Here is a 57671-nt window from a genome sequence, read left to right as displayed (position 1 = left end):
GCCCCTCGAAGCCCTGCCGGTCCCCGGCTATCCGCCGGCGCTCGCCAGTCACCACGTCAGCCACGGGCTGCTGGCGCTCTTCGAACAGGACGACGCGGCCCTGGACCGCCACGCGGCCGCCGCCATGGAGCACTGCGAGGCGATCCGCGGCTTCTACTCGTCCGCCCTGGCCCGGGTGCTGCGCTGCCTGAGCCTCGCCACACGGCTGCGCAACGGCGACACCGGGGCCGCCGCGGAGCTGACCCTCGTCCGGGACTGGCTGGCCCGCCGCGCCGCCGACTCGCCCCGCAACTTCCGGCCGCTGCTGCACCTGGCCGACGCCGAACGGGCCTGGGCCCGGGACGACCCGGACACCGCGGCCCGGCACTTCGACGCCGGCCTGCACGAGGTCGCCGGGCGGCCGTGGCACCGGGCCGTGCTCGCCGAACGGGCCGCCCGCTTCCACCTGGAACGCGGGCTCACCCACACCGCGCACCGGCTGCTGGCCGAGGCCCGGGACACCTACCGCGACTGGGGCGCGACCGCCGCGGTGGGCCGGCTGGAGTCCCGCCACCCGTTCCTGCGGGCCACCGAGCCCGGCGGGCCCGGCAGCGGGGGCGCCGGCGCCGACCGGATCGACCTGACAGCCATCCTGCGGGCCGCGCGGGCGCTCAACTCGGCGACCTCGCTGGCCGGGCTGGAGGAGCAGGTCGGCGACGTGCTCAGCGCGATGACCGGGGCCACCCACGTGCGGCTGGCCGGGGCGGCCGGCGACCCGTTCGGGTCGGCGCTGCGCTACGTGCGGCGGACCCACCGGCCCCTGCTCGTGGCCGACGCCTGCGCGGACGACCGGTTCGCGCGGGACCCGTACCTCGCCCGGCGGGAGGTCTGCGCGCTGCTCGCCGTACCGGTCCCCAGCCGTGACAGCGACGGCGCCGTGCTGATCCTGGAGAACCACCGGCAGGCCGGCGTCTTCTCCACCGGCCGTCTGGAAGCGGTCCGCCTGATCGCCGGCCAGCTCGCCGTGGCTCTGGACAACGCGCTGCTCTACGACTCGCTGGAGGACACCGTCCGGGCTCGCACCGCCGACCTGGAGGCGGCCAACCGGCTCAAGGCCGACCTGATCGGCATGCTCGGCCACGAGATCAACAACCCGCTCGCGACGATCCTCGGCCACCTCGACCTGGCCCTCGACGAGGACGACCTGCCCGGACCGGCCCGCGACACCCTCAGCCGCGTCCACCGCACCACCCAGCGGCTCGCGAGCATCGTCCAGGAGGTCCTCGACCTGGTCAGCCTCGACGCCGGGCGGCTCACCGCCACGCCCGCGCCGGTCCCGCTCGCCGACCACATCGAGGCCGCGCTGACCGCGACCGCCACCGAACGGGTGCCGGTGTCCTGCCCGCGGGACCTGGTCGCGATGGTGCAGCCGAGCCACCTCGACCAGATCCTCACCAACCTGATCAGCAACGCCGCGAAGTACGGCGGCGGCGCCACCGAGGTCGTCGCCCGGCCCGGCGAGCCGGCCGTCACCATCGAGGTCCGCGACCGTGGGCCGGGCGTCCCGCCGGAGTTCCGGGGACGGCTCTTCGACCGGTTCGCCCGGGCCTCGTCGACCGCGGGCAAGGTCAGCGGCACCGGGCTGGGCCTCTACATCGTCCGGGAGCTGGCCCGCGCCAACCACGGCGACGTCGACTACCGCCCGGGCGAGCACGGCGGCTCGACCTTCATCGTCCGGCTGCCACCGCGCAAGATATACAGTTCCGCACATCCGGGGGAAACAGCGGGTTCCTAGCGTGACGGGCATGGCCGACACCATCCCCAGCAAACACCACGAGGACCTGGTCGAAGCCGCCGGCATGCCGGTCGGCAGCGGCGTCGTCAAATCGGATTACGACCCCCGGCTCACCAACAAGGATCTGGCGCCCCTACGGGAACAGCGGTGGGGCGCCTACAACATCTTCGCGTTCTGGATGTCCGACGTGCACAGCGTCGGCGGGTACGTCACGGCGGGCAGCCTGTTCGCGCTGGGGCTGTCCAGCTGGCAGGTGCTGATCTCGCTGGTCGTGGGCATCACGATCGTCTACTTCTTCTGCAATCTGGTGGCCAAGCCGTCGCAGGTGACGGGCGTGCCCTACCCGGTGATCAACCGGGTGGCGTTCGGGGTGCTCGGGGCGAACGTGCCGGCGATCATCCGCGGCTCGATCGCTGTCGCGTGGTACGGCATCCAGACGTACCTGGCCTCGGCCGCCCTGGACGTCGTGCTGCTGAAACTGTGGCCGGCACTGATGCCGTACGCCGATGTGGACCAGTACGGGTTCCTCGGCCTGCCACTGCTCGGCTGGTGCACGTACGCGCTGCTCTGGGTCCTGCAGGCGGCCGTCTTCTGGACCGGCATGGAGACCATCCGGAAGTTCATCGACTTCTGCGGCCCGGCCGTCTACGTGGTCATGTTCGTGCTCGCCGGCTACCTGATCGCCGACGCCGGCTGGGGCGCCATCGACCTCAACCTCGGCGAGGTCACGGTCACCGGCGTCGACGCGATCCCGGTGATGCTCGGCGCGATCGCCCTGGTCGTGTCGTACTTCTCCGGCCCGATGCTCAACTTCGGCGACTTCTCCCGCTACGGGAGATCCTTCACCGCGGTCAAGACCGGCAACTTCCTCGGCCTGCCGGTGAACTTCCTGATGTTCAGCATCCTGACCGTCGTCACCGCGAGCCTTACCGTGCCGGTGTTCGGAGAGCTGATCACCGATCCGGTGGCCACCGTGGCGCGGATCGACAGCACGTTCGCGATCGTGCTGGGCGCGCTCACCTTCACCATCGCCACGATCGGCATCAACATCGTCGCCAACTTCATCTCGCCGGCGTTCGACTTCTCCAACGTCAGCCCGCAGCGGATCTCCTGGCGCGCCGGCGGGATGATCGCCGCGGTCGGGTCGGTGCTGCTCACCCCGTGGAATCTCTACAACAACCCGGAGGTCATCCACTACACGCTGGAGACGCTGGGCGCCTTCATCGGCCCGCTCTTCGGGGTGCTGATCGCCGACTACTACCTGGTGCGCCGGCAGCGGGTGGACGTGGACGCGATGTTCACCATGTCGCCGAACGGCCGCTACTACTACAAACGCGGTTACCACCCGCCGGCGATCATCGCCACCGCGGTCGGCGCGGTCATCGCGGTGATCCCGGTGCTCGGCCAGATGACCGATGTCGCTCAGTACAGCTGGTTCATCGGCTGCGGCCTCGGCTTCCTGGTCTACCTCGGGCTCGTGCGCCGCTCCCCGGTGACGTCGCCGGCCACCCCGGTCAAGATCAGTTCCTGATGCGCATCCGGGTCATCAATCCCAACACCACGGCGTCGATGACCACGCTGATCGAGGCGAGCGCCCGGGCCGTCGCCGGCCCGGGCACCGTCGTCGAGGCGGTCACCCCGGCGATGGGCCCGGTCTCCATCGAGAGCCACTACGACGAGGCCCTTGCCGTGCCCGGCCTGCTCGCCGAGGTCATCGCGGGCGAGCGGGACGGCGTCGACGGGTACGTCATCGCCTGCTTCGGCGACCCCGGCCTCGACGCGGCGCGGGAGGTCGCAGCCGGTCCGGTGGTCGGCATAGCGGAGGCGGCGATGCATGCGGCGATGCTGGCCGGTCGCGGTTTCAGCGTCGTGACAACCCTCGGGCGTACGGCCGGACGCGCACACGATCTGGCGCAGCGCTACGTCGCGGCCGGAGGCTGCCGGGGTGTGCACGCCTGCGAGATCCCGGTGCTGGAGCTGGAGTCGGACCCGACGGTCCTGCCCCGGGTGGTCGATCTGGCCCGCGCCGCCCTGGAGTCGGACGGCTCGGACGTGATCGTGCTCGGCTGCGCCGGCATGGCAGCCCTCTGCGCCGACGTGTCGAAGCAGGTCGGCGTACCGGTCATCGACGGTGTGACCGCCGCGACGCTGCTGGTCCAGTCCCTGGTCACGCTGGGCGTGCACACCTCGAAGCGGGACGAGTACGCGCGTCCGGAGCCGAAGCGGTACACCGGCACGCTGGCGGCTTTCGGCACAACGTGAAACGGCGCCGCCACCGGCCCGGGGGCGTGGTGGCGGCGCCGGTCGTCACCTCAGGAGGCGAGCCACTTCCAGCCGGCCCAGGACCCGGACGCGCCGGACATGGTCGGCTTCTGGACGAGCTTGCCGGCGCCGTCACCCGCGTACAGCCGCAGGTTGTTCTGGCTGTCGATGACGGCGATGTCGGCCTTGCCGTCGCTGTCGAAGTCGCCACCGGTGAAGGACTGGTGGTTGACCCACGCGCCGGTGGCGCCGAACATGACCGGCTTCTGGACGAGCTTGCCGGTCCCGTCGCCCGCGTACAGCCGCATGCTGTTCTGGCTGTCGATGACGGCGATGTCGGCCTTGCCGTCGCTGTCGAAGTCGCCACCCGCGAGCGCCTTGTGGTTGACCCACGCCCCGGCAGCGCCGAACATGACCGGCTTCTGGACGAGCTTGCCGGCGCCGTCGCCCGCGTACAGCCGCATGCTGTTCTGGCTGTCGATGATCGCGATGTCGAGGAAGCTGTCGCCGTTGAAGTCGCCGGCGGTGAACGCGTGGTGGTTGGCCCACAGGCCGCCGGCCGGCCACATCAGGCCGGCGTTGGTGAGCTGACCGGTGCCGTCGCCGGTGTAGAGGCGCATGTTGTTCTGGCTGTCGATGATCGCGATGTCGTTGAAGCCGTCGCTGGTGAAGTCACCGGCGGTGAACGCGTGGCTGCCGGCCCATCGCCCGGTGCCGGGCCACATCAGGCCCTGCAGCGTGACCTTGCCGGCCCCGTCGCCGGTGTGGAGCACCATGTCGTCGGACGGGTTGATGCCCGCGATGTCGGCCTTGCCGTCGTCGTTGAAGTCCGTCCGCGGCCGCACCGCCACGGTCGCGGCGATCCAGCCGGCCGCGACGTCCAGCCGGGTCTCCACCGCGTCCCGCCGGGTGGCCGTCTCGCCGAGGCATCCGCCCTGGTACGACGCGGAGTGCACGGCGACCACCTCGACGCCGGTGGCGGTCTGCCGGATGGCCGGCCCGCCCGCGTCGCCCTTGCAGGTGGTGGGCGCGTCCGGTGTGGTGTTGGCGATCGCCAGGGTGCCCGCCTCCACGCCGGTGACCGCGACGGTGGCCTGGTGCAGCAGCCCCACCCAGGTGGAGTTGGTGCGGCCGTACCCGAGGATGGTCAGCGACTCGCCCGCGGCGACCGCGGTGGCGCCGATCCGCGGGACGGCGACGTCGGTCACCGGCACCGCGACGCGCGACAGCGCGAGGTTGAGCGTGGGGTGTGTCACCGAGCGGACGATCGTCCGGTCGTGGCCCGTCGACGTCGTCAGGTTCGCCTTGCCGATCTGGGCCTTGATCGGCCCCTCGGCGTTCGTGACGCAGTCCTTGGCCGTCAGGATCCAGTACGGCGAGACGAGCGTCCCGGTGCATCCGTGCGAGACGCCGTCGGTGAGATGCACCGCGAACCGGTGCTCGCCGTCGGCCACCGCGGAGCCGCCGGTGACGGCCGCGGACGGTGAGCCCGGAACCGTGGTGGCCGCGATCACCGCGACCAGAGCGACCGCTATCTGTGCGGACCTGCGCCTATTCAATGTCATCCCCGTTCAGTGATCGACACATTTGCTTATATGAGATCACTGCGTCGATGCGGGGCCGCGAGCGGTAGGCGGCCGGCTCCGCGGCGGGTAATCTGCCGCACCTTGGTCCGAGCCTCATGCAACCTCCGTGCGACGCCAGTCGTCAGGGAGGCGTGAGAGTGAAGGAGGGGCTCGTGTGAAGACCGAGCGTGATGAGCAATTCCATCAGTTCGTGGTCAGCCGGAGGGCCGCGCTGGTGCGTACCGCGACTCTGCTCACGGCGGGCGACGCCCATCTGGCCGAGGACCTCGTCCAGTCCACGCTGACGAAACTGTACGTCGCCTGGCCGGCGTTCCAGCGAGCCGACAACCCGGACGGGTACGTCCGGCGGACGCTGGTGAACGCGCTGACCGACGAACGGCGGCGGTGGTGGCGGCGGAGTGAACGATCGGTGGCCGAGGTTCCCGACCGGGTGGCGGCCGAACACATCACCGGTGACGTCTCGGACGGCCTGCGCGCGGCCCTCCGGGAGCTGCCACCGAAGATGCGGGCCGCTCTGGTGTTCCGCTACTTCTACGACCTCGACGTCGCCGACACCGCCGACGCCCTCGGGTGCTCCGAGGGAACGGTGAAGAGCCAGACCGCCCGGGCGCTCGACCGGCTCCGTACGGTTCTCGGCCCGAATCCCTCCCTAGCACTGCTGTGACCAGGAGAAACTGACATGACTAACCTTCAGGACGGGCTGGCGCGGATCGCCGGCCCGGCTGCTGAACCCACTCGGGAGCAGGTCGCCGCCGACCTGGCCCGCGGACAGAAGGCGCTGCGCCGGCGCCGTACCACGCAGGTTGTCGGAAGTTGTGCCTTCGCCGTGGCCGCGCTGGCCGCGGTGATCATCGCGACCACCGGGACCGGCGCGGCCCCGAAGACGCCGGAGGCACTCGACGACCGTCCGGCGACCGTCGCCCCGCAGTTCGCCGGCACCAAGCTCGTCGCCTACCAGGGCGCGCAGCCCAAGGGCTTCACCCTCGACAAGGTCCCGGACGGCTGGGAGCTGCAGGGCGCCGACGACTACGGCATCGTCATCGCCCCGAAGGGCTTCCAGGACAAGAACCCGAACAGCTTCGTCGGCAAGATCGTCGCCCAGCTCCAGGAGTTCGCGCCGAACGAGGAACTGGGGGGCAAGGAGGTGACGGTCGGCGGGAAGCCCGGCCTGCTCACCAAGATGATCGGCCAGACCGACGGCGGCGCCCTCTTCGTCAAGCTCGGCGAGGGCCGCTGGATGGTCATCCAGGTCTGGGACGGCCTGGGCTGGGGTGAGAAGGAGGTGCTGGAGTTCGCCTCCGGCATCCACGTCGACGAGAACGCCAAGATCACCCACGGCTGACCCCCGCCGTGGCGCGAAGGGGAGACCGGGACGAGGAAAGCGTCCCGGTCTCCCCGGTGAGAAAAGTACGTGCCACGCCCCGATGTGGGTAGGTGAACCCCCGCGTGACGATGGTCCCCGAGCCCAGCCAGGGCGGGAACGGGGGGAGCGCGATGACCGTCCAGCGTGTGGAAGGGCCGGCGACGGCGCAGCAGGAGTTCACCATCGAGGAGCTGAGCCGCCAGGTCGGCATGTCGCCGCGGAACATCCGGGCGCACCAGGCCCGCCGCATCCTCGCCCCACCGGTCCGGCGCGGCCGCACCGTCGTCTACCAGGAACACCACCTGCGCCGGCTGGAGACCATCCTGTCGCTGCAACGGCAGGGCTTCAACCTCACCGCGATCGAGGCGATGTTCGGGGTACGCCCCGGCCAGCCCCGCAGCGACACCCTCGGCCCGCTGATGCAGCGGCTCGCCGCGGAGTCCCCGGCCCTCGTCGACGCGCTCACCCGGCACGGCGTGGTCGCGTGGCGGGAGAACGGCGCCGTTCAGCTGGTCCGCCCACGGGCGCTGCGCGCGGCCCTGGAGCTGCACCGTTCCGGGCTCCCGGCCCGGCAGACCGTGCAGGTTCTGGTCGAGGTGCTGGACCGGATCGGCCGCCCGGTCGACGAGCTGCTGCGCGCGACCGGCGACCGGATCCTGTCGCTGCCCGGCGACCCGGCCCGGCCGCGTGCCGCCACCTGGGACGAGTGGAGCGACGCGGCCGAGCTGCTCGCGCAGGGCCTGATCGACCTGCTCACCGAGGCGTTCCGGGTGGTGGCCGAGAACCGCGGGCCGACGTCGGTGGTGGACATCGTGGGCCGCCGCTCGGGCCAGGGCACGGTGATGCTGGTGGAGACCGCCGCCGTGCTGGACCTGGGCTGATCACTCGTCCCCGGTCACCAGCTGCCGGCGGGCCAGCTGGAAGAACAGCCCGTCCTTCTGCGCCATCAGGGCTGTGAAGGTGCCCTGCTGCACGATCCGGCCCTTGTCCATCACGACGATCAGGTCGGCGTGCCGCACCGTGGACAGCCGGTGCGCGATCACCAGACGGGTGGCGCTGAGCTGCCGGGTGCTCTCGGTGACCCGCTCCTGGGTGCGGTTGTCGAGCGCGCTGGTCGCCTCGTCGAAGAAGATCATCCGCGGCCGGTGGATCAGCGCCCGGGCGATCAGGACGCGCTGCCGCTGGCCCACCGACAGGGTGCCGCCACCGTGCGGGACCATCGTCGCCACCCCCATCGGCAGGTGCGCGATGTCGTCGTCCAGGCCGGCCAGCCGGGCCGCCTCCAGGACCCGTTCCAGGCTGTACGAGGCCGCGCCGCACACGTTGTCGCGCAGCGTCCCGGCGAACAGCTGCCCGTCCTGCAGCACCACCCCGCACTGCCGGCGCACCGCCTGCAGATCCAGCTCGGCGAGATCCTGGTTGTCGTAGTAGACCGAGCCCTGTGCCGGCGACTCGAACCCGAGCAGCAGGCGCAGCAGCGTGGACTTGCCGCAGCCGCTCGGGCCGACGATCGCGACGAACGCGCCGGCCGGCACCCGCAGGGTCACGTCGTCGATCACCGCGGGCGCGTCCGGGCCGTACCCGAAGGTGACCTCCTGGAGGGTGATCTCGCCGCGCAGGTCGCCGGGGTCGGCCCGGTCCGGGGTCCGCTCCGGCACACCGGCCGTCACCACCCGCAGCTCGGCCAGGCGGGGCAGCGCGGCCAGCAGCTCGACACTGCCGGACACGATCACCAGCAGCGCGCCGACCAGCATGAGGAACGCGACGTCGAGGGCGAAGAAGTCGTCCGGGGCCAGGGTGCCGGCGAGCGGGCCGGCGAGGATCGTGAACAGCAGCAGCTGACCGGCGATCGGCAGCACCGTGGCGACCGCCCGCAACACGGCCTGCACACCGCGGACCCGGTTGAGGGTGCTCCGGGCGTACGCCGTCTGCTCGAACCACCGGGCGAACGCCCGCTGCTCGGCCCCCGCGAGTTTGATCTTCGAGATTCCGCTGATCAGCTGGTGCGCGCTCGACACCGCCCGGTGCTCGGCCGGCAACGCCCGCCGCTGCCGCACGATCACCACCCGGCCCAGCACGCCGACCAGCAGCAGCGCGGCCAGCGCCAGACCGGTCGAGGCCAGTCCGAGGGGCGGGCTCAGCACCCAGACGAGCGCCAGCATGGCGAGCGCGGTCAGCGACGAGGTGAGCAGCAGCAGGATCACCCCGGACAGCGCCTCCCGGGCGAACGTGACCCCGAGCAGCGTGTTGGCGAGCTCGCCGCTGCCGGTGTCCCGGAAGAACCGGACCGGCAGGCGCATCAGGCGATCCCAGAGGACCAGCTGCACCCCGTGCTCCACGCGGCCCTCGACCCGCAGCATCCGCAGATTCGTGGCCACGCCGACCAGCGCGGCCACCCCGCCACAGGCCACCAGCAGCAGCGCCGACCAGGTCAGGCCGGACATCGACACCCGCTCGGCGAGCGCGCCCAGCACCCGGCCGGTGACGATCGGGGCGGCCAGCGCCAGCGCCGCGACGACCACCCCGCAGCCGGCCAGCGCGGCCAGATCGGCGCCGCCGCCCGCGCCGCCCAGCCGGAACACCCCCGGAACCGACGCCTCGACCGGCAGCGGGCGCTGCACCTGCGTGGCGGTCCGGGACACCCCCGCGGCGGCGGCCCGGCCGGAGGCGAGCACCGCACCGGTCTCCGGATCGACCTCCCGGTACCGCCCGCGCCGGTGGACCAGGCACACCACCGTCGTCCCGCCGCCCTCGGCACGCCGGCCCAGCAGCGGGCCGAGATCCTGCTTCCACCAGCTCTCCGGCAGCTGCACGTCCCGCAGGTGCAGGGAGGAGCTGCGGGCCACCGCCCGGACCGCCTCGTCCAGGTCGGCCGGCTCGGCCCGGCGGCCGGCCGGCTCCACGATCGGCGGGCCGCCCGCTCCGGTGATCAGGCGCAACGCGGCCACCGCCCGCCCGAGACGCTCGCCGTCGACCGCCCGATCGGCGGTGACACGGGCGCCGACCAGACCGGACGCGATCCGGGTCGCGCGCGACACGGCCGCCCGGTTCGCCCTCTCCCGGGCGGTGAGCGACGTCAGCAGCGCCGCGTCGGCCGCCTCGCCCTGCCGTTCGACCAGGCGCAACAGGCGTACGGTCTGGTCGCGCACCGCCGTCCACAGCTCCCCGGACCGCAGCAGGTCGTCGCTGGAGCACGCCTCGACCGCGCCGCCGCGCTCCGGCCGTACCCAGTCGCGCCCGGCCAGCAGCACCGGCACGCCCTCCTCGAACGTCTCGTCCGGACCGCCGTCGTTGCGGACCAGCCGGCCGCCGGCGCCGCGGGCCCAGCACACCGCCGGAGTGCCGGTGAACACCGAGCCCGGGCCGGCCGCCTCCACCTGCCCGGCGTAGAGGGCACGCGCGTCGCGGGGCGGCTCCCGGTCGCCGCGCACCGCCCCGGCCAGCGCGGACAACGCCAGATCGACCGCCTCGGCGCCGTCCGCCGGTGCGGGCAGCCGGTCGAGACGCCCACCCGGCAGGGGTACGGCCAGCAGCCGCCACACCCCGGCCCCGGCCACGTCGGGAACCAGCCCGCCGACCGGGATCCGGGCCACGAAGTGCCGCCGCGACCGCGCGCCGCCGGCTCGCGTGCGGACCAGGAACAGGTCGCTCGGCGCGTCCACGACCAGCAGCGCGCCGTCCCCGGTGACCGTCTCGACCGTCATGCCACCCGCCCTCTCACTCGTCCCGGACCGGTCGCTTCTCCGGCGGCCCGCCCTCTCACTCGTCCCGGACCGGTCGCTTCTCCGGCGGCCCGCCCTCTCACTCGTCCCGGACCAGTCGCGCGTAGTGGCCGTCCCGCGCCACCAGCTCGTCGTGGGTGCCGCGCTCCACCTCCCGGCCGCCGTCCAGCACGACGATCAGGTCGCAGTCGCGGATCGTGGACAGCCGGTGCGCCACGATCAGGCAGGTGGCCCCGCGACGGCGCAGGTGATGGTCGATGGCCTGCTCGGTCTGCGCGTCCAGGGCGCTGGTCGCCTCGTCGAGGACCAGCAGGCGCGGGCGGCGGACCAGCGCCCGGGCGATCTCCAGGCGCTGCCGCTGCCCGCCGGAGAAGTTCCGGCCGCCCTCGTCGACCCGGGCGCCCAGACCACCCGGACGCGACAGCACGACGTCCAGCACAGCGGCGTCGGTGAGCGCGTCGACCACGTCGTCGTCCGGGATCGACGAGTCCCAGAGCGTCACGTTCTCCCGTACGGTGCCCTCGAAGAGAATCTGCTCCTGATCGACCATCGCCACGGTCGCCGCCCACAGGCCCGGGTCGATGACGTCGCGTTCCCGGCCGTCGACGGTGATCCGCCCCGACCACGGCCGGTAGAGGCCGGACACCAGCCGCCCGACCGTCGACTTGCCGCTGCCCGAGCGGCCCACCAGCGCCACCCGCGCGCCGGGCGGCAGGTCCAGGTCGAAGTCGCTGATCAGCGGCGCGGCGAGCGGGTTGTAGCCGAAGGTGAGCCCCTCGATGCGCAGGTGCCCGTCCAGCGGCTCCGGCGGATCCGTCGCGGCCGGATCGGGCGCCGGATAACGTTCCACGTCGCGCAGCCGGCTCAGGTCGGCGGACATCTCCTGCACCTGGGCGCCGACCGCGGTGAGCGCGGCGACCGGCCGGTTCATCGCCACCACCAGCGTCTGCATGCCGAGCACCACACCGATGCTGAGACTGCCGGCCAGGATCCGCGGGCCGCCCAGCCCGAGCAGGACCGCCGTGTTCAGGGTGGCCAGCAGCGCCGGCACCACCGACAGGATCGCGGTGGGCCGCCCGAGCCGCTGCTGATCGTTGGTGACCGCCGCGGCCCGCGAGCTGAACTGCTGGAAACTGTGCTGCTCGGCGCCGCCGGCCTTGACCGTCTCGATCATCTGGATGGTGGTGTGGACGGCGCTGAACAGTCTGCTGCGCTCGGCCTGCAGGCTCGCCACCGCGGTCGTGCGCAGCGCCGACACCCACCGCAGGGCCAGCACGTTCAGGCCGCACAGCAGCACCGAGACGGCGCCCAGCAGCGGGTCGTAGAGGCAGAGCAGGCCGCCGTACGCCACGACGAGCGCCACATCCACCAGGGTCAGCGTCAGCCGCCGGGTGACCACGTCGGCCACCACGTCGGTGCTGCGGAGCCGGCGGGTCAGGTCGGCGGCCTGCCGCTGGTCGAAGAACGCGGCGGGCAGGCGCATCAGCCGCCGGAACAACCGGGCCGCGGTGCTCAGCGCCATGGCGGTCTCGGCCCGTACCATCAGGCGCTCCTGCGCCAGCGCCGCGAGCAACGTCACCGCCGCCGCGCCGGTCATCGCGGCGAGCAGCCCGCCCAGCGCCCCGCTCCCGCCGAGCAGCACCTGGTCGACGAAGATCCGGACCACCGCCGGCATGGTCAGGCCGACCACCGCCATCACCAGGCCGAGCAGGATCGCCTGGACGGCCACCGCGCGCAGCCCCCGCCAGCGGGCGGCCAGCGCGGCCCAGGGCCGGAAGCGGGTCCCGCCGCGCCGGAACCGCTCCGGGTCCGGGCTCAGCGTCAGCACGATGCCGGTGTAGCCCTCGTCGAACTCCGCCCAGCTGATCGGGCGCGGGCCGGTCGCCGGGTCGTTCACCCGGACCGTGCGGCCCATCCCCTCCAGCACCAGGAAATGCTGGAACTTCCAGTAGACGATGGCCGGCAGCGGCACCGACGCGAGCTTGTCGATCTCCATCTGGAAGCCCTTGGCGGTCATCCCGTAGTGCCGGGCGCCCTTGAGCACCGTGGACGCGTTCGAGCCGTCCCGGCTCACGCCGCACCGCTCCCGCAGCTCCTCCAGCGGCACGTGCAGGCCGTGGTGGGCCAGGACGATGCCGAGCGACGCGGCCCCGCACTCGACCGCCTCCATCTGGATCAGCGTCGGCGTACGCACCCGCTTGCGGCGCGGCCGTTCCGGGGCCGCCCGGTCCAGGTCGATCACGGGCGCGCTCACCGGCCCAGCACCCAGTCGAGCGGCCGGTCCCGGCCCACCACGATCCGGCCGCCGACCTCGCTGATCGAGGTGAGCCGGAACGGCGGCGACGCCTTCGACCAGAGCAGGCCGGTCGGCGAGCGCGGGTCGGTGTGCAGCAGCACCACCACCCGGACCACGCTGCCGCCGGCCAGGAACGGCCGCACGTCCCGGCCCGAGCCGAGGAACGCCCGCAGCGAGTCCTCGGTCTCCGGGAACGCGCCGACCGTGCCGACCTCGCCCTGCAGGGTGCCGAAGACGGTGGTGGAGACAGCGGCCACGTCGACGTGCGCCGGCTGCCCCGCGGAGAGCGCCGGCGCGCTGGCGGCCGGCACGAACAGCACCGCCTGCAGCGCGTCGCCCGGGGCGTCCAGGCGCTCCAGCTCGGCGACCCGGGCCCCGCGCTCGACCACCTGGCCCTCGGCGATCAGCAGGCTCACCACGTACGCGTCCCACGGCGCCGGCACCGTGACGATCGGGCCCGAGTCGCCCTGGACGCTGTAGATCGGGGTGCCCTTGGCGACCGGCTCGTTGCGGTCCACCCACACCTTGACGACCCGGCCGGTCTCCGCGGCGTCGAAGTCCGACACCCCGTGCGGGTGGATCAGCACACCACCCGCGGTGACCTCCCGGTCCAGCGTCGCCGTCGTGGTCCACGCGCCGGTGGCCAGCACCGTCACCACCAGCGCGACGGTGAGCAGCCAGCTCGGCACGGTGGTCAGCCGGGCCACCTGGTCCAGGCTCTCCGGCTGCTCCAGGTGACGTAGCGCCTGCTTGCGGAACCTCATCGTGGCTCCCGGGGCGGCGCCGAGCCCAGCGCGAAGTCGGCGACCGCCGGCTCGGCGAGCGGGTCGACACCGGACAGCTCGGCGAACGCGGCCGAGTCGCCGGAGCCCAGCGCGCACGGCGCCAGCCCCATCGCGGTCGCCACCAGGTACATCAGCTCGGTCAGCACGCCGGAGTGCTTCAGGATCATCGGGTAGCCGATCCCCTCGTACTTCCACATCAGCCGGCCGACCCGGGCGGTGATCACCAGCAGCACCTGGGGCGGGCCGGCCATCGCGGCGGCGGCGCGGGCGTATCCGGCCATCCGTTCGGTGAGCGGCCCGGCCGGGGCCAGCAGGCGCAGCTGATGCGCGGTCCCGTCGTAGTGGTACAGCCCGGCCGGCAGCCCCGCACAGCTCAGCACCAGTGGATAGATCTCCAGCTCGTACAGCCCGCCGCCACCCGGGTACGGCCGGTGCCCCACCTCGATCCCGTCGTGCTGCCCGGCCGGACGGGTGGCCTGCACCCGGTACAGGAACTCGGCGAGCCGGTCCAGGGTGATCGGGCAGGCGTCGTCGTGGGCGCGGATCGACCGGCGGGCCCGGATCACGTCGGTCAGCGCCGGCTCGGCCGCGGCGACCGCGTCCAGATCGGGCTCCGGCAGGTCGATGGCCGGGGCGTCCGGGAAGGCGCGCCGCAGCGGCTCGGCGGGCAGCCGGTCCCGGAACCGGTAGGTCCCGCCGACCGGCAGCGCGTGCCGCCCGACCCGGGACCGGTGATGGACCTCCAGCTCGGCCGGCGACCAGAAGACGCCGGGCGCGGCCGGGGCGCCCGGCTCCTCCAGGATCCCGGCGCCGAGCAGCTCGTCGAGGACCCGGCCGGCCACCGGGGCGGACACCCCGAGCACCGCGGCCGCCCGGTCCACGTCACAGCCCTGGGCGGCGGCGGTCGCCAGCAGCCCGGCCACCCGCGGGTCGGGACAGCCGACGACGACGGCGTGTGCGGGGTTCAGCGCGGCGAGCACGTCACCGTCGGCGTCGATCCGGGCCAGGCGGGACATCCGATACCGTACGCCCGGCCGGTGCCGTGCCGGTGGCGGCAGCACCGACGCGCCCAGCCCCTGCGGGTCGATCTCCAGCAGCGGCCGGTTGCCGGCGGACAGGCGGCGGCGCAGCCAGGCGTGCGTGACCAGGCGGCGCAGCAGCACCTGGGCCCGCAGGATCCGGTTCTCGCCCTCGACCGTGGCGACCAGGTGCTGCACGGCGTCGTCGTCGAGCCATTCGTCGGCGAGCCGCAGCAGCATCGCCCGGCGGCCGAGCCCGAGCCGTTCCAGATGCAGCTGGAACCGCCCGTACCGGACGGTGATCGCGTCGCCGGCGCCGTTGCTCAGCGTGGTCCGCTCGCGGAAGCGGTACTCCTCCCGGACCGGCAGCCGGCGGATCGCGCCGGTCTCCGGTTCCGTCGGCACTGCGGTGGTCGATGGCACGGGCCCCTCCGGAACGATCAGAAGAAGACACTCAACGGGTTGATCGAGTCCTCGCCGGCGGCCAGGGGCGCCCGTCCGAGGGTGGCCGGCGTCGCCCAGAGCCGTCCCGGGCCGAGCCGCCGCCAGAAGTGCCGCAGCCCCGGCACGACCACCCGGGCCACCGCCAGCTCCAGCTCCGGGCGGGACTGGTCGGCCACGATCAGCTCCAGGCCGGCGGCCCGGCAGATGCCGACGGCGTCGGCCACCGCGTCCGCGGTGTCCGTCGCGGCGGGGACCGGGTGGCGTTCCGGCGTGACCGGCGCCTGATCCGGATCGGGCCGCAGCCACGGCTCGCCCGCGGTGGTGACGGTGGTCAGCCAGCGGGCGGTCTCCGGCTCGGCGCCGTGGTATCCGCCGTTCGCGCCGGCCACCGCGGCGGCCAGCGGAAGGAACTGGTTGAGCTCGCTCACCGCCCGGGTCAGCGCGACCGCGGCGCTCGGGTGCGCCCCGAAGCCGACCAGCACCTGACCGCCGTCGTCCCGGTCGCTGACCGCGGCGTACACCGGGATCGGCAGGTCCGCCGTGAGGTCCAGCGCCCACAGCCGCCGGCCGAGGACGGTGCGGTAGTGCCGCCGCACGGCGTCGATCCACGGGTCGCCGGCCGCGTCCAGGTCGACGCCGGGCAGGCGCGACCGGTGGTACCACCAGAGCGCCACGGCATCACGTTCGACGAGCTCGTAGAAGCCCTGCAGGATCGCCTCGCCGAGGGTGGCGCCGGCGGCACAGCCGTTGGAGTCGGCCGGGCCGAGCCGGTGCGCGTCCGGGTGGCCGTACCAGACGTAGGCGGCCGGCAGGTCGCACGGCCGGTCGTGGGTCAGCGACCAGCCGGTGGTCCAGTCCAGCTCGACGTCGTCGCCGATCGGCGCCGGGACATGGTGGAACAGCCCGGCCCGCGGATTGGTCAGGTCCCGTTCGGCGTGCTGACGGGCCGAGAAGTGCCGCAGCTCGGACAGCGGCACGGCCCGCTCCCGCCCCAGGTCCCGGTAGGCGGCCCGCCGGGTGGGCCGATCGCCCCGCCACACCCCGCAGTACCGCTCGATCGCCTCGCCGATCGCGCTGACCTTCGCCTGCGTCTCGGTGCGCCCCTTGCCGCCGCTGAGCCCGCGCAGATTGCCCCGCAGCCGCTCCGGCCCGCGGGCCTGGGCGAAGTTGTGCCCCGCGGTGTAGCCGAACATCACCCCGCCGCCGCTGTCGCCGCCGGTGGGCAGCAGCCGGGTCACCACCCCGAGGTACGGGCTGACCTGGCGCTCCAGCAGCCGGAGGGTCTCGGTGGGCGGCCGGGTACGGCTGCCGGTCCCGTCGTCGGCGGTGAGCGCCCCGGCCGCCACCGTCACCCGCGGCCCGTCCTCGCCGAGCCGGGCCGGGTCGCCGCACGCCGGGCACTGCGGCAGCCGGACCAGCGTGTGCCCGCCGGTGCTCAGGTCACGGGTGTCGAGCGAGACCATCCGCCCGGTCACCCGCGGCGAGCGCCCGGCGACGGCCAGCACCGGCAGCTCCGCGGCGAGCAGGCCGGCCAGGGCCGCGGTGGTCGCGTCCAGCGCCGCCCACGCCGGGCTCGGCCGATCGCGGTCGCCGCACTGCCCGACGACGAAGTTGATCACCTCTTCGTTGTCCGTCCAGCGCTGCCGCAGGCACTCCCAGCAGCCGGTCTCGCCGGGCCGGAAGTGCGGGCCGAGCAGCAGCACGTGCCCGTGCGGCCGGACCGTCAGCCAGGGCCGGCCGGCCGCCAGCAGGTCCTTGTTGAGCGCGGCCAGCCGGGGGTCGATCATCGAGCCGGGCGCGACCACGACGAGCGCGTCCGCGTCCCCGGACAGGCCCGGGGAGCCGACGGGACGGACGGTCACCGGCGGCCCCAGCTCGCCGAGGCGGGCGGCGAGCCCGTCGGCGGCGGGGGATCCGGCGTCGATCAGCAGCACCCGCCCGTCGCGCCGCCACCGCTCGGCCGGGTCCGGCGCCACCTCGCGGGCGTCCCACGCCGCGGCGGCGGCCCGCGGGGTGGCGCAGGGCCCGGCGGTCAGCAGGCCCAGCCCGTCCAGCCGGCGCAGAGCCCGGGCCAGGGCGCCGGCCGAGTGTCGTCCGACCAGCTCACCGACCACCTGGCCGAGCGCCCGGGTGCCGTCGAGCAGCGTCGCCAGCTCGGCCGCCACCGGGTCGTCGATCATCACGTTGCGGGTCTCGCCGACCACCACGAGATGGTCCCGGTAGGGCTCGGCGAGGCGGATCGGCAGGTAGTCGTGGCGGAAACGGGGACGGTACATCGATCTCACCTCGCAGCCGGGTAACGGCGATTCTCGGCCGGACGTCCCCGCCGTCTCCAGCGATGGCACCGATCCCGGCCGTGGTGGTCAGCCGGTGGCGCTGATCTCGGTGGCCGCGTCGGTGAGGCCCAGCACCGCGGCCGGCCCCGACTCCGGGACCCGGACCAGGAACGTCTCGACCCGGGAGACGGCGATGGTGTGGGCCTTCACGGCGGTGGTGCGGCCGGTGGCCAGCAGGTCGGGAGCCGGTGGCGCGAGGACCGCGTCGGCGCCGTCCCGGGTGGAGACGATGGTGTCGACCACGTTCAGGGTCAGGAAGCCGACCACCCCGTCGCCGGTCCTCGCCGCGCACGGCGCCCACTCCGACGCGGTCAGCCGCCGGTCGACGGTCATGGCGGCGGCCGTCATCTGCTGGGTGTAGATGGACCACCCGGCGGCCAGCTGGTCGTCGAGGACGGCGCTGCGGGCCAGGACCGTGGTGTCGGCCGCGCCGGCGATGCTGCGGCTGAAGACCTCCCCGGTCAGGGCGGTACGCCGCCCCGCGTCCAGCAGCTCGTCGGTCGGGTGCGCGGTCGCCTGCCGGAACGCCCCGGTCGCCGCCACCAGCTCGTCGGAGATCATCACGTGGTGGCTCAGCTGCCACCGCCCGTCGCCGGCGCGGGTGAAGTGGCCGACGTCGGCGCGCGGCCGGTCCTCTCCGTCGACGGCCATCTTCGCCGAGGCCACGAAACACGACCCGGACACCGCGAACACCGGCTCCTGATGCTTGAACCCGGGCAGCACCCGCTTGCTGAGGCGGGCCCGTTTCACCCCGGCCAGACTGTTCTGCAGGGCCGGCCCGGTCTCCCAGACGGCCAGCTTCTCGCCGTCGCCCGCCTGGGAGGCCGCCGAGTCGGCCGCGTCGAACTCGGCCAGCACCGCTGCCGGGTCGAACCCGGCGGCGCTCGGCCCGGCGGGCTCCGGGCGGGCCGCGGCCGGCTCGGCGCCCGGGTCCGCGCACCCGGCGACGGTCAGGAAGAGGACCGCCGGGATCACCATCCGCCCGAGCCCGCCACGCGTCCGGCTTGCCATATCGACCACCTGATCCTCGTCGTGCCTGTCCGGCGTCCTCCGCCGTGCCCCGAGTATTCGGCGAGGTTCCGGCGCCGGGCCGGGCACGGCACCGAACCGTGCCCCGGCGCGCGGCACCGTGGCACCGATCGATGCCGTGCTCTGCCGGGGCCCGGCTCCGCGCCGACGATGGGCGCATTCCACAGGCCCCGTGAGAGCGGAGACGAACACGATGGACCCGTCAGAACGCGCACTCTTCATCACCGCGTACGGCCGGCTGGTCGCCGGTGTGTGGTCGGAGCCGGACCAGGAGCGCCTGCTCACCGACGACCCGCACCGGCTGCTCGCGGAGCACGACCTGATCCTGCCGCCGCAGGTCCCGGTCGTGGTGGTCCGCGACGCGCAGCACGTGGACCCGGACATCGACGTGCAGATCCGCGCGTGGGAGGACGCCGTCGCCGCGGGCGGCCCGTTCCTGCTCTACGTGCCGGCCCTGGACGAGCTGGACGAGCAGGAGCTGTCCGAGCACGAGCTGGACAGCGTGGTCGCCGGGGTGGACCCGACCGGCGCCTGCTGCTGCCCCTGCTGCTGCACCTGATCCGGGCCGTGACATCGATCGGCTCCGTGGCCGGGGCGTCACGGCACCGTTCCGTGCCGTGACCGCCGCTTCCCTTGCCCCGGCCGTCCGGCCGTTCCTAGCGTCGGGGTCACGCCACCGCCGCTTTTCGGCCCCGGCATCACGGCCCCTTTCGGGCCGTCACCCCATTTCGCAGTAGTACCGGAAGGACGTGTGTCATGAGCGCCGAAGAGACCGACTTCTCCGAGTTCGACCGGGCGTACCAGGGCCTGCTGGCGAAGGTCTGGGGCGACGACGCGGCCCTGGCCGCCCTGCTCGCCGACCCGAAGCAGTTCGCCGTCGAGGCCGGCCTGCCGGTCGATCCGGCCGCGACCGTCACCGTCGACCGGAGCCAGCCGGAGGAACTGCTGACCCGCACCGAGATCCTGCAGGCCTTCCACGGCACCCCCGGGACGCACGTGCTGCGCGTCCCCGAGCACGCGCCGATCGACCTGAGCGAGCTGACCGACGAGGACCTCGAGCTGATCGCCGCCGGCATCAACGTCAACATCAACCTCTACCAGGCGAAGTAGCGGCCGGGCCGGCGCGGCGGGACGCCCGTCGCGCCGGCCGCACACCACCACCAGCCAGGGGAGGACACCCGTGCCGACGAGCGTCAACGACCACCCGACCCGGCCCGGCTCCTTCCGGGCAGCGCCGGCCGAACAGACCTGGGAACGGATCCGGCCGCTGCTGCCGGCCTTCGGCATCACCCGGGTCGCCGACATCACCGGCCTCGACGAGGTGGGGCTGCCGGTGCACGTGGCCTACCGGCCCACCGGCCGGACCCTGGCGGTCACCGTCGGCACCGGGCTCACCCCGGTCCAGTCCCGGGTCGCCGCCACCATGGAGAGCATCGAGGGCTGGCACGCCGAGAACCCGCGGCTCGACGTGGCCGTACGCGCTCCCGCCGCCGATCTCGACCTGGGCTACGACCCGCGCCGCCTGCACCTGGCCCCGCGTTCCCCGCTCACCGGCCGGACCGTGCTGGACTGGATCGCCGGCCGCGGGCTGCTGACCGGCCGGACCTACCTGGTCCCGTACGAGCTGGTCTACCTCGACTTCACCGTCGCGTCCGGTGACGCCGCGACACCGAACGACGTCCTCTTCACCCCCACCAGCAGCGGGCTGGCCACCGGCAACACCCGTGCCGAGGCGACCCTGCACGCGCTCCTCGAACTCGTCGAGCGGGACGCGATGACCCCGTTCGCGGTCTCCGGCCTCGCCGACCGCCACTACGTCGACCCGGACACCTGTGACGACCCGTCGACGGTGGCCGTGCTCGCGGCGATCCGCGGCTCGTCCAGCTGGGTGGAGGTGGTCGACCTGACCGGGCCGACCGGGCTGCCCTGCTACGGCGCGTCGATGTGGGACACCTCGATCCCGATGATCTTCGGTGGCTTCGGCTGCCACGTCGATCCCGGCCGGGCGGTCGGGCGGGCGCTCGCCGAGGCGGCCCAGTCCCGCCTCGTCACCGTCGGCGGGGCCCGCGACGACATCTCCGGTGAGGTCTACCTGCCCGCCGACCCGTACGCCGTACCCCCGCCCGTCGTTGATCTGCCCTTGCGGCCGGTGCGGCCGGCGGATCCCGCGATCGTGACCCTCGGCCAGGATCTGGAGGCTCTCGTGCAGCACGTCGCCGGACGCGTCCTGGAGCACACCGGCGCGGAGCCGTTCGTCGTCGACCTGACCCACCACGACATCGGCATCCCGGTGAGCCGGGTGATCGCGCCGGGCCTGCGCCTGGCCGACGACACCGCCCTGTCGCTGCGCCCGGGGGCCGGCCGTGACTGACTTCGTCTTCCTCGGCCCCAGCCTGCCCGCCGGCGAGGCGGCCGCGCTGCATCCCGCCGCCCGGATCCTGCCGCCGGTCGGGCACGGCGACCTGCTCCGCCTCGGCGCCGGCCCGGACGACCGGGTGCTGATCGTCGACGGCTTCTTCATGCACCGGCCGCCGGTCCGGCACCGGGAGATCCTGCTGCTGCTCGAACGCGGCGTCACCGTGGCCGGCAGCAGCAGCATGGGCGCCCTGCGCGCCGCCGAGCTCCACACCTACGGCATGCGTGGCGTCGGCGACGTCTTCGAGCTGTACCGGGACGGCGTCGTCACCGGTGATCACGAGGTCGCCGTCGTGCACGGGCTCGGCGAGGACGGCTACCGGTCGCTCAGCGAGCCTCTCGTCAACATCCGGATCGCGGTCCGCGCGGCGCTGCGGGCCCGCGCGATCGGCCCGGAGGAGGGCGAGCTGCTGCTGGCGGCCGCCGCGGAGATCCCGTTCCGGCTGCTCACCTGGCGGTCCCTGGCGCTGCGCGCGGGCGCCGCGATGGACCGCCTCCGGCCGTGGCTGCGCGATCACCCGATCGACGCGAAGGCCGACGACGCGCGGCGGCTGCTGCGGGCGGCCGCGTCCGGCGGCCCCGCGCTGCGCCCGGCCGGTCCCGGCGACACCCCGATCGAGCACGTGCACACCACCTACCTGGAGGGCTGGCGCTCCCGGTACGAGCAGAGCGACGACGTCACCGAGCGGGAGCTGCTGGTGGCGCTGCGGGTGCTGCACCCCGGGTTCGCGGCCCTGCACCGGGCGCGGGTGCTGGCCCGGTTCACCGGCGCCCGCCCGGACGATCCCGGCCTGGAGGAGCTGGCCCTGCGGACCGCCGACCGGCTGGGCCGGAGCGTGCCGGTCCCGGACGGCTCGTGGCTCACCCCGGACGAGGCGGATCTGCCGCCGGCCGAGGCGACGCTGCGGCTGCTGGTCCGCAGCCTGGGCGCGGCCGAGACCCGGCAGATCTCGCCCGCGATGGTGCCGCCCGAGCTGCGGCGCGATGACGTGCTGGCCACCGCCCGCCAGGCCGTCACGACGGCGAAGGCGATCCAGGCCAACCTCACCCGGCGGCAGGGGCGCCCGGCCCGGTTCCGGACCGAGGTCGTCGACGCGGTGCTGGCCGACCGCTGGGGCTGCGACCCGGCCGGGCTGACCGCGGCCGCCTGGGACCGCGGCTTCCGCGACCTGGACCAGCTCCGTGAGCTCGCCGGATTCCTCATCGGCTACCTGCGGGTGCTCCGGCCGCCGTGGTTCCCCCCGATCAAACCCCTCGAGGTGGTGCGCCGATGACCGGCAGCCCGAACGCGGCACTCATCTACCCGCCGCTGACCGACCCGACGTCCGGATACCACTCGCTGAACTACCTCGACTCCTACGCCCGGTCGGTCGGGCACGCGCCGGCCACCGTCATCGACGCCAACATCGAGGCGTTCCACCACTCCTACACACCGTCCGCGCTCGACTGGCTCGACCGGGCGCTGAGCCGGGCCCGGACCACCGCGGACCTCACCGCACGTGCCCGGCTCCTGCAGGCCGGGACCCCGGACCCGGAGGGGGTACGGGACGCGGTCGCCACCTTCCAGGACCCGCGGCGGTTCTACGACCTGGACGAGTACCACCGCGCGGTCGACGGGGTGTCGGCGTGGATGAACTGTCTCGGCGCGACCGGCATCCCGGGCCAGTTCCAGAACGGCTTCCAGCTGAACGCGCCGCACGAGATCGAGATCGGGTCGCTGCGGGCGCTCACCGACCCGGCGGTGCTGTCCCGGCTGAGCCGGCCGTTCGAGCCGTACTACCGCGAGTCGCTGCTGCCCCGCCTGCGGGCCGGGAACTTCGACCTGGTCGGGATCAGCATCACCTACCAGTGGCAGCTGCCGTTCGCGCTGTGGCTGGCCCGGCGGATCCGCGAGGAGCTGCCCGGCGTCTTCCTGATCGCCGGCGGCACCGAGGTCTCCGACTGCTACAAGAACCTGCGCGACCCCCGGCGCCTGTTCGAGCTGTTCGCCGACTTCGACGCGCTGGTGGTGGGGGAGGGCGAGAGCGCGTACACCGAGATCCTCGACGCCCTCGCCGCCGGAACAATTCCCACCAAGCACCCCAACGTGCGGCTGCATCCGCGGTACGGGGCGGTCCGCGCCCTGCCGATGCTGCACTACGAGAAGCTCGGCGAGCTGCCCACCCCCGACTTCGCCAACCTGCCGTGGGACAGCTACCTGAGCCCGACCCGGTTCGTCTACTACTCGCCGACCCGGGGCTGTTACTGGAACAAGTGCACGTTCTGCGACTACGGGCTGAACACCGACGGCCCGACCAGCCCGTGGCGGCAGGACACCGTGGACCGGATGATCCGCGACGTCGAGCAGCTGGCGACGTTCGCGCGGTTCGTCTACTTCTCGGTGGACGTGCTCGCCCCGGCCGCCATCCTGCGGTTCGCCGAGAAGGTCGTCGAGCGGGGCATCGACGTGCGCTGGGGCGCCGAGATCCGGCTCGAGAAGTACTGGTCCGACGAGCGGTGCGCGCTGCTCAAACGGGCCGGGTGCACGGCGATCTCGGTCGGTTTCGAGTCGGGCAACCAGCGGATCCTCGACCTCATCGACAAGGGCACCCGGCCGGCGCAGGTCCGCCAGACGATGTCCTCGATGCACCGGGCCGGGATCGGCGTACAGATCATGGGCTTCACCGGTTTTCCCACCGAGACCCTGGAGGAGGCCCGCGAGTCGGTGAGCTTCCTGCGGGACAACCGGGAGCTGTGGACCTTCGGCGGCCTCGGCGAGTTCGTGCTCACCCCGGGCGCCATCGTCGCCAAGCAGCCGGATCGGTTCGGGATCACCGACGTGCGGTCCATCGAGGGCGCCGACATCGACCGGACCCTGATGTTCGACGAACCGGTCACCCGCAAGGCCCGCGACGAGGTGATGGCCGACAAGCTCGGCCTCTACATGGGTGAGTACCCCCGGCCGTGGGTGAGCAGCACCGACACCCCGCACACGTTCTTCTACCACGACCGGTACGGCACCGGCGTCAGCGATCTGCTGGAACGCAGCGTGCGCCGCGGCCCGGACGACGAGGACCGCGAGTTCGTCCTCGACGGCGAACTGCTGGCCGATGTGGACCCCGAGGTGCTGGGCCGGGTCGCCGAGATCCAGGGTGGCGCGCCGGAGGAGCCGGGCGAGCGGGTGGCGTTCCGCCGGCGGGACGGGCGGATCCTGCTGCTGCCCCGCCGTACGCTGCCGTTCCTCAAGATCTTCACCGGCCCGGTGACGCTGGCCGCCGCCCGCCGCCGCGCCTGGATGCTGCCGTCCGCGGCCGCCGACCGGATCTGGGACTTCCTGATCGCACGCCGGGCGATCCGCCGCATTCCGGTCACCGGGGCGCCCGCCGACGGTAAACATACGTGCAACGCACCCATGCCCGGGCGTGCCGCCGCGTGACAGTGTCTGGTGCATCAGCCACAACACGGCGGGGCCGATCGGCCCGGGGGAGGCACCACCATGAACGAGAAGAAGAACGCACGGGGCCTGATGCGCCGGCTGCGGGTGGCCGTCGTCGTCGCGGTCGCCGCCGGTTTCGTGGCCGGCGCCGTGTCGACGGCCGCACCGGCTCAGGCGAACGGCGGCACCGGCTGCTGCATCGGCCTGCCGAACTGACCTCGCCGCGGACCCGTCGCCGCCGCCGGCCGTCCACCGGCGGCAACGATGGACATCTACGTCCGGTGAGCAATAAGCTACCGGCTGATGCCGACCTTCTGCGGACGCACCAGCCTGCTCTCGCAGATCGGCGACGCCCTGTCCCGCACCCGGCGGGGCGAGGGCGGCAGCCTCTTCCTGTGCGGTGAGAGCGGCGCCGGCCGGTCCCGGCTGCTCGCCGAGGTGGGGCGCCTCGCCCGGACCGACATGGTCGTGCTCCGCGGGCGGGCCAGCGGGATCACCCCGACCACACCGTTCCGCCCGCTCGCCGAGGCGCTGCTGCAGTTCACCCGGTCGGCGGGCACCCACGCCGCGGACGCGCTCGGGCCGTACCGCCTGGTCCTCGGCCGGCTCATCCCGGAGTGGCGGGATCCGGCCGTCGGCCCCGAGGAGCAGTCGCTGATCGTCCTCGCCGAGGGGGTGCTGCGGCTGCTGGCGCTGGCCGGCCGGGACCGCGGCTGCCTGCTCCTGCTCGACGACCTGCACGACGCCGACGCCGAGACCCTGACGATCGTCGACTACCTCGCCGACAACCTGGCCGACCAGCCGGTCACCATGGTCGCCGCACTGCTCGACCAGGAGGGCACCGCCCTCGACGTGGCCCGGTCGGCCGCCCAGCGCGGCGCCGCCGACCTGCTCCGGCTGCCCCGGCTCAGCCGCGACGAGCTGCGCGAGCTGATCGCCACCCGGCTGGAGTGCACGGCCGCCCGGGTCGGCGACGACCTGTTCGACCTGGTGTGGCAGCCCAGCGCCGGCAACCCGGCGCTGGCCGGCGAACTGCTCGACGGGCTGGTCGACGCCGGTCACCTGGTCACCGGGCCGGACGGCTGGCGGCTGGCCGGCCGCCCGCAGGCCGGCATCCCCGGGTCGCTGTCGCGCCGCCTGGCCCGCCGGCTGGAGGGCAGCCCGCCCGAGCTGCGCCGGCTGCTGCCCGCGGCGGCCGTCTTCGGGGAGCGGTTCCCGCTGGCCGCGCTGCCGGCGATGACCGGCCTCGGCGAGCACGACCTGACCTCCCAGCTGCACCACGGCCTGGCCGCCGAGCTGATCCAGCCGGTCGCCGACACCCCCGGGTGGTATGCGTTCCGTCATCCGGTCACCGCCGAGGCGCTGCTCGAGTCCCGTCCCGCCGGCCACACCGCGGACCTGGCCCGGCAGGCCGCCGAGACGGTGGAGAAGCTGCATCCCGGACTGCCCGGCACCCTCTGCCAGCTCGCCGCCCGGCTGCGCCGGCAGGCCGGTGACCACGACGCCGCCGGCCGCCACCTGATCGAGGCCGCGTCCCGGGCGCTCGCCGACGGCGCCGCGGCCTCCGCCGTCGACCTGCTCGACCAGGCCACCGGCATGACCACCGACCCGGCCCTGCGCGCCGACGCCGGTGAGCGCCTGGTCCAGGCGCTGGTCGAGGCCGGGCGGATCGACCGGGCCCTGCAGATGATGCCGGAGCTCGACGGCCTCGGCGGCGGGCTGAGCCGGCAGCGGCTCGCGGTCCTGCACACCCGGCTGGCGTGGGCGGCGGTCTTCGCGGCCCGGACCGCCGACGGGCTGGCCCAGGTCGCCGAGGCCCGCCGGCAGCTCGGCGCCGGCGCCACCCCGGCCGACCTCGCCGCCGTCGACGTGGTCGCCGCCCACCTGATCATCGAGCTGCCCGGCCCGGAGCAGGTCGGCAAGGCCGAGGAACTGGCCCGTCAGGCCGCCGCGGTCGCCGAGCGCCACGACCTGCCGGTGGTCGCCTGCCAGGCGTGGCAGCTGCTCGGCATGCTGGTCCGGCAGCGCAACACCGACGAGGCGACCGCCTGCCTGGAACACTCCCGGGAGCTGGCGGTACGGCACGGGCTGCGGCTGTGGGAGGTGCACGCCCTGGTCCGGCTCGGCAACGACGACGCCGCCCGGGACGGCAGCCTGCGCCGGCTGCGCCAGGTCCGCCGGGACGCCTGGTCGATCGGCGCGGTGACCGCCGCCCACCAGGCCGAGGCGAGCATCGCGCTGCAGGTCGCGCTGCAGGGCGGATACACCGAGGCGGAGGAGATCGTCGCGCAGACGCTGCCGGCCACCACCCGGCTCGAGATGGTCGAGACGGCCGGGCACCTGTGGCAGACCAGCGCCGTCGTCGCCGCCCACCAGGGCCAGCGACGGGAGATGGAGAGCCGGCTCGCCGAGCTGCGCCGCTACCGGCCGGACGCGCCGGTCGACGCCAAGGTGTACGGCCTGGCCCGGGTCTTCTGCTCGCTGCTGGAGGAGGACCGGCCCCGAGCCGCCGAGGAGATGGCCGCCGCGCTGCGAGCCGACGGCGGGAACCCGGCGCTGTCCCCGATCAACGGCCGCGCCGGACTGGACCTGCTGCTCCGGGCCGTCACCGGCGACCTGGACGGCCCGGGTGACCTCGACGACGGGTCGGCCGGGGTGCGCCGGCTGCGCTGGAACCGGCAGTTCGCGGAGATGGCCCGGGCCGTGCTGCTCGGGCGGCGCGGCGACCCGGCCGGAGCGGCGGCCGCGGCGGAGGAGGCGATCCGGGCCGCCGAGCCGTACCCTCTGGCCCGGCATCTGATCCTGCGGCTGGCGTCGGAGGCGGCGCTCACCGACGGCTGGGGCGACCCGGTCGGCTGGCTGCGCCGGGCCGAGGAGCACTTCCACGAGTCGGAGCACGCCGCGGTGGCCCGGGCGTGCCGTGCGTTGCTGCGCCAGGCCGGCGTCACGGTCGGCCAGCGCCGCGACGGTGTCGACAACATCCCGGCCGCGTTGCGGGCCCGCGGCGTCACCGTCCGTGAGTACGAGGTGCTCGACCTGATCGCCGCGCGCCTCGGCAACCAGGAGATCGCCAGCCGCCTGCACCTGTCGCCGCGGACGGTCGAGAAGCACGTGGCCCGGCTGATGGCGAAGACCGACCGCCCCGACCGGGCCGCCCTCCGCGATCTGGCCCGGACCCTGCGCCCCGGCTGAGCCGGGTCACCAGCCGCGGGCGCGCCACTCGGCGAGGGACGGGCGCTCGGCGCCGAGTGTCGAGTCCTTGCCGTGGCCCGGATAGAACCACGTGCCGTCACCGAACCGGCCGAAGACCCTGGACTCCAGATCGTCCATGATCCGGGCGTGGTCCTCGGGGGTGGTGGTCCGCCCGTGCCCGCCGGGGAAGAGGCTGTCGCCGGTGAACAGGTGCTCGCCCCGGTAGGACAGCACGATCGAGCCGGGCGTGTGCCCCACGATGTGGATCACGTCGAGGACGTGCCCGCCGACCTCGACGGTGTCGCCGCCGGACAGCGACCGGGTCACCACCGGGATCTCGCCCGCGTCGTCGGTGTGGGCCAGCGACTCGGCGCCGGTGACCTTCACCACCTCGGCCAGCGCCTGCCAGTGGTCGCCGTGCCGGTGCGTGGTCACCACGGTCCGCAGCCCGGCCGGGCCGATCAGGTCGAGCAGGGTGCCCGCGTCGTTGGCCGCGTCGATCAGCAGTTGCTCGCCACCGGCGCTGAGCAGGTAGGCGTTGTTGTCCATCGGGCCGACCGACACCTTCGTCAGGGTCAGGCCGCCACCCAGATCACGAACCGCGGGCTCGCCGCCGCGGACGACGTCACCGGTGTAGTCAGTGCTCACCCGACGACCCTATCCGGGCGCGCCGGAATTCGCTTTCGCGCGCGGTGACCACGGCCGTACCGTCGGTGCCAGACGCGACGATCAACCCGCGGAGGAGGTGAGGACCGTGCCGTACACCGTTTGCCGCGTCCCTTCACCCGGGGGCTCCGCCCTCTCGAGACCGTAAAGGGTTCCCATGTCGTACCACCTGTCCCAGCTGGGCTGGGACGAGCACTTCGCATCCCTGTATCACCGTTTCGACCGGGCCGACGCCACCCCGGGCCGGGTCCTGCGGACCGACCGTGGTGTCTGCACCGTGCTCACCACCGACGGCGTGACCAGGGCCACCCTGGGCGGCTCCGTCATGATCGATGTCGCCCGCGACCCCGCGCTGATGCCCTGTTCGGGTGACTGGGTGGTGCTGCGGCGGTGGCCGGATCGCCGTACCACTCTGGAGCTGGTCCTGCCCCGGCGGACCACGCTGATCCGGCGCACCGCCGACAAGGACGCGTCGGGCCAGGTGCTCGCCGCCAACATGAACACCGTCGCCGTCGTCGAGCCGATCCATCCCGAGCCGGACGACGCCCGGGTGGAGCGGCTGCTCGCCCTGGCCTGGGAGTCCGGCGCCGATCCGCTGCTCGTCCTCACCAAGACCGACACCACCCGAGATCCGGCCGCGATCGCCCGGCAGGTCGCCGCGCTCGCGCCGGGCGTGCCGGTGCTGCCGGTCAGCGTCCAGCGCGGCGCCGGCCTCGCCGAGCTGCGCGAGCACGTCGGGCCCGGGCGCACGCTGGCACTGCTGGGCCGGTCCGGCGCGGGCAAGTCGACGCTGGCGAACGCGCTGGCCGGCGCCACCGTCATGCCGGTGCAGGCGATCCGGGACGCCGACGGCAAGGGCCGGCACACCACGGCGTACCGCAATCTGGTCGTCCTGCCGGACGGCGGCGCGGTGATCGACACGCCGGGCATCCGGGGAGTGGGCCTGCTGGACACCGAAGGCGGCCTGGAGCGTGCCTTCGCCGACGTCATCGACCTGGCCGGCAGCTGCCGTTTCGACGACTGCCGGCACGACACCGAGCCGGGGTGCGCGGTGCAGGCCGCTCTCGCCGACGGTTCGCTCCCGCCGCGCCGCCTGGCCAGCTGGCGCAAACTCCGCCGCGAGGTCGAGGTGGAGAGCGGCCGCCGATCCGCGAGGCTGTCCCGTTCCCGCCGCATCCCCGCGCCGCCGAGTTCCCGTCTCCTGTAAACCCCTTTGTGGTACGGCCACGCGGGGTCCCGCGGCTGTCCGGGCGCGGGTGGCTGCCTGCTCCCGGCGGCCGGGCGGCCGCCGGGCTGCTGCGTGGTTCCCGGTACGGCTCTCACCGGTGTCCCGACCGCGCTGGGACACCGGCATCGGGGACGTGCGGCGTTCTGGCAGAATGCGGCCGGTGCGTGCGGCGGATGAGATGACCGATAAGCAGGCGGCCGAGGTCGCGGGGGACGCGGAGGAGGCGACTCCCGAGACTCCGGAGAAGCCCCGGGTCCGGTGGCGGTGGGCCGAGACCGGGCTGATGCTGGGGTTCCTGGCCCTGGGCGTGCTGGTGATGATCAAGCTGTGGATCGACCCGAACGGCCGGGTGCTCCAGGGCAACGACTCCGACCACGGCATCTTCCTGTTCATGCTGGCGCACGCCGAGCGGGTGGTGTTCGACGGCGGGCCGCTCTTCTACGAGAACCGGTTCAACGTCCCGTTCGGCGTGAACATGATGGCCAACACGTCCATCCTCGCCCTGGCCCTGCCGCTGGCGCCGATCACGCACTTCCTCGGCGGCGGCGTGACGGTCGTGCTGCTGATGACGCTCGGCCTGGCCGGCACCGCGGCGGCGTGGTATTGGGTGCTCTCCCGCCCGCTCGGCCGGACCCGGGTGGCCGCCGCGATCGGCGCCGCCTTCGCCGGTTTCGGGCCGGCCATGGTGTCGCACGCGAACGGCCACGTGAACTTCGTCAACAACTACGTGCTGCCGTTCATCGTGTGGCAGGTGCTGCGGCTGCGGGAGCCCGGCCGGGCGTGGCGCAGCGGCGTGATCCTCGGCCTGCTGATCGTCGTGCAGATCTTCATCAACGAGGAGGCGCTGCTCTTCGCGGCGCTGACGCTGGGCGTCTTCGCGGTCAGCTACGCGCTGATGGAGCGGGCCGAGACGAAGCGGGTGTGGAAGCGGTTCGTCGGCGGGCTCGCGGTGGCGGCGCTCACCTCGGGGGCGCTGGCCGCCTACCCGTTGTGGCGCCAGTTCTTCGGCAAGGGCACCTACCACGGGCAGCCGTTCGACCCGACCACCTACGTCATGGACGTGGCGTCGCTCGGGGCGTACGCGCGGAACTCGCTGTTCGGCATCGGCGCGATCACCCGCCGGCTGAGCGTGAGCGCCACCGAGGACAACACGTTCTGGGGCCCGTTCGGCCTCGTGATGATCATCGTGTCGATCGTGATCCTGTGGCGTAACTCGGCGATGCGGGCCACCGCGATCGCCGGCATGGTGCTGCTGGTCATGTCGCTCGGGCCCAAGATGCAGATCGCCGGGTTCCGGACCGACGTCCCGCTGCCGTTCGCGCTGATCAAGCACGTCCCGGTGATCGACCTGGTCAGTGTGAGCCGGTTCGCGATGGTGCCGTCGATGGTCGCCGGGATCCTGCTGGCGTTCGCCTACGACCGGGTCCGGGAGTCCCCGGAGAAGACCCGCCGCCGGTTCAAGATCGGGCTGGTGCTGGCCCTGGTGCCGCTGATCCCGCGGCCGCTGCCGGTGTTCGAGGGCACGCCGATGCCCGAGTTCATCACCGCGGGCATCTACAAGCAGTACGTGCCGGAGGGCCGCACCCTGATCACCGTCCCGATGCCGGAGGTGACGACCGGCCGGACCGGGCAGCGCTGGGCCACCCTCAACAACCTCGACTACGCGACGCCGCGCGGCTACTTCATGGGCCCGAAGGAGCCGCCGAAGGACGACACCGGATCGTGGTCCGCGCCACAGCGGTACACGTCGTGGATGTTCCGCAACGTCGGCCGTACGGGTGAGGTTCCGAAGATCACTCCTTGGCGCCGGGAGCAGGTCGCGGCCGACATGGCGTACTGGAAGGCCGCTGTCCTGGTGCTGGTGCCGGACGAGAAGCACAGCGCGGCGCTGCGAACCCTGCTGGTCGAGCTGTTCGGTCAGCCGGAGCTGGTGGGCGGTGTCGAGATCTGGAGGGTTAACTCGTAGGAGTGAGCAGGCCGGTGCGGGAAATTGTCGTACCCCGTAGCTAGAGTGTCTGCTCGACTCATACACCTGTACGGGTGCGATCCCGATCGAAGGGCTGGCCGTGGCCGACCGACTGACAATCCGTGGCGCTCGCGAGCACAACCTGCGTGACGTCAACCTCGACCTGCCCCGGGACGCCATGATCGTCTTCACCGGTCTCTCCGGGTCGGGCAAGTCCAGCCTCGCCTTCGACACGATCTTCGCCGAGGGGCAGCGGCGCTACGTCGAGTCCCTCTCGTCGTATGCGCGGCAGTTCCTCGGCCAGATGGACAAGCCGGACGTCGACTTCATCGAGGGCCTGTCCCCGGCGGTGTCGATCGACCAGAAGTCGACGAACCGCAACCCGCGGTCGACCGTCGGCACCATCACCGAGGTGTATGACTACCTGCGTCTCCTCTTCGCCCGGACCGGCATCCCGCACTGCCCGGTGTGCAAGGAGCGGATCAGCAAGCAGACGCCGCAGCAGATCGTCGACCGGGTGCTCGCGATGGACGAGGGCACCCGGTTCATGGTGCTCGCCCCGGTGGTCCGCGGCCGCAAGGGGGAGTATGTCGATCTCTTCGCCGAGCTGCAGGCCAAGGGCTACGCGCGGGCCCGGGTCAACGGGGTGGTGCACCCGCTCACCGAGCCGCCGAAGCTGAAGAAGCAGGAGAAGCACACCATCGAGGTGGTGATCGACCGGCTCAGCGTCAAGGCGTCGTCGAAACAGCGCCTCACCGACTCGGTCGAGGCCGCGCTCGGGCTGGCCGGCGGCATCGTCCTGCTCGACTTCGTGGACCTGCCGGAGGGCGACCCGGAGCGCGAGCGCCGCTTCTCCGAGCACCTGGCCTGCCCCAACGACCACCCGCTCGCCATCGAGGACCTGGAGCCCCGGGTCTTCTCCTTCAACGCGCCGTACGGCGCGTGCCCCGAGTGCTCCGGCCTCGGGACGAAGAAGGAGGTCGACCCGGAGCTGCTCGTCCCCGACGAGGAGAAGAGCCTGCGCGAGGGCGCGATCCAGCCGTGGGCCGGCGGCACCACCCAGGAGTATTTCCTGCGCCTGCTGGAGGCGCTGGCGAGCGCCGAGGGCTTCACCCTGGACACGCCGTGGCGGGCGCTGCCCAGCCGGGCGCAGAAGACCATCCTGTATGGCGCCGACGACCAGGTCCACGTGCGGTATCGGAACAAGTACGGGCGGGAGCGGTCCTACTACACCGGCTTCGAGGGCGTGGTGCAGTGGATCGAGCGGCGGCACAACGACACCGAGAGCGACTGGTCGCGCGAGAAGTACGAGGGGTACATGCGCGACGTGCCCTGCTCGGTCTGCGGCGGCGCCCGGCTCAAGCCCGAGGTGCTGGCCGTGACCGTGGCCGGGAAGAACATCGCCGAGGTCTGCAACCTGTCCGTCGGCGAGTGCGCCGAGCTGCTGGCCGGCATCGAGCTCGACGATCGGCAGAAGATGATCGCCGAGCGGGTGCTCAAGGAGATCAACGCCCGGCTGCGGTTCCTGGTCGACGTCGGCCTCGACTATCTGTCGCTGGACCGGGGCGCCGGCACCCTCTCCGGTGGCGAGGCGCAGCGCATCCGGCTGGCCACCCAGATCGGCTCCGGCTTGGTCGGCGTGCTCTACGTGCTGGACGAGCCGTCGATCGGCCTGCACCAGCGCGACAACCACCGGCTGATCGAGACCCTGGTGCGGCTGCGCAACCTGGGCAACACGCTGATCGTGGTGGAGCACGACGAGGACACCATCCGGACGGCCGACTGGATCGTCGACATCGGCCCGGGCGCCGGCGAGCACGGCGGTCACATCGTGCACAGCGGGACGGTCGAGGGGCTGCTGGCCAACGAGCAGTCGCCGACCGGGGCGTACCTGTCCGGCCGCAAGTCGATCCCGGTGCCGGCCACCCGCCGCCCGCAGACCCCCGGCCGTGAGGTGGTGGTGCACGGCGCCCGCGAGCACAACCTGCGCAACCTGACCGTGCCGTTCCCGCTGGGCCAGTTCATCGCGGTCACCGGGGTCAGCGGCTCCGGCAAGTCGACGCTGGTCAACGACATCCTGCACACCGTGATGGCGAACCAGATCAACGGCGCGCGGCAGGTGCCCGGCCGGCACACCCGGGTGACCGGGCTGGAGCACGTGGACAAGGTCGTCGGGGTGGACCAGTCGCCGATCGGGCGTACCCCGCGGTCCAACCCGGCCACCTACACCGGTGTCTTCGACCACATCCGCAAGCTGTTCGCCGAGACGACCGAGGCCAAGGTCCGGGGGTACGGTCCGGGCCGGTTCTCGTTCAACGTCAAGGGCGGCCGCTGCGAGAACTGTTCGGGCGACGGCACCATCAAGATCGAGATGAACTTCCTGCCGGACGTCTACGTCCCGTGCGAGGTGTGCAAGGGCGCCCGGTACAACCGGGAGACCCTGGAGGTGCACTACAAGGGCAAGACCATCTCGGAGATCCTGAACATGCCGATCGAGGAGGCCGCCGAGTTCTTCTCGGCCCTGCCGTCGATCCACCGGCACCTGCGCACCCTGGTCGAGGTCGGCCTGGGTTACGTGCGGCTGGGCCAGCCCGCCACGACCCTGTCCGGCGGTGAGGCGCAGCGTGTGAAGCTCGCCTCCGAGCTGCAGAAACGCTCCACCGGGCGGACCGTCTACGTCCTCGACGAGCCGACCACCGGCCTGCACTTCGAGGACATCCGCAAGCTGCTGCTGGTGCTCAACGGCCTGGTCGACAAGGGCAACACGGTGATCACCATCGAGCACAACCTCGACGTGATCAAGTCGGCGGACTGGCTGATCGACATGGGCCCGGAGGGCGGCAGCAAGGGCGGCCTGGTGCTGGCGGCCGGGCGGCCCGAGGAGCTGGCCGAGGTGGCGGAGAGCCACACCGGGCAGTTCCTGCGGCACATGCTCGGCCTCTCCGGCGAGCCGGGCGGGGCGAAGGACGCGGTCGGGCGGGCCGCGAAGGCGAACGGCGCCACCACCTCGCGGCCCCGGGCCACCCGGTCCCGGGCGAAGGCGAGCGCCTGATTTAGAAAGTTCTTAGACGACTCTCAGCAAGGGCACCCGGTTGATCTTCTAAGGTCGCCGGGTGCCCCGCCGTTCGGCTCACTCCGGCAAAAGGGTCGGCCGAACGCGGAGGAAGCGGGAGAATCTCCGCTTGGCACGTTGAACTGATCGTGGACCCCGATCCGTATTCCGGGGCGACTCCGCGTGACATTGGCGGCAGAAGACAGGTAGTGGAGGGCGACAAATGACTGACGTGCAGCCGAGGACCGACGCCGAGATCCAGCAGGACCGTACGGGCACCGCCTCGACACGACGCGTCGTTCTGATGGGCGCCGGCGGCATCGGCGTGGCCGCGGCGCTGGCGGCCTGCGGCACGGACTCCAGCGGCACCAACCCGAACGGCACCGACTTCAACAACAACCCGGTCCCGGCGGGCAGCGAGGGCACCACGACCGGCGGCACCGGCACGGGCAACGGCGCGGCCGGCGGCACGGTCCTGGTCGCCGCGTCGAAGGTGGCCGTGGGCAACGGTGTGATCCTCGACGACCTGGTGGTCACGCAGCCCGCCGAGGGCACCTTCAAGGCGTTCAGCAACGTCTGCACCCACCAGCAGTGCAAGGTGACCGAGATCAAGGACGGCTCGATCATCTGCAAGTGCCACAACAGCCAGTTCTCCATCGAGGACGGCGCGCCCACCTCGGGGCCGGCCAAGACGCCGCTCGCCGCGACCGAGGTCAAGCTCGAGGGCGACGACATCGTCACCGCCTGACCAACCGCAGGCCCGGGCCGTGGCGGCGGCACCGGGCCTCCGGCCGGGCAATTCTGTCAGTCCCACCAACTAGTGTGGGGGATGTGCCAGACCCGTCCACCTATCGTCCGGCTCCCGGTACCATCCCCGATGCCCCGGGCGTCTACCGCTTCCGTGACCCGGCCGGCCGGGTGATCTATGTCGGCAAGGCGAAAAGCCTGCGTAACCGGCTCAATTCGTATTTCGCCGACGTCTGGTCGCTGCACGCGCGCACCCAGCAGATGGTCACCACCGCCGCCAGTGTCGACTGGGTCACCGTCGGCACCGAGGTCGAGGCGCTGCAGCTGGAGTTCTCCTGGATCAAGGAGTTCGACCCGCGCTTCAACGTGAAGTATCGCGATGACAAGTCGTATCCGTTCCTCGCCGTCACCCTCGACGAGGAGTTCCCCCGCCTGCAGGTGATGCGCGGCGCCAAGCGCAAGGGCGTCCGCTATTTCGGCCCGTATTCGCACGCCTGGGCGATCCGCGAGACCCTCGACCTGCTGCTGCGGGTCTTCCCCGCCCGCACGTGCTCGGCCGGCGTCTTCAAGCGGGCCCACCAGATCGGCCGGCCCTGCCTGCTCGGCGACATCGGCAAGTGCTCGGCCCCGTGTGTCGGCCGGGTCAGCGCCGACGAGCACCGGGCGATCGTCGACGACTTCTGCGACTTCATGGCCGGCCGCACCGACCTGTTCCTCAAGCGGGTCGAGCGGGAGATGCTGCAGGCCTCCGAGGAGCTGGAGTTCGAGCGCGCGGCGCGGCTGCGGGACGACCTGATGGCCCTGCGCCGCGCTCTGGAGAAGCAGACCGTCGTGCTCGGCGACGGCACCGACGCCGACATCGTGGCCTTCGCGGAGGACCCGCTGGAGGCCGCCGTCCAGGTGTTCCACGTGCGCGGCGGCCGGGTCCGCGGCCAGCGCGGCTGGGTGGTGGAGAAGGTGGAGGACCTGACCACCGGCGACCTGGTCCACCACTTCTGCACACAGATGTATGGCGAGGAGCACGGCGAGAACGACGTGCCCCGCGAGCTGCTGGTCCCGGCCCTGCCCGACGACACCGAGGCGCTCGCCGACTGGCTCTCCGAGCACCGCGGCAGCCGGGTCAGCCTGCGCGTCCCGCAGCGTGGCGACAAGAAATCGCTGATGGAGACGGTGGCGCGCAACGCGGCCGAGGTGCTCCAGCGGCACAAGCTGCGCCGGGCCGGTGACCTCACGACCCGTAACAAGGCACTCGAGGAGATCGCCGAGGCGCTCGGCATGGAGGGTGTGCCGCTGCGCATCGAGTGCTTCGACGTGTCGCAGATCCAGGGCACCGACGTGGTCGCCTCGATGGTGGTCTTCGAGGACGGGCTGGAGCGCAAGAGCGAGTATCGGCGTTTCATCGTCCGCGGCAACCCGGACGGCAGCGGCATGGACGACCTGTCCGCGATGAGCGAGGTGATGCGGCGGCGGTTCGCCCGGTTCAAGGCCCTGTCACGGCCGGACGAGAGCGGGGCGGAGAGCGGGGCGGAGGCGGAGCCCGGGGCCGAGACTCCGGGGGAGCTGCCCGGCATCGATCCGCTGACCGGCAAGGCGCGGCGTTTCGCGTACCCTCCGCAGCTGATCGTGGTCGACGGTGGCCAGCCCCAGGTGAACGCGGTGGCCGCGGTCCTGGCCGAGATGGGCGTCACCGATGTGGCGCTGTGCGGCCTGGCCAAGCGGCTGGAGGAAGTGTGGCTGCCGGCCGACGACTTCCCGGTCATCCTGCCGCGCACCTCGGAGGCGCTCTACCTGCTGCAGCGGGTGCGTGACGAGGCTCACCGGTTCGCCATCACCTTCCACCGGCAGCGCCGGTCCAAGCGGATGACCGAGTCCGCGCTGGACGAGGTGGCCGGTCTGGGCGAGGTCCGCCGCAAGGCCCTGCTGCGTCATTTCGGGTCGCTGAAACGGGTGGCCGCCGCGACACCGGAGGAGATCGCCGCGGTTCCCGGCATCGGGCTGAAGACGGCGGAATCCGTGCTGGCCGCGCTGCGTTCACCCGAGACGGGGAAGACTGCGGGGCGCTGACCTCCCGGCGGCCTACCATGTTGTGTCCGCCGAATCAGCGCGGGCGTGATGACGCAGGAGGCGTGGTGACCGAAGCGATGCCGGATCTCGGGCCCGACGAGGTGCTGGAGCCCGACGAGGCGGGGACCGATCTGGTGGTGGTGACCGGTCTGTCCGGCGGTGGCCGCAGCACGGTGGCGCGGGCGCTGGAAAATGTCGGCTTCTACGTGGTGGACAACCTGCCCCAGGCCCTGATGCTGGAGATGGCCGAGCTGGCCTTCGCGGCCGGGGGCGCCGCTCGGCGTACGGCCATGGTGCTCGATGTGCGCAGCCGGGCCTTCTCCACCGACCTGGCCGGCGCGGTGCGCGCGCTGAAGGAGCGTGGCTTCTCGCCGCGCGTGGTGTTCGTGGACGCCGACGACGAGGTGCTGATCCGGCGTTTCGAGTCGGTGCGGCGCTCGCACCCGCTGCAGGGCGACGGGCGGCTGGCCGACGGCATCGCCGCCGAGCGCAAACTCCTCGCGGAGGCCCGTGAGCAGTCCGATGTGATCATCGACACCAGTCACCTGAACGTGAATCAGCTGCGCCGCCGGGTCGAGGAGCTGTTCGGCGGGGAGGATTCGCGCCGTCTGCGGATCACCGTGCTCTCCTTCGGCTTCAAGTACGGCCTGCCGCCCGACGCCGACTACGTGCTGGACGCGCGGTTCCTGCCCAACCCGTTCTGGGTGCCGGAGCTGCGCGAGCACACCGGCCTGGAGGAGGGCGTGAGCAGCTATGTCCTCGGCCAGGAGGGCGCCACCGACTTCGTCGCCACCTACGCCGGCCTGATCGCCGCCACCGCTCCCGGGTTCGAGCGGGAGGGCAAGCGCTATCTGACCGTGGCGATCGGCTGCACCGGCGGCAAGCACCGCAGCGTGGCGATCGCGGAGGAGCTCACCTCGCGGCTGTCCGGCATGCGCCTGTCCGCGCACACCTCGCACCGTGACCTGGGGCGCGAGTGACGGCGATCCGGGTGGTCGCCTTCGGCGGCGGACACGGGCTGGGCGCGTCGCTGCGCGCCCTGCGGCACAGCGCGCGCGACCTCGACCTGGAGATCACCGCGATCGTCACGGTCGGTGACGACGGCGGATCCAGCGGCCGGCTGCGGGTCGAGCGGGACGCGCTGCTGCCCCCGGGCGACCTGCGGCAGGCGCTCGCGGCGCTGGCCGACGACCATCCCACCCACCGGCTCACCGCACGCCTCATGCAGCACCGGTTCGCCGCCATGTCGATGGCGGTGCCGACGCCCGCCGAGGGCCGTGGCCCCCGGATCGAGCGGCGCGCCGACCGCAGCGAGGACACCCTGGCCGGGCACGCGGTCGGCAACCTGCTGCTGCTCGGGCTGATCGAGATGCTCGGCGACCCGGTGGCCGCGCTGGACCACGCCGCCGAGATGGTCGGCGCGCGCGGCCGGGTGCTGCCGATGGCCCGGCACGCGGTCGGCATCGAGGCCGACGTGGTGGCGGCCGACGGCAGCCACGTGACCATCGCCGGCCAGCACTCGGTGGCGGTCGCCGACGGCCGGGTGACGTCGCTGCGGCTGGTGCCCCGGGACCCGCCGGTGTGCCCCGAGGTGATCGACGCGGTCCGTGCCGCCGACTGGCTGATCTTCGGGCCCGGCAGCTGGTATACGAGCGTCCTCCCGCACCTGCTGGTCCCCGCGCTGGCCGCGGCGATCGTGGCGAGCCCGGCGCGCCGGCTGGTCACCCTCAACCTGAGCCCGGACCGGGAGACGGCGGGGCTGTCCACCGCTGATCATCTGGCGGCGCTCCACTGGTACCTTCCACAGCTCCGGGTCGACACGGTTCTCGCCGACGCGAAGTGGGTGGGCGAGCCCGAGCCGGTCCGGGCGGCCGCTCACGATCTGGGCGCGGATCTCGTTCTGGTGCCCGTGGCCGTTGCGGACGGGAGCCCACGGCATGATCCTGAGTCATTGGGCGCGGCCCTGGTGCCAGTATTGGGCGCCACTCGTTGATTACAGACGTAGTGCGGACACACACCGTTCAAGATCCGGCGCATGAGGTGACAACACGATGGCGATGACGGCAGCGGTCAAGGACGAGCTGAGCCGGGTCGACGTGCCCAAGCCCTGTTGCCGCCGGGCGGAGATGGCGGCGCTGCTGCGTTTCGCCGGAGGGCTGCACATCGTCTCCGGCCGGGTGGTCGTCGAGGCCGAGCTGGACACCGGCGCGGTGGCCCGGCGGCTGCGGCGGGAGATCGCCGACGTCTACGGCTACCCCAGCGAGGTGCACGTGCTGGCCTCCGGCGGCCTGCGCAAGGGCAGCCACTACATCGTCCGGATCGTCAAGGACGGCGAGGTGCTGGCCCGCCAGACCGGCCTGCTCGACGTGCGCGGCCGTCCGGTCCGGGGCCTGCCCCAGCACGTGGTGAGCGGCAACGTGTGCTGCTCGGTGGCGGCGTGGCGGGGCGCCTTCATGGCGCACGGCTCGCTCACCGAGCCGGGCCGCTCCAGCGCCCTGGAGATCACCTGCCCGGGGCCGGAGGCGGCGCTGGCGCTGCGCGGCGCGGCGCGGCGGATCGGCATCACCGCGAAGGACCGCGAGGTGCGCGGCGTCGACCGGGTGGTGATCAAGGACGGCGACGCGATCGCCGCGCTGCTCACCCGGGTCGGCGCGCATTCCAGCGTCCTGGCCTGGGAGGAGCGGAGGGTACGCCGTGAGGTGCGCGCCACCGCGAACCGGCTGGCCAACTTCGACGACGCGAACCTGCGGCGCTCGGCCCGCGCGGCGGTCGCGGCCGCGGCCCGGGTCACCCGCGCGCTGGAGATCCTCTCCGAGGACGCGCCGAACCATCTGACGTCGGCCGGCCGCCTGCGCCTGGAGCATCGTCAGGCCTCGCTGGAGGAGCTGGGCGCCCTGGCCGACCCGCCGCTGACCAAGGACGCGATCGCCGGCCGGATCCGGCGGCTGCTGGCGCTGGCCGACAAGCGGGCCCGTGATCTCGGGATCCCGGACACCGAGGCCGCCGTGACCCCGGAGATGATGGCCTGCTGACAAGTGATGCCGGTCACCCCGATCGAGGGACCTTTGGTCCTTATCGGCCGGGGCCAGGGGGACGAGGCTGAAGACGTCAACCGGTAACGCCGCCGTGATCCTTTAGGTAACGTTCAGGTCGCGCCCCGCCGCTTCGTGGGCGTACGGCCTCGGATAGTGTCACGGGTGACGGCGACGGTGCCGGCAGTCCGGTCGAGCCCCCCGTCATCGCAATTCTGGGCGCGGCGGCCGGACGCCTTGTGTCGGCCGTCCCTAACGGTCGGCATGCAGACCCCTCCGCCGGTCGCAGAATCCGGCGGACCGAAACGAGGAGACCACCTGTGACCATCCGGGTTGGCATCAACGGCTTCGGCCGTATCGGTCGTAACTTCTTCCGGGCGGTTCTCGCCTCCGGCGCCGACATCGAGATCGTCGGCGTGAACGACCTGACCGACAACGCCACGCTGGCTCACCTGCTGAAGTACGACAGCATCCTGGGCCGCCTGGGCCACGAGGTGAAGGCGTCCGCCGACGAGATCAGCGTCGGTGGCAAGTCGTTCAAGGCGTTCGCCGAGCGCGACCCGAACAACCTGCCCTGGGGCGACCTGGGCGCCGACGTCGTCATCGAGTCGACCGGCTTCTTCACCGACGCCACCAAGGCCAAGGCCCACGTGGACAAGGGCGCCAAGAAGGTCATCATCTCGGCTCCGGCCAAGAACGAGGACATCACGATCGTGATGGGTGTGAACGACGGCCTGTACGACGCCGCCAAGCACACCGTCATCTCGAACGCGTCGTGCACCACCAACTGCCTCGCCCCGATGGCGAAGGTCCTGAACGACACGATCGGGATCGAAAAGGGTCTGATGACCACGATCCACGCCTACACCCAGGACCAGAACCTCCAGGACGGCCCGCACAGCGACCTCCGTCGCGCCCGCGCCGCCGCGCTGAACATCGTCCCCACCTCGACCGGCGCCGCCAAGGCCGTCAGCCTGGTGCTGCCGGAGCTCAAGGGCAAGCTGGACGGCTTCGCGCTGCGGGTGCCGATCCCCACCGGCTCGGCCACCGACCTGACCTTCACCGCCGCCCGTGACACCACGGTCGAGGAGGTCAACGCCGCGATCAAGGCCGCCGCCGAGGGCCCGCTCAAGGGCATCCTGGTCTACACCGAGGACGCGATCGTGTCGGCCGACATCGTCACCGACCCGGCCTCCTGCATCTTCGACGCCGGCCTCACCAAGGTCATCGGCGGCAACCAGGTCAAGGTCGTCGGCTGGTACGACAACGAGTGGGGCTACTCGAACCGTCTCGTCGACCTGGTCAAGCTCGTCGGGGCCTGATCTTCACCATGAAGACTCTCGACGACCTGCTCGGCGAGGGTGTCTCGGGTCGGCGCGTGTTCGTGCGCGCCGACCTGAACGTCCCGTTCGACAAAGCCAACCCGGGCGTCATCAGCGACGACGGCCGCGCCCGCGCGGTCCTGCCGACGCTGATCGCCCTGCGTGACGCGGGCGCCCGCGTGATCGTGGCGTCCCACCTGGGCCGCCCGAAGGGCGCGCCGGACCCCAAGTTCACTCTGGCCCCGGTGGCGACCCGTCTCGGCGAGCTGCTCGGCTCGTCGGTGGTCTTCGCTTCCGACACCGTCGGCGACGACGCCCGGGCCAAGGTCGAGGCGCTCGCCGACGGCCAGGTCCTCCTGCTGGAGAACCTGCGCTTCAACGCCGGCGAGACCTCGAAGGACGACGCCGAGCGTGGCGCCTTCGCGGACCAGCTGGCCGCGTTCGCCGACTTCTACGTCGACGACGCGTTCGGCGCGGTGCACCGCAAGCACGCCTCGGTGTTCGACGTGCCGGCCCGCCTGCCGCACTACGCCGGTGGTCTCGTCCTCAAGGAGGTCGAGGTCCTCAAGAAGGTGTCGGAGAGCCCGGAGCAGCCCTACGTCGTCGTGCTCGGCGGCTCGAAGGTCTCCGACAAGCTCGCCGTCATCCAGGCGCTGCTGCCCAAGGTGGACAAGCTGCTCGTCGGTGGCGGCATGTGCTTCACCTTCCTCAAGGCCCAGGGCCACGAGGTCGGCAAGTCGCTGCTCGAGGACGAGATGGTCGCGGTCTGCGCCGACCTGCTGGAGCAGGCGCAGGGCCGGATCGTCCTGCCCGTCGACGTGGTGGCCGCCGCCGAGTTCTCGGCCGACGCCGCTCACGACGTCGTCGACGCCTCGGGCATCCCGGCCGACCGGCTGGGCCTCGACATCGGCCCGAAGTCCACGGAGCTGTTCGCGTCGGCGATCGCCGGTGCGAAGACCGTCTTCTGGAACGGGCCGATGGGCGTGTTCGAGCTGGCGCCGTTCGCCGCGGGCACCCGTGGCGTGGCCGAGGCGATCACCAAGATCGACGGCTTCTCGGTCGTCGGCGGTGGCGACTCCGCGGCCGCGGTGCGCACGCTCGGCCTCGACGAGTCGGCGTTCGGCCACATCTCCACCGGTGGGGGCGCGTCCCTGGAGTACCTCGAAGGCAAGACGCTGCCGGGCGTCGCCGCTCTGGAGAAGTGATGGGTGACGTGACCCGCAAGCCGATCATCGCCGGCAACTGGAAGAGCAACCTCAACCACTACGAGGCCAATCTCCTGGTGCAGAAACTGGCCGCCAGCCTGACCGCCGAGCAGCTGGCCGCGGTCGAGACCGTGGTGCTGCCCCCGTTCACCGACCTGCGCACCGTGCAGACCGCGATCGAGGGCGACAAGCTGGCGATCGTCTACGGCGCTCAGGACATCTCGCAGCACAACGGCGGGGCGTACACGGGTGAGATCGCCGGGGCCTTCCTGGCGAAGCTCGGCGCCACCTACGTGGTGGTCGGGCACTCCGAGCGCCGCGAGTACCACAACGAGTCCGACGAGCTGATCAACGCCAAGAACAAGGCGGCGTTCGCGGCCGGTCTCGTGCCGATCTTCTGCGTCGGCGAGGGCCTGGAGATCCGTGAGGCCGGCAACCAGGTCGAGCACGTGCTCGCCCAGGTGGACGCCGGTCTCGAGGGGCTCAAGACCGAGCAGCTCAAGCAGATCGTCATCGCGTACGAGCCGGTCTGGGCGATCGGCACCGGCAAGACCGCGACGCCGGAGGACGCCCAGGAGGTCTGTGGCGCGATCCGGGCCCGGCTGCTGGAGAAGTTCGGCGCCGAGGTGGCCGACGTGGTCCGCATCCAGTACGGCGGATCGGTCAAGTCGGGCAACATCGCGCAGATCATGGCCAAGCCCGACGTGGACGGCGCCCTGGTCGGCGGCGCCAGCCTGGACGCCGAGGAGTTCGCCTCCATCGTGCGTTTCCCGGAGCACGTCGCACGCTGACAGTAATTGGCGCGTGCCCGGTCGTATCTTGCGGCCGGGCACCCGCTATTGTGGGACGGCTGTTGCCCTTCGAGAGGAATGAACCCGACGATGCCGATCGCGTTCGCTTACACGTTGATCGTGTTGCTGATCATCACCAGCATTCTGCTGACCCTGCTGATCCTGCTGCACCGTGGCAAGGGTGGCGGCATGTCGAGCATGTTCGGTGGCGGCGTTACCTCCAGCCTGGCCGGCTCCTCGGTCGCGGAGAAAAACCTGGACCGTTACACCGTTCTGGTGGGAATCATCTGGTTCGCCTGCATCGTCGGGCTCGGCTTCTGGCTGAAAGTCCAGATCGCCTGACGGCGCCTCGTAGTCGTACAATCTGCCGCGCGGCCGGTTTCTCCGGCCGTGCGGTTTTTTGTTCCCGCTGTCCGGTTCGCGCTGCCCCTCGCGAGATCCCCGGGACCGGACGGCTCCTTTGGAGAAGCCCCTCGAGACAGGAGTGACGTCCGTGTCCAGTGGCAGCGCTATTCGCGGCAGCCGTATCGGATCCAGCCCGATGCGACCCGACGAGCGCAGCGAACCCGCACCGCGCAGGCAGGTGACCTACTACTGCGCGGCCGGTCACGACAGCATCATCTGGTTCGCGGCCGAGGCTGCTAACCCCGAGACCTGGGACTGTCCGCGCTGTGGGCAGCCGGCCGGCCTCGACCCGTCCAACCCGCCGGGCCGCGCGCGGACCGAGCCGTACAAGTCGCATCTGGCGTATGTGAAGGAGCGGCGCTCCGAGGAGGACGCTGCGGCGATCCTCGCCGAGGCGCTCGCCAAGGTCCGTCAGCGACGCGGCGAATGATCGACAGCTGACCGGCCGGGCGGGGCGGCCGGTCAGCCGATCGTCAGCCGGTCACACCGGGCTGGTGTTGCGGCCCGGTGACACTGGGCTGGTGTCGCGGCGCGGTGATACTGGGCTGGTGTTGCGGCCCGGTCGCACTGGGCTGGTGTTGCGGCCCGGTCACACCGGGCCGGTGTCGCGGCCCACGAAGCGGGCGCCCGGGTTCGGCACCGCGATGTCGTGGAAGCCCAGTTTGCGGTAGAAGGCGTAGGCGCCGGTGTTCTCGGCGGCCATGCCCAGGTGCACGCGCTCCACCCCGGCGGCGCGCAGCCCGGCCAGGAAGGCCGCCATCAGCGCGCGGCCGCGGCCCTGACCCTGCCACGCGGGGAGCACGTCGATGTGCAGGTGAGCCGGGTAATCGGCGAACTCGGGCCGGACCATCTTCTCCGGCGAGTTGAAGACGGCGGCCAGCTCCCGGTCGCGCGGGTCGTCGGCCGCGAACGTCCCGGCCTTCTCCGGGATCCACTCCTCCCGGAACCACTTCACGAACGCCACGGTGTCCGCGGTTCCCAGGATGTAGCCGACGGCCGCGCCGGCGCCGTCGTCGAGGACGTGCGCGTGTTCCGGTTCGCGTGTCACATACGGAACGGCCCAGACGTCGCCGAGCATGCGGTCGGAGGTGTGCCTGCCGCGGGCGTCACCACCGGAGGCGGCGGTACGCACGCAGATGTCGTAGATCGCGTCGAGGTCGGTGGGCCGGTAGGCGCGAATGAACGGCTGCATGCATCGAAGCCTAGATCTGTGGCGCGCGTCACTTCCGAAGCGCCAACCTTCCGGCGAGCCGCGCGTCTACTCCTGCGACAACACCCCAACGAGCAGGAGATCCGATGCGAATCTCGACCCGTGGCCTGGTCCTCACCGTCGGCGCCGTGACCGTGCTGGGCATCGCCGGTCTGTCGGCCAACGCCTTCGCCGACGACAGTGCGCCCGCGCCGTCCAAGCCGGCGACGACGCCGATCGCGGAGACCCCGGCCCCGTCGAAGCCGGCGACGTCGCCGATCGCGGAGACCCCGGCCCCCACCGCGTCGACGCGAGCGACGTCGCCGATCGCGGAGACCCCGGCGCCGTCGCAGCCGGCCAAGACCAGTCACAAGCCGACCGCCTCCCCGGCGACGGGCAAGCCGGCCGCGACTCCGGCGACGGGCAAGCCGGCCGTCACCCCGGGCAAGGGTCCGGCCGCCACCCCCGCGACGGGTAAGCCGGCCGCGACTCCGGCGACGGGCAAGCCGGCCGCCACGCCGTCGCGCGCCCGCTGATCCGGAAGGTACCGTTCGTTCCCGTCACTCGACCCCCGGGGCTGCGCCTGTGATCTCCGTTCTGCCGTTTCCTTCGCTGCGCGCCTGGCTGCGCGGACTCTCCGCCGGTGTGCGGGCGGCCGGTCGTGGCGTCCCGGAGACGCCGCCGGCGATCAACGAGCTCTACCACAGCCGGCGGCTCAGCATGGTGCGGCTGGCGGTGCTGATGGTCGACGACCTGCCCACCGCGGAGGACATCGTGCAGGACGTGTTCACCGCCCTCTATCGGCGGCACGGGCCCGACCTGCGCGGGGTGACGGACCCGAACGCGTACCTCATCACCGGTGTGACGAACGCGGCGCGCTCGGCCCTGCGCCGGCGCCGCACCGCTCGCGCCTATCTGCCTCCGCCGCCGGAGAACTTTCCGGCGGCGGAGGACGAGGCGCTGCTCGGCGTCGGCGACCGGGAGATGCTCGCGGCGCTGCGCGGGCTGACCGCACGGCAGCGCCAGGTGCTGGTGCTGCGCTACTGGTCGGAGCTGTCCGAGGCGGAGATCGCCGACACGCTGCGGGTGTCCCGAGGCACCGTCAAGTCGACGGCGCACCGCGCGCTGTCCATCCTGCGCGCACGACTGGGCCACGCCCCGCGTGCCGGGGATCCGGCGGCCCGGCAGGCCGATGAAGGTCCATTGGGGGAGTGGTGACCGACGAGTTGGAACTGCGGCTGCGCAGCGCGCTGGCCGCCCGAGCCGGTCAGATCACCCAGGAGCGGCTGAGATTCGGGACGCCGCCGACCGTTGCGGCGCCCCGCGAACGGCTGCGCCTGTGGCGCTGGCTGCCGCTGCCGGCCGGGGTGGCGGTCGCCGCCGTGGCGTTGGCCCTCGCGCTGGGCCCCGGCTCACCCGAGCCCACACCGGTCCAGCCGGCGAACCCCGTGACCACCGCGCCGTCGGCGCCCTCGACCCCGGCCAAGCCGTCCACCAAGGCCACCGACCCCACACCGTCGGTCTCGCGCGGGTCGGCCCCACCGGGCACGCCGTCCCGCTCGACGGAGAAGGAGGCGGTCACCGGCGTGCCCGAGGCGACGCCGGGCGCCGAGACGGCCGGCCCGCCGCCGAAGGCAACCCCGGGATCCGGCCCTTCATAGTGACTCACGCCATGTTCAGGCGGTGGCCGGGCTTTTCACGGTGACCCACGGCGCGGTCGGACGGCTCCGGTCAGCCCGGAATGTCTCCGTGGCGTGGTCGGACGGCTCCTGGCGGCCCGGAATGTCTCCGTGGCGTGGTCGGACGGCTCCTGGTGGCCCGGAATGTCTCCGTGGCGTGGCCGGACGGCTCCTGGTGGCCCGGAATGTCTCCGTGGCGTGGTCGGACGGCTCCTGGTGGCCCGGAATGTCTCCGTGGCGCGGTCGGACGGCTCCTGGTGGCCCGGAATGTCTCCGTGGCGCGGTCGGACGCCTTCCGGCGGCCCGGAATGACCCGCGGTGTGGTCGGACGCCTTCCGGGACCGAGCGGCTCGCGGCGCGCATCGCGCCGCGAGCCACCACCCCGGCCGGTTACGGCTGAGCGGGAACGTTCGCCGCAGCAGCCTGGTCCAAGAGCCAGAGCGTCTTCTGTACGCCCGTCGCGTTCCCCGCCGGCAGATGCCCGCCGGACAGCACCGTGCCGATCGGGGCGGCCTTGTCCGGTCCCGCGGCGATCAGCCACACCTCGTCGGCGCTCCGGATCGTCGGCAGCGTGAGGGTGACCCGGACCGGCGGCGGCTTCGGGCTGTCGAAGGTGGCCGCCGTCGTGCCGGTCTCCTGCAGCACCGGGTGCTCGGGGAAGAGCGACGCCACGTGCCCGTCCTCGCCGACGCCGAGCATCAGCACGTCGAAGCGGGGCACCGAGGCGCCCGGCCCGGCCGCGGCGGCCAGATCGGCGGCGTACCGGGCGGCGGCGGCGATCGCGTCCTCACCGTCCGGGCCGTCGGAGGCCGGCATGGCGTGCACCCGGGCCGGGTCGAGCGGCAGCTTGTCCAGCAGCGCCTCGCGGGCCTGGGTCTCGTTGCGGTCCGGGTCGCCGGACGGCAGGAACCGCTCGTCACCCCACCACAGGTCCACCCGGGACCAGTCGATCGCGGCGGAGGCGGGCAGCTCCCGGACCGCGCGCAGCACCTTCGCCGCGACCCGGCCGCCGGTCAGCACCACGCTCGCCGTGCCGTGCACCGCCTGCGCGTCGATGATCTTGATGGTCAGCCGTGCCGCCACCGTGGACGCCAGGATGTCGGCGTCCGGAACCACCACGACCACGGTCTCAGTCAATTGCGTCTCCTTATGAAGAGACCGCCCGCCGCAGTGCGGCAGGCGGCCTCGTTGCTGTTGGCGTGTGGCTCTCACCGGTGTCTCACCGCTCGTGAGACACCGCGCGAAGCCACCCGGTGGACCTGACGGGTCAGGCGGCGGAACCGGCGATCGCGGCGAGCGCCGGATCCTTCCAGACGTGCACCCGGTTCGGGTTGCGGTGATCCAGGCCGGACAGCCCGGCCATGGCGCCGAGCGCGTCCGCGTAGATCTGGTCGGCGTCCAGCCGGCGCAGCTCCTCGGCCAGCTCGTCACCGACCGGCCGCTTCGGCAGCGGCATGTAGCGATCCTCCTGGCCGGTCCGGCTGAACAGCGCCGTGCCCTCCTCGCGGGTGACCCGGACACAGTCGCCGTTCTCGCACTGCAGCTCCACCGAGTGCAGGCGGGGCGCCCGGTCGGTGTGCTCCAGCGTCGGCTCGATGCCCAGCCGCGACTTGAGCCAGCCCAGCATCAGCCAGGCGGTGGGGTCACGGTCCGGCGCCACGATCTTCGCGCCGACGACCCGGGCCTCGGTGCTGTCGAAGGCGCCGGCCACCAGGGTGCGCCACAGCGTGATCCGGGTCCAGGTGAGGTCGGTGTCGCCGGGCGCGTAGTCGACGGCCCGCTGCTTGAGCGCGGCCACCGGGTCGGGCGCCTGCGCGCTGTCGGTGATCCGGCGCTCCGCGACCACGCCCAGGAAGTCGTTGGCGATCATGGCCGGCGGCTCCTCGTGCCACCAGGTGACCACCGGGACGTCCGGGGCGAGCAGCGGCATCACGACCGACTCGGCGTGCAGTGCGAGACGGCCGTACATCCGCATGACGACCGCCTCGGCCGGGCCGAGACGCCCGCCCACGACGATCTCCGCGTCCAGCCGGCTGCGGCCCTCCATGTCGGAGCGGACCACGATGAGCAGCCGGCAGGGGTGCGCGGCGGCGGCGATGGTGGCCGCCGCCTCGGCCTCCCGGACCTTCTTCTCCTCGACCACCGCGATCAGCGTCAGCGCCAGGCCGGACGCCACGCCGCCGGCGCTGCGCCGCTCCGCGGCGAGGGCCTTGACGACCTCGTTGCCGGTGGTGTCCCACAGACCGATCATGCCCGCCTCCAGGTACGGCCCTCGCGTGCCAGCATCTCGTCGGAGGCCCGCGGGCCCCACTCGCCGGCCCGGTAGGGTTCCGGCTTCTGTCCGGCCCAGGCGGCCTCCAGCGGGTCGATGACCCGCCAGGACTGCTCGATCTCGGCGGCGTCCGGGAAGAGTGTCCGGTCGCCGATCAACACATCCAGGACCAGCCTCTCGTACGCCTCCGGGCTGGACTCGGTGAACGCCTCGCCGTACTGGAAGTCCATCGCGATGTCGCGGACCTCCATCGACGTGCCCGGCACCTTGGAGCCGAACTTGAGGACCACACCCTCGTCCGGCTGCACCCGCACGACCAGCTGGTTGTGGCCCAGCATCTCCACGTCGGCCGGGTCGAACGGCAGGTGCGGCGCCCGCTTGAAGAGGATCGCGATCTCGGTCACCCGGCGGGGCATCCGCTTGCCGACCCGCACGTAGAACGGGACGCCGGCCCAGCGCCGGTTCTGGATGCCGAGGCGGACCGCGGCATACGTCTCCGTGGTGGAGTCGGCCGGGATGTTCGGCTCCTCCAGGTAGCCCACGGCACGCTCGCCGGCCACCCAGCCGGGAAGGTACTGCCCGCGGACGGAGCCGGTGCTGATGTCGGCCGGCAGACTGATCGCCTTGAGGACCTTGAGCTTCTCCGCTCGTACCTCCTGGGGGTCGAAGCTCGTCGGCTCTTCCATGGCGATCATCGCGAGCAGCTGCAGCAGGTGGTTCTGCAGGACGTCACGGGCCGCGCCGGAGGCGTCGTAGAACGCCGCGCGAGTACCGATGCCGACGTCCTCGGCCATGGTGATCTGCACGCTGTCGACATACTTGGAGTTCCACACCGGCTCGAACAGGCTGTTCGCGAAGCGCAGCGCCATGATGTTCTGGACGGTCTCTTTGCCCAGGTAGTGGTCGATCCGGAAGACGTCCTCCGGGATGAACACGTCGTCGACCAGCTGGTTGAGCTGCACGGCGCTCTGGAAGTCGTGGCCGAACGGCTTCTCCACCACGACCCGGCGCCAGCCGCCGGTCTTCGACGGGTCGGCCATGCCGGTGCGGTTGAGCTGGTTGAGCACCAGCGGGAACGCGGCCGGCGGGATGGAGAAGTAGAAGGCGGTGTTGCCGGCGATGCCGTTGCGGACCCGGAGATCGTCGAGGGTTTCGGCGAGCTTGTCGAAGTCGTCTTCGTTGTCGAACGAGCCGGGAACGAAGTGGAACTGGCTGCTGAGCCGTTGCCACACGTCCTCGCGCCAGGGCGTCCGAGCGCCCTTCTTCGCCGCGGCGTAGGCCAGTGATTCGAAGCTGCCGTCGCCCCAGTCGGCGCGGGCGAAGCCCACCACCACGAAACCGGGGGGAAGCAGACCTCGGTTGGCCAGGTCATACACGGCCGGGATGAGCTTCTTTCGGGACAGGTCACCGGTGACCCCGAAGATCACCAGAGCACAGGGCTCCGGGATCCGTGGAAGCCGACGGTCCTGTGCGGTGCGCAGCGGATTACCCACGTTGCCATCCTGCCAGTTCTGGAGGGTGCGCAGCGGCCTGTCCACAGGACAGGCCGCTGCGGTAGACGGCGCTTACGCGGCCTTGAGGGTCTTCGCGACGTTCTCGAGCAGCTCTTTCCAGCTCTGCTCGAACTTCTCGACGCCCTCGTCCTCGAGGACCTTGAACACGTCGGTGATGTCGATGCCGACCGACTCGAGATCGGCGAAGACCTGGTGGGCGTCCGCGAAGGTGCCGGTGACGGTGTCGCCGCGGGTGGTGCCGTGGTCCTCGAACGCCCGGATCACCGACTCCGGCATGGTGTTCACCGTGCCGGGCGCGATCAGCTCCTCGACGTAGATCGTGTCGAGGAACTCCGGGTTCTTCGTGCCGGTCGACGCCCACAGCGGGCGCTGCGGGTGGGCGCCGGCGGAGGCCAGGGCCTTCCACCGGTCGGTGCCGAAGACCTCGGTGTACGCCTCGTACGCCAGCCGGGCGTTGGCGATGGCCGCCTTGCCCTTGAGAGCCTTCGCCTCGTCCGAGCCGATCTTGTCGAGCCGCTTGTCCACCTCGGTGTCCACGCGCGAGACGAAGAACGACGCCACCGAGCCGATCGTGGACAGATCGTGGCCGTTCGCCTTCGCCTGCTCCAGGCCGGCCAGGAACGCGTCCATCACGGCGCGGTAGCGCTCGACCGAGAAGATCAGCGTGACGTTGACGCTGATGCCCGCGGCCAGCACCTCGGTGATGGCGGGCAGGCCGGCCTGCGTCGCCGGGATCTTGATGTACAGGTTGGGCCGGTCGACCAGCCACCACAGCGTCTTCGCCTCGGCGACGGTGGCCTCGGTCTCGTGCGCCTTGCGCGGGTCCACCTCGATCGAGATCCGGCCGTCGATGCCGTTGGAGGCGTCGTAGGCCGGACGGAACACGTCGGCCGCCCAGCGGACGTCCTTGGCGGTCAGCAGCCGGATCGCCTCCTCCACCGTCACGCCCTGCACGGCCAGGTCACGGACCTGCTCGTCGTAGGCGTCGGCGTCGGAGAGCGCCTTCTGGAAGATGCTCGGGTTGGTGGTCACCCCGACCACGTGCTGCTCGGTGCGCAGCTTGTCCAGCGAACCGCTGGTCAGGCGCACCCGGGAGAGGTCATCGAGCCATACCGCTACACCCTGGGCGGACAGCTCAGCCAGTCTGTCGGTCATTTCCCTCAACTCCTGAATGAATGACGCACTAGTAGAAGTGTCAGTTGCCCGTGGTTGTTCCGGTGATCTCGCCGACCTTGGCCAGCGAGGCGTGGGCCTTCGCGACGACGTTGTCAGCGGTGAAGCCGAACTGCTCGAACAGGACCTTGGCCGGGGCGCTGGCGCCGTAGTGCTCGATGCTGACCGCCTCGCCGACGTCGCCGAGGATGCGGTCCCAGCTCATCCGGATGCCCGCTTCCACGGTGACACGCGCCTTCACCCCGTGCGGCAGAACCTGCTGCTGGTATGCCACGTCCTGCTGGAAGAACCACTCCTGGCAGGGCATCGACACCACCCGGGTGGGGGTGCCCTCGGCCTCCAGGCGCTCCTGGGCGGTCAAGGCGTACTGCACCTCGGAGCCGCTGGCGATCAGGATCACCTTCGGCGTGCCGCCGGACGCCTCGGACAGGATGTAGCCGCCCTTGAGAGTGCCCTCGGCCGACGCGTACTTCGAACGGTCGATCGTCGGCAGGTTCTGCCGGGACAGCGCGAGCGCGGTCGGGCGGTCGGTGTGCTCCAGGGCGCCACGCCAGGCCCACGCGGTCTCGTTGGCGTCGGCCGGACGGACCACGTCGAGGCCGACGATCGCGCGCAGGGCGGTCAGCGTCTCGATCGGCTGGTGCGTCGGGCCGTCCTCGCCGAGACCGATCGAGTCGTGCGTCCACACGAAGACGACCGGCAGCTTCATCAGCGCGGACAGGCGGACCGAGCCACGCATGTAGTCGCTGAAGACCAGGAACGTGCCACCGTACGGCCGGGTGCCGCCGTGGACCGCGATGCCGTTGAGGATCGAGCCCATGCCGTGCTCACGGATGCCGAAGTGCAGGGTGCGGCCGTACTCGTGACCGGGGAACGCGTCGGTGGCGTACTCCGCGGGGATGAAGGACGGCTCACCCTCCATGGTGGTGTTGTTGCTCTCCGCCAGGTCGGCGGAGCCGCCCCACAGCTCGGGCAGGACCGGGGCGAGCGCCTTCAGGACCTTGCCGGACGCGGCCCGGGTGGCCAGGCCCTTCTCGTCGGCGGGGAACTCGGGCAGCGCGTCGTGCCAGCCCTCCGGCAGGGTCCGGGTGGCGAGCCGGTCGAAGAGGGCCTTGCCCTCGGCGTTGCCGCCGGCCCAGGCGTCGAACTTCTGCTGCCACGCGGCACGGGCCTCCCGGCCCCGCTCGACGACCTGCTGCGCGTGCTTGACGACCTCGTCGTCGATCGCGAACGGCTCGTCGGCGAAACCGAGCAGCTCCTTGGTGGCGGTGATCTCGGCCGCGCCCAGGGCGGAGCCGTGGATCTTGCCGGTGTTCTGCTTCTTCGGCGCGGGCCAGCCGATGATCGTCTTGAGGACGATGAACGACGGCTTGTCGGTCACCGACTTGGCGGTCTGGATCGCGTTCCAGAGCTCCTCGACATCCTCGGTGTACGGGTCGGAGCCCCGCCAGTTCACCGTCTGGACGTGCCAGCCGTAGGCCTCGTAGCGGGCCCCGACGTCCTCCGACTTCGCGATCCGGGTGTCGTCCTCGATGGAGATCTCGTTGTCGTCGTAGATCACCACGAGGTTGCCGAGTTTCTGCACCGCCGCGATGGCGCTCGACTCGTGGCTGACGCCCTCCTCGATGTCGCCGTCCGAGGCGATCGAGTAGACGTGGTGGTCGAACGGCGACTCGCCGGCCGCGGCGTCCGGGTCGAGCAGGCCGCGCTCCCGGCGGGCCGCCATGGCCATGCCGACCGCGTTGCCGATGCCCTGGCCGAGGGGGCCGGTGGTGATCTCGACGCCGGGGGTGTGCCCGTACTCCGGGTGGCCCGGGGTCAGCGAGTCCCACTGGCGCAACGACTTCAGGTCATCCAGCGACAGGCTGTAACCGCTGAGGAACAACTGAATGTAGAGGGTGAGGCTGGAGTGACCACAGGACAGCACGAAGCGGTCGCGTCCCGCCCACTCCGGGTCCGTGGGGTCGTGCCGCATGACACGGTTGAACAGCAGGTAGGCGGCCGGGGCCAGGCTCATGGCGGTACCGGGGTGGCCGTTGCCGGCCTTCTCCACGGCGTCCATGGCCAAGACCCGGGTGGTGTCCACCGCCTTGCGGTCGAGGTCGGACCAGTTGAGAGCGGGATCTGTGGCAGCCACGTCGGTTCTGCTCCTCGGGCAAAATTATGGAACCCTTTTCGGCTTGACCCTATCCAGTCGGGCTAAACGTCTGCGCAGCGAACGCACTAGGCACATACGCTGTGAGCGGACACGCCGGTTCAACGGGTGTGACCGCGTGCACCCGTGCCGGGTGCCCCGAGCAGCATCAACGGCTACGCGTAGGCTGTCCGGGTTGGCGGCCGGGTCATCACCCGATTAACGGCCGCGAAATACAGGCGATGCCGGAAGGTGGCTGTCCGTGAGCATGATCACCGAGCGTCCCGTCCAACGGCGGACGCCCGGCGGTGCCGATCGCCCCGGTCGCGCTGAGCGCGTCGAGGCCCGGCGGAGCTGGGTTGCGGTGTTCCGGGCGTACCTCGCCCTGACCAAGCCGCAGATCGTGGAACTGCTCCTGGTCACCACCGTGCCGACCATGATGCTGGCCGCCCGGGGGTGGCCTGACCCGGTCACATTCACGGCCGTGCTGGTCGGCGGCGGTCTGGCGGGCGGCGCGGCGAGCGCGCTCAACTGCTACATCGACCGTGACATCGACGAGCTGATGCGGCGTACGAAACGACGCCCGCTCCCGGCCAACCAGATGACGCCGCGTGCCGTGCTGATCTTCGGCCTGACACTGGCTGTGATCTCCGTCGCCCTGATGGCGCTTCTCACCAATTGGTTGGCGACCGCTCTGACGGCGTTCTCCATCTTCTACTACGACGTCATCTACACGCTCTGGCTGAAGCGGCGGACCCCGGCGAACACGTTCTGGGGTGGAGTGTGCGGCGCGGCTCCCGTGGTGATCGGCTGGGCCGCCGTCACGAACACCATCCCGCCGATGGCCTGGGCGCTTTTTGCGATTGTCTTCTTTTGGCAGATGCCGCACTTCTATGCGCTCGCCGTGAAGTACAAGGACGACTACGCCCGTGCCGGCATCCCGATGCTGCCCGTGGTGCGCTCGATGAAGCGGGTCAACTTCGAGATCATCCTCTACACCGTCCTCACCGTGGCCGCCTCGCTCGCCGCGTGGCCGCTCGGTCTCGGGCCCATCTACGGGGTCACGGCCATCGTCATGGGCGCCGTCTTCCTCTTCGAGGCGATCCGGCTGGCGCGACAGGCCGGGGGCGGCGCGGCGGTCAAGCCGATGCGCCTGTTCCACCTGTCGATCACGTACCTCACGGTGGTCTTCATGGCCGTCGCCGTTGACGCTCTGATTTGATCCGTCGCACAGGATGCCCGGATTGTCAGCAGTATGAATTACTGTCCGTCACTCGAAGGGCGGATTCGTGGTGCTGGAACAATTCGGGCGTAATCTGTACAAAACAATCCGCAAAATCTTGAAACCTGCAGGTAATTGGAGTCACAAAAACCGATCAGGGTGCACACCGTGGCGTCCTTGACTGCTTAGGCTGCCCAGCATGGCAGAAGGTTCCGTTACGACACTGACCTCCGAGATCAAGTCTTTCGCCGCCGGGCACGGCGGCGCCAAGGCGGTGATCGAGTATGTCGGTAAGCGCGGCGCCCGCATCGTCCTCGTCGGAGAGGACGGCGAGTGGTCCGACCAGTTCGCCCCCGACACCGGAGTCGCGCGTGAGGCGTGCGACCACGCGGGCGTGCAGGTGGAGAACGAGTGGGAGCGGGAGCTCCTCGAGCAGATGCGGCCCAGCAACGACCTCTGGCGTTCGATGTCGCGCCGGAGCATGGCCCGCTGATGGGCCGTGGCTCCCGGGTCGCGCTGGTCACCTGCGCGGCCTTCCCCGACCTCTGGGACGACGATCAGCCTCTGCGCGACGCGTTGCGTGAGCGCGGGGTCGTCGTCGACGTCGTCCGCTGGGACGACCCGGAGGCCGACTGGGCCGGTTACGACCTCACCGTCATCCGGTCCCCATGGGACTACACCGACCGGCCCGACGCGTTCGTCGCGTGGGCCCGGTCGGTGCCGAGGCTGGCCAACCCGGGCGACATCGTCGTCTGGAACACGGACAAGAGATATCTCGGCGACCTCGCCGCATCCGGCATCCCGATCATCCCGACCGAGTATGTCGGGCCCGGCCAGGCCTGGGCGCCACCGGCCGACGGCGAGTGGGTGGTCAAGCCCACGGTCAGCGCCGGCAGCCGCGACACCGCCCGCTACCTGCTGCCCGGCCAGCTCGCCGAGGCCACCGCGCACGTCACCCGGCTCACCACCGCCGGGCGGACCGCGATGATCCAGCCGTACCTGTCCGCGGTGGACACCGACGGCGAGACCGCGGTGCTGTGCCTTCCCGACGAGGCCGGCGAGCTGACCTTCAGCCACGGCATCCGTAAGGGCGCGATGCTCACCGTCCGGGGTGACGTCACCGTGGACATCGAGTCCGAGCGCATCACCCCACGGACCCCGTCGCAGGCCGAGCTGGAGCTGGCCGCCCGCGTCCTCGACGCCGTTCCCGGCGGTTCCAAACAGCTGCTGTACGCCCGGGTCGACCTGATCCCCGGCCCGGACGGCACGCCGCACCTGATCGAGCTGGAGCTGACCGAACCGTCACTATTCCTGCGCACGGCTGCCGGCGCGGCCGAGCGCCTGGCCGACGCGATCATCGCCCGCATCTGACCGCACACCATCGCGGCCCGGTCCGAGTGGCCCGCGGTGGCTGCTTCGGCGTTCCGGATGTGCCGCTGGCGTCGTGGTCTAGTTGGAGTGGCGTGTGGTGGCTGCTTCTTGGCCGTTTTGGTGTTCGTGGTGTGCCACTGGCCTCGTCGGCCTGTTCGAGCGGCGCGTGGTGGCTGCTTCCTGGCTGTTTTGGTGTTCGTGGTGTGCCGCTGGCGTTGTGGGCCTGTTCGAGCGGCGCGTGGTGGCTGCTTCCTGGCCGTTTTGGTGTTCCTGGTGTGCCGCTGGAGTCGCGGACCTGTTCGAGCCGCGCGTGGTGGCTGCTTCGCGGCTGTTTTGGTGTTCGCGGTGTGCCACTGGCCTCGTGGGCCTGTTCGAGCGGCGCGTGGTGGCTGCTTCCCGGCCGTTTTGATGTTCCTGGTGTGCCGCTGGCGTCGTGGTCTTGTTGGAGTGGCGTGTGGTGGCTGCTTCGCGGCTGTTTTGGTGTTCGCGGTGTGCCACTGGCCTCGTCGGCCTGTTCGAGCGGCGCGTGGTGGCTGCTTCCCGGCTGTTTTGGCGTTCCTGGTGTGCCGCTCGCGGCGCGGAAAGCTGTCTCAGCGTTCTTGGCGTGCCGCCGGGGCCGTGGAGGCGCTGATGTCGATCTTCCCGTCACGGAATGCGCGAGCGCTCGGCGCGGGAGACAGCGCTGTGCCGGTCGATGGTGTGCATATCTGGAAAGCCCGGCCCCGCGGAAGGTCTATAGCTAGCTCCCAGAGTCATCTCAAAGGGCCTTGCGGCAGCGCTGGGAGTCGGCCGGACTTGACCTTGCGCCCGGCCCCTGTTGCTTGCCGTTCCATGCCTTCGCGAGTCGCGCCTGGGCTTTTGTCGGTCGTGCCGTGGGTTTCGGCGGCGCTTGAGCTCTCGGCCGTGCCGGGGGTTTGAGCGGCACCTGGGCTTCGGTCGTGCCGGGGTTTCGGCGGCGGCCGGGCATTCGGCGATTCGCGGCCGGGATCGAGGTTGCGCCC

At 72.0% G+C, this 57671-nt stretch carries 46 protein-coding genes (1 of these 46 running past the window's edge); 32 read left to right on the top strand and 14 right to left on the bottom strand.

The window, feature by feature from the left end; genetic code table 11:
- The 3 genes in view from BM290_RS05075 to BM290_RS05065 are tightly spaced (at most 10 nt apart) and all read left to right on the top strand, a layout consistent with a single transcriptional unit that may run on beyond the window.
- On the top strand, window positions 1-1774 hold the end of the coding sequence (locus BM290_RS05075) for a sensor histidine kinase (RefSeq protein WP_093610485.1). The gene continues 3041 nt to the left of window position 1, outside the view; the window shows 1774 of its 4815 coding nt (coding positions 3042-4815); its start codon lies off the left edge, out of view; the stop codon is at window positions 1772-1774.
- 10 nt (window positions 1775-1784) lie between these two features.
- A complete protein-coding gene (locus BM290_RS05070) occupies window positions 1785-3305 on the top strand; it encodes an NCS1 family nucleobase:cation symporter-1 (RefSeq protein ID WP_093611207.1) in 1521 nt (506 codons plus the stop codon).
- A complete protein-coding gene (locus tag BM290_RS05065) occupies window positions 3305-4036 on the top strand; it encodes an aspartate/glutamate racemase family protein (RefSeq protein ID WP_093610483.1) in 732 nt (243 codons plus the stop codon). Before BM290_RS05070 ends, BM290_RS05065 begins: the two co-directional genes overlap by 1 nt.
- Before the next feature lie 50 nt (window positions 4037-4086).
- Here the strand turns inward: BM290_RS05065 and BM290_RS05060 are convergent, their stop codons facing one another.
- A complete protein-coding gene (locus BM290_RS05060; RefSeq protein ID WP_093610481.1) occupies window positions 4087-5601 on the bottom strand; it encodes an FG-GAP-like repeat-containing protein in 1515 nt (504 codons plus the stop codon).
- A 175-nt stretch (window positions 5602-5776) separates the two neighbouring features.
- Here BM290_RS05060 and BM290_RS05055 point away from each other — a divergent pair, with 175 nt between their 5' ends.
- The 3 genes from BM290_RS05055 to BM290_RS05045 all read left to right on the top strand — a co-directional run bounded on the left by BM290_RS05055 (window position 5777) and on the right by BM290_RS05045 (window position 7866).
- Window positions 5777-6286, top strand: coding sequence for a SigE family RNA polymerase sigma factor (locus tag BM290_RS05055; RefSeq protein ID WP_093610479.1), 510 nt, complete (start codon window positions 5777-5779; stop codon window positions 6284-6286).
- Between the two features lie 15 nt (window positions 6287-6301).
- Window positions 6302-6964 (top strand): hypothetical protein, encoded by a 663-nt coding sequence (locus BM290_RS05050; protein WP_093610477.1) that lies wholly within the window; start codon window positions 6302-6304, stop codon window positions 6962-6964.
- A gap of 152 nt (window positions 6965-7116) precedes the next feature.
- Entirely contained in the window at window positions 7117-7866 is a 750-nt protein-coding gene (locus BM290_RS05045) for a MerR family transcriptional regulator (protein WP_177319582.1), read from the top strand.
- Here BM290_RS05045 and BM290_RS50555 read toward each other — a convergent pair whose 3' ends face one another.
- The 6 genes from BM290_RS50555 to BM290_RS05015 form a co-directional block, all read right to left on the bottom strand.
- Complete coding sequence (locus BM290_RS50555) at window positions 7867-10689, bottom strand: ATP-binding cassette domain-containing protein (RefSeq protein WP_093610473.1); 2823 nt, start codon at window positions 10687-10689, stop codon at window positions 7867-7869.
- 97 nt (window positions 10690-10786) lie between these two features.
- On the bottom strand, window positions 10787-12961 hold the full coding sequence (locus BM290_RS05035; protein WP_203779165.1) for an NHLP family bacteriocin export ABC transporter peptidase/permease/ATPase subunit: 2175 nt from the start codon (window positions 12959-12961) through the stop codon (window positions 10787-10789).
- The gene (locus BM290_RS05030; protein WP_093610471.1) at window positions 12958-13767 is read right to left on the bottom strand and encodes an HlyD family efflux transporter periplasmic adaptor subunit; all 810 of its coding nucleotides are present in this window, start codon (window positions 13765-13767) and stop codon (window positions 12958-12960) included. Before BM290_RS05030 ends, BM290_RS05035 begins: the two co-directional genes overlap by 4 nt.
- Window positions 13764-15230: a SagB family peptide dehydrogenase gene (locus BM290_RS05025; protein WP_143133623.1), complete on the bottom strand. Its 1467-nt coding sequence runs from the start codon at window positions 15228-15230 to the stop codon at window positions 13764-13766. The genes BM290_RS05030 and BM290_RS05025 overlap by 4 nt, the downstream gene beginning before the upstream one ends.
- A 17-nt stretch (window positions 15231-15247) precedes the next feature.
- Entirely contained in the window at window positions 15248-17527 is a 2280-nt protein-coding gene (locus tag BM290_RS05020) for a TOMM precursor leader peptide-binding protein (RefSeq protein ID WP_093610467.1), read from the bottom strand.
- Between the two features lie 87 nt (window positions 17528-17614).
- Complete coding sequence (locus tag BM290_RS05015; RefSeq protein ID WP_143133622.1) at window positions 17615-18598, bottom strand: hypothetical protein; 984 nt, start codon at window positions 18596-18598, stop codon at window positions 17615-17617.
- Between the two features lie 190 nt (window positions 18599-18788).
- Between BM290_RS05015 and BM290_RS05010 the strand changes: the two genes are divergently transcribed.
- The 7 genes from BM290_RS05010 to BM290_RS04985 all read left to right on the top strand — a co-directional run bounded on the left by BM290_RS05010 (window position 18789) and on the right by BM290_RS04985 (window position 27638).
- Window positions 18789-19175, top strand: a complete 387-nt coding sequence (locus BM290_RS05010; RefSeq protein ID WP_143133621.1) for a hypothetical protein — start codon at window positions 18789-18791, stop codon at window positions 19173-19175.
- 197 nt (window positions 19176-19372) lie between these two features.
- The gene (locus tag BM290_RS05005; RefSeq protein WP_093610461.1) at window positions 19373-19726 is read left to right on the top strand and encodes a hypothetical protein; all 354 of its coding nucleotides are present in this window, start codon (window positions 19373-19375) and stop codon (window positions 19724-19726) included.
- A gap of 70 nt (window positions 19727-19796) precedes the next feature.
- On the top strand, window positions 19797-20987 hold the full coding sequence (locus BM290_RS05000; RefSeq protein WP_093610459.1) for a YcaO-like family protein: 1191 nt from the start codon (window positions 19797-19799) through the stop codon (window positions 20985-20987).
- Window positions 20980-22305: a TfuA-like protein gene (locus BM290_RS04995; protein ID WP_093610457.1), complete on the top strand. Its 1326-nt coding sequence runs from the start codon at window positions 20980-20982 to the stop codon at window positions 22303-22305. The genes BM290_RS05000 and BM290_RS04995 overlap by 8 nt, the downstream gene beginning before the upstream one ends.
- Window positions 22302-24446: a B12-binding domain-containing radical SAM protein gene (locus BM290_RS04990; RefSeq protein ID WP_093610455.1), complete on the top strand. Its 2145-nt coding sequence runs from the start codon at window positions 22302-22304 to the stop codon at window positions 24444-24446. Before BM290_RS04995 ends, BM290_RS04990 begins: the two co-directional genes overlap by 4 nt.
- Before the next feature lie 60 nt (window positions 24447-24506).
- Window positions 24507-24662, top strand: coding sequence for a hypothetical protein (locus BM290_RS48095; RefSeq protein ID WP_177319581.1), 156 nt, complete (start codon window positions 24507-24509; stop codon window positions 24660-24662).
- An 87-nt stretch (window positions 24663-24749) separates the two neighbouring features.
- The gene (locus tag BM290_RS04985) at window positions 24750-27638 is read left to right on the top strand and encodes an ATP-binding protein (protein ID WP_093610453.1); all 2889 of its coding nucleotides are present in this window, start codon (window positions 24750-24752) and stop codon (window positions 27636-27638) included.
- A 6-nt stretch (window positions 27639-27644) separates the two neighbouring features.
- Here BM290_RS04985 and BM290_RS04980 read toward each other — a convergent pair whose 3' ends face one another.
- Window positions 27645-28286 (bottom strand): MBL fold metallo-hydrolase, encoded by a 642-nt coding sequence (locus BM290_RS04980; RefSeq protein WP_239143386.1) that lies wholly within the window; start codon window positions 28284-28286, stop codon window positions 27645-27647.
- A 175-nt stretch (window positions 28287-28461) separates the two neighbouring features.
- On the opposite strand from BM290_RS04980, the gene rsgA reads away from it, so the two are divergent.
- From rsgA to BM290_RS04915, 13 genes are all read left to right on the top strand, one after another.
- A complete protein-coding gene (gene rsgA / locus BM290_RS04975; RefSeq protein WP_093610451.1) occupies window positions 28462-29511 on the top strand; it encodes a ribosome small subunit-dependent GTPase A in 1050 nt (349 codons plus the stop codon).
- Between the two features lie 172 nt (window positions 29512-29683).
- The gene (locus BM290_RS04970; RefSeq protein ID WP_093610449.1) at window positions 29684-31498 is read left to right on the top strand and encodes a glycosyltransferase family 87 protein; all 1815 of its coding nucleotides are present in this window, start codon (window positions 29684-29686) and stop codon (window positions 31496-31498) included.
- 100 nt (window positions 31499-31598) lie between these two features.
- Window positions 31599-34550 carry an excinuclease ABC subunit UvrA gene (uvrA, locus tag BM290_RS04965; protein ID WP_093610447.1) on the top strand — a complete coding sequence of 984 codons (2952 nt, stop codon included), beginning with the start codon at window positions 31599-31601 and terminating at the stop codon, window positions 34548-34550.
- Between the two features lie 223 nt (window positions 34551-34773).
- A complete protein-coding gene (locus BM290_RS04960) occupies window positions 34774-35298 on the top strand; it encodes a Rieske (2Fe-2S) protein (RefSeq protein WP_093610445.1) in 525 nt (174 codons plus the stop codon).
- An 83-nt stretch (window positions 35299-35381) separates the two neighbouring features.
- Complete coding sequence (uvrC, locus tag BM290_RS04955; protein WP_093610443.1) at window positions 35382-37361, top strand: excinuclease ABC subunit UvrC; 1980 nt, start codon at window positions 35382-35384, stop codon at window positions 37359-37361.
- A 77-nt stretch (window positions 37362-37438) separates the two neighbouring features.
- The gene (rapZ, locus tag BM290_RS04950) at window positions 37439-38341 is read left to right on the top strand and encodes an RNase adapter RapZ (protein WP_093611201.1); all 903 of its coding nucleotides are present in this window, start codon (window positions 37439-37441) and stop codon (window positions 38339-38341) included.
- The gene (locus tag BM290_RS04945) at window positions 38338-39354 is read left to right on the top strand and encodes a gluconeogenesis factor YvcK family protein (RefSeq protein WP_093610441.1); all 1017 of its coding nucleotides are present in this window, start codon (window positions 38338-38340) and stop codon (window positions 39352-39354) included. The genes rapZ and BM290_RS04945 overlap by 4 nt, the downstream gene beginning before the upstream one ends.
- A 58-nt stretch (window positions 39355-39412) precedes the next feature.
- Window positions 39413-40393 (top strand): DNA-binding protein WhiA, encoded by a 981-nt coding sequence (gene whiA, locus BM290_RS04940; protein WP_093610439.1) that lies wholly within the window; start codon window positions 39413-39415, stop codon window positions 40391-40393.
- A gap of 320 nt (window positions 40394-40713) precedes the next feature.
- Window positions 40714-41715, top strand: a complete 1002-nt coding sequence (gap, locus tag BM290_RS04935; RefSeq protein WP_093610437.1) for a type I glyceraldehyde-3-phosphate dehydrogenase — start codon at window positions 40714-40716, stop codon at window positions 41713-41715.
- A gap of 8 nt (window positions 41716-41723) precedes the next feature.
- Window positions 41724-42920, top strand: a complete 1197-nt coding sequence (locus BM290_RS04930) for a phosphoglycerate kinase (RefSeq protein WP_093610435.1) — start codon at window positions 41724-41726, stop codon at window positions 42918-42920.
- Window positions 42920-43711 (top strand): triose-phosphate isomerase, encoded by a 792-nt coding sequence (gene tpiA / locus BM290_RS04925; RefSeq protein ID WP_093610433.1) that lies wholly within the window; start codon window positions 42920-42922, stop codon window positions 43709-43711. The genes BM290_RS04930 and tpiA overlap by 1 nt, the downstream gene beginning before the upstream one ends.
- A 90-nt stretch (window positions 43712-43801) precedes the next feature.
- The gene (gene secG / locus BM290_RS04920; RefSeq protein WP_043521518.1) at window positions 43802-44053 is read left to right on the top strand and encodes a preprotein translocase subunit SecG; all 252 of its coding nucleotides are present in this window, start codon (window positions 43802-43804) and stop codon (window positions 44051-44053) included.
- Window positions 44054-44204: 151 nt separating this feature from the next.
- Window positions 44205-44546: an RNA polymerase-binding protein RbpA gene (locus BM290_RS04915; protein ID WP_093611199.1), complete on the top strand. Its 342-nt coding sequence runs from the start codon at window positions 44205-44207 to the stop codon at window positions 44544-44546.
- A gap of 159 nt (window positions 44547-44705) precedes the next feature.
- On the opposite strand, the gene BM290_RS04910 is transcribed toward BM290_RS04915, so the two are convergent.
- Window positions 44706-45308 (bottom strand): GNAT family N-acetyltransferase, encoded by a 603-nt coding sequence (locus tag BM290_RS04910; RefSeq protein WP_093610431.1) that lies wholly within the window; start codon window positions 45306-45308, stop codon window positions 44706-44708.
- Between the two features lie 104 nt (window positions 45309-45412).
- Between BM290_RS04910 and BM290_RS48090 the strand changes: the two genes are divergently transcribed.
- The 3 genes from BM290_RS48090 to BM290_RS04895 are packed head-to-tail and all read left to right on the top strand — an operon-like array spanning window position 45413 to window position 46966.
- Entirely contained in the window at window positions 45413-45841 is a 429-nt protein-coding gene (locus tag BM290_RS48090; RefSeq protein WP_177319580.1) for a hypothetical protein, read from the top strand.
- A gap of 49 nt (window positions 45842-45890) precedes the next feature.
- Window positions 45891-46523, top strand: a complete 633-nt coding sequence (locus tag BM290_RS04900; protein ID WP_093611197.1) for an RNA polymerase sigma factor — start codon at window positions 45891-45893, stop codon at window positions 46521-46523.
- Entirely contained in the window at window positions 46520-46966 is a 447-nt protein-coding gene (locus BM290_RS04895; protein WP_143133619.1) for a hypothetical protein, read from the top strand. Before BM290_RS04900 ends, BM290_RS04895 begins: the two co-directional genes overlap by 4 nt.
- A 408-nt stretch (window positions 46967-47374) precedes the next feature.
- Here the strand turns inward: BM290_RS04895 and pgl are convergent, their stop codons facing one another.
- From pgl to tkt, 5 genes are all read right to left on the bottom strand, one after another.
- The gene (gene pgl / locus BM290_RS04890; protein WP_093610427.1) at window positions 47375-48121 is read right to left on the bottom strand and encodes a 6-phosphogluconolactonase; all 747 of its coding nucleotides are present in this window, start codon (window positions 48119-48121) and stop codon (window positions 47375-47377) included.
- Window positions 48122-48251: 130 nt separating this feature from the next.
- Window positions 48252-49235, bottom strand: a complete 984-nt coding sequence (locus BM290_RS04885) for a glucose-6-phosphate dehydrogenase assembly protein OpcA (RefSeq protein ID WP_093610425.1) — start codon at window positions 49233-49235, stop codon at window positions 48252-48254.
- Window positions 49232-50749, bottom strand: a complete 1518-nt coding sequence (gene zwf / locus BM290_RS04880) for a glucose-6-phosphate dehydrogenase (RefSeq protein ID WP_093611195.1) — start codon at window positions 50747-50749, stop codon at window positions 49232-49234. The genes BM290_RS04885 and zwf overlap by 4 nt, the downstream gene beginning before the upstream one ends.
- A gap of 72 nt (window positions 50750-50821) precedes the next feature.
- Window positions 50822-51925 carry a transaldolase gene (gene tal, locus BM290_RS04875; RefSeq protein ID WP_093610423.1) on the bottom strand — a complete coding sequence of 368 codons (1104 nt, stop codon included), beginning with the start codon at window positions 51923-51925 and terminating at the stop codon, window positions 50822-50824.
- A gap of 40 nt (window positions 51926-51965) precedes the next feature.
- Complete coding sequence (tkt, locus tag BM290_RS04870; RefSeq protein ID WP_093610421.1) at window positions 51966-54080, bottom strand: transketolase; 2115 nt, start codon at window positions 54078-54080, stop codon at window positions 51966-51968.
- A 259-nt stretch (window positions 54081-54339) separates the two neighbouring features.
- Here tkt and BM290_RS04865 point away from each other — a divergent pair, with 259 nt between their 5' ends.
- From BM290_RS04865 to BM290_RS04855, 3 genes are all read left to right on the top strand, one after another.
- A complete protein-coding gene (locus tag BM290_RS04865; RefSeq protein WP_373871027.1) occupies window positions 54340-55299 on the top strand; it encodes a heme o synthase in 960 nt (319 codons plus the stop codon).
- A 199-nt stretch (window positions 55300-55498) separates the two neighbouring features.
- Window positions 55499-55792: a hypothetical protein gene (locus tag BM290_RS04860; RefSeq protein ID WP_093610417.1), complete on the top strand. Its 294-nt coding sequence runs from the start codon at window positions 55499-55501 to the stop codon at window positions 55790-55792.
- Window positions 55792-56670, top strand: coding sequence for an ATP-grasp domain-containing protein (locus tag BM290_RS04855; RefSeq protein WP_093610415.1), 879 nt, complete (start codon window positions 55792-55794; stop codon window positions 56668-56670). The genes BM290_RS04860 and BM290_RS04855 overlap by 1 nt, the downstream gene beginning before the upstream one ends.
- The last annotated feature ends 1001 nt before the right edge of the window (window positions 56671-57671 follow it).

This window comes from Actinoplanes philippinensis (genome assembly GCF_900113015.1).
GTDB classification, from domain to species: domain Bacteria; phylum Actinomycetota; class Actinomycetes; order Mycobacteriales; family Micromonosporaceae; genus Actinoplanes; species Actinoplanes philippinensis.
This window is presented reverse-complemented; position numbering and strand designations above follow the sequence as displayed.

Bases quoted from the DNA above. Each gene is read 5' to 3' on its own strand.
- BM290_RS05070 (WP_093611207.1), top strand. From the start codon at position 1,785: ATGGCCGACACCATCCCCAGCAAACACCACGAGGACCTGGTCGAAGCC.
- BM290_RS05065 (WP_093610483.1), top strand. From the start codon at position 3,305: ATGCGCATCCGGGTCATCAATCCCAACACCACGGCGTCGATGACCACG.
- BM290_RS05060 (WP_093610481.1), bottom strand. From the start codon at position 5,601: ATGACATTGAATAGGCGCAGGTCCGCACAGATAGCGGTCGCTCTGGTC.
- BM290_RS05050 (WP_093610477.1), top strand. From the start codon at position 6,302: ATGACTAACCTTCAGGACGGGCTGGCGCGGATCGCCGGCCCGGCTGCT.
- BM290_RS05045 (WP_177319582.1), top strand. From the start codon at position 7,117: ATGACCGTCCAGCGTGTGGAAGGGCCGGCGACGGCGCAGCAGGAGTTC.
- BM290_RS50555 (WP_093610473.1), bottom strand. From the start codon at position 10,689: ATGACGGTCGAGACGGTCACCGGGGACGGCGCGCTGCTGGTCGTGGAC.
- BM290_RS05030 (WP_093610471.1), bottom strand. From the start codon at position 13,767: ATGAGGTTCCGCAAGCAGGCGCTACGTCACCTGGAGCAGCCGGAGAGC.
- BM290_RS05020 (WP_093610467.1), bottom strand. From the start codon at position 17,527: ATGTACCGTCCCCGTTTCCGCCACGACTACCTGCCGATCCGCCTCGCC.
- BM290_RS05015 (WP_143133622.1), bottom strand. From the start codon at position 18,598: ATGGCAAGCCGGACGCGTGGCGGGCTCGGGCGGATGGTGATCCCGGCG.
- BM290_RS05005 (WP_093610461.1), top strand. From the start codon at position 19,373: ATGAGCGCCGAAGAGACCGACTTCTCCGAGTTCGACCGGGCGTACCAG.
- BM290_RS04990 (WP_093610455.1), top strand. From the start codon at position 22,302: ATGACCGGCAGCCCGAACGCGGCACTCATCTACCCGCCGCTGACCGAC.
- BM290_RS48095 (WP_177319581.1), top strand. From the start codon at position 24,507: ATGAACGAGAAGAAGAACGCACGGGGCCTGATGCGCCGGCTGCGGGTG.
- BM290_RS04985 (WP_093610453.1), top strand. From the start codon at position 24,750: ATGCCGACCTTCTGCGGACGCACCAGCCTGCTCTCGCAGATCGGCGAC.
- rsgA (WP_093610451.1), top strand. From the start codon at position 28,462: ATGTCGTACCACCTGTCCCAGCTGGGCTGGGACGAGCACTTCGCATCC.
- BM290_RS04970 (WP_093610449.1), top strand. From the start codon at position 29,684: ATGCGGCCGGTGCGTGCGGCGGATGAGATGACCGATAAGCAGGCGGCC.
- BM290_RS04960 (WP_093610445.1), top strand. From the start codon at position 34,774: ATGACTGACGTGCAGCCGAGGACCGACGCCGAGATCCAGCAGGACCGT.
- rapZ (WP_093611201.1), top strand. From the start codon at position 37,439: ATGCCGGATCTCGGGCCCGACGAGGTGCTGGAGCCCGACGAGGCGGGG.
- whiA (WP_093610439.1), top strand. From the start codon at position 39,413: ATGGCGATGACGGCAGCGGTCAAGGACGAGCTGAGCCGGGTCGACGTG.
- BM290_RS04930 (WP_093610435.1), top strand. From the start codon at position 41,724: ATGAAGACTCTCGACGACCTGCTCGGCGAGGGTGTCTCGGGTCGGCGC.
- tpiA (WP_093610433.1), top strand. From the start codon at position 42,920: ATGGGTGACGTGACCCGCAAGCCGATCATCGCCGGCAACTGGAAGAGC.
- secG (WP_043521518.1), top strand. From the start codon at position 43,802: ATGCCGATCGCGTTCGCTTACACGTTGATCGTGTTGCTGATCATCACC.
- BM290_RS04910 (WP_093610431.1), bottom strand. From the start codon at position 45,308: ATGCAGCCGTTCATTCGCGCCTACCGGCCCACCGACCTCGACGCGATC.
- BM290_RS48090 (WP_177319580.1), top strand. From the start codon at position 45,413: ATGCGAATCTCGACCCGTGGCCTGGTCCTCACCGTCGGCGCCGTGACC.
- BM290_RS04885 (WP_093610425.1), bottom strand. From the start codon at position 49,235: ATGATCGGTCTGTGGGACACCACCGGCAACGAGGTCGTCAAGGCCCTC.
- tal (WP_093610423.1), bottom strand. From the start codon at position 51,925: ATGACCGACAGACTGGCTGAGCTGTCCGCCCAGGGTGTAGCGGTATGG.
- BM290_RS04860 (WP_093610417.1), top strand. From the start codon at position 55,499: ATGGCAGAAGGTTCCGTTACGACACTGACCTCCGAGATCAAGTCTTTC.
- BM290_RS04855 (WP_093610415.1), top strand. From the start codon at position 55,792: ATGGGCCGTGGCTCCCGGGTCGCGCTGGTCACCTGCGCGGCCTTCCCC.